General features: G+C 38.8%; 60 protein-coding genes and 2 pseudogenes (1 of these 62 only partly in view). 8 read left to right on the top strand and 54 right to left on the bottom strand.

Annotated features, from left to right (window positions below):
- Positions 1-81: 81 nt before the first annotated feature.
- From PDT38_RS00955 to PDT38_RS00925, 7 genes are all read right to left on the bottom strand, one after another.
- On the bottom strand, positions 82-1,500 hold the full coding sequence (locus PDT38_RS00955; protein WP_270798337.1) for a glycoside hydrolase family 1 protein: 1,419 nt from the start codon (positions 1,498-1,500) through the stop codon (positions 82-84).
- A gap of 24 nt (positions 1,501-1,524) precedes the next feature.
- Positions 1,525-2,838 carry a PTS cellobiose transporter subunit IIC gene (gene celB / locus PDT38_RS00950; RefSeq protein ID WP_270798336.1) on the bottom strand — a complete coding sequence of 438 codons (1,314 nt, stop codon included), beginning with the start codon at positions 2,836-2,838 and terminating at the stop codon, positions 1,525-1,527.
- Between the two features lie 38 nt (positions 2,839-2,876).
- On the bottom strand, positions 2,877-3,209 hold the full coding sequence (locus tag PDT38_RS00945) for a PTS lactose/cellobiose transporter subunit IIA (protein WP_270798335.1): 333 nt from the start codon (positions 3,207-3,209) through the stop codon (positions 2,877-2,879).
- 6 nt (positions 3,210-3,215) lie between these two features.
- Entirely contained in the window at positions 3,216-3,524 is a 309-nt protein-coding gene (locus tag PDT38_RS00940; protein ID WP_172296041.1) for a PTS sugar transporter subunit IIB, read from the bottom strand.
- Positions 3,525-4,615: 1,091 nt separating this feature from the next.
- Positions 4,616-6,277: an alkaline phosphatase gene (locus PDT38_RS00935; RefSeq protein WP_270798334.1), complete on the bottom strand. Its 1,662-nt coding sequence runs from the start codon at positions 6,275-6,277 to the stop codon at positions 4,616-4,618.
- A 194-nt stretch (positions 6,278-6,471) separates the two neighbouring features.
- The gene (gene gndA, locus PDT38_RS00930; RefSeq protein ID WP_270798331.1) at positions 6,472-7,881 is read right to left on the bottom strand and encodes an NADP-dependent phosphogluconate dehydrogenase; all 1,410 of its coding nucleotides are present in this window, start codon (positions 7,879-7,881) and stop codon (positions 6,472-6,474) included.
- Positions 7,882-7,968: 87 nt separating this feature from the next.
- The gene (locus PDT38_RS00925) at positions 7,969-9,258 is read right to left on the bottom strand and encodes a DNA polymerase IV (protein ID WP_270798328.1); all 1,290 of its coding nucleotides are present in this window, start codon (positions 9,256-9,258) and stop codon (positions 7,969-7,971) included.
- Between the two features lie 46 nt (positions 9,259-9,304).
- Here PDT38_RS00925 and PDT38_RS00920 point away from each other — a divergent pair, with 46 nt between their 5' ends.
- The gene (locus tag PDT38_RS00920) at positions 9,305-9,595 is read left to right on the top strand and encodes a hypothetical protein (protein ID WP_172296051.1); all 291 of its coding nucleotides are present in this window, start codon (positions 9,305-9,307) and stop codon (positions 9,593-9,595) included.
- Positions 9,596-9,705: 110 nt separating this feature from the next.
- A complete protein-coding gene (locus PDT38_RS00915) occupies positions 9,706-10,473 on the top strand; it encodes a membrane protein insertase YidC (protein ID WP_394356229.1) in 768 nt (255 codons plus the stop codon).
- A 50-nt stretch (positions 10,474-10,523) separates the two neighbouring features.
- Here the strand turns inward: PDT38_RS00915 and PDT38_RS00910 are convergent, their stop codons facing one another.
- A complete protein-coding gene (locus PDT38_RS00910) occupies positions 10,524-10,805 on the bottom strand; it encodes a hypothetical protein (RefSeq protein ID WP_270798327.1) in 282 nt (93 codons plus the stop codon).
- Positions 10,806-11,065: 260 nt separating this feature from the next.
- Positions 11,066-12,184: a M20/M25/M40 family metallo-hydrolase gene (locus tag PDT38_RS00905; RefSeq protein WP_270798325.1), complete on the bottom strand. Its 1,119-nt coding sequence runs from the start codon at positions 12,182-12,184 to the stop codon at positions 11,066-11,068.
- Positions 12,185-12,463: 279 nt separating this feature from the next.
- On the opposite strand from PDT38_RS00905, the gene prli42 reads away from it, so the two are divergent.
- Entirely contained in the window at positions 12,464-12,556 is a 93-nt protein-coding gene (gene prli42, locus PDT38_RS00900; protein WP_270798322.1) for a stressosome-associated protein Prli42, read from the top strand.
- Positions 12,557-12,796: 240 nt separating this feature from the next.
- On the opposite strand, the gene PDT38_RS00895 is transcribed toward prli42, so the two are convergent.
- From PDT38_RS00895 to PDT38_RS00870, 6 genes are all read right to left on the bottom strand, one after another.
- Positions 12,797-14,068 (bottom strand): MFS transporter, encoded by a 1,272-nt coding sequence (locus PDT38_RS00895; RefSeq protein ID WP_270798320.1) that lies wholly within the window; start codon positions 14,066-14,068, stop codon positions 12,797-12,799.
- Between the two features lie 483 nt (positions 14,069-14,551).
- Positions 14,552-15,511 carry an aromatic acid exporter family protein gene (locus PDT38_RS00890; RefSeq protein WP_270798318.1) on the bottom strand — a complete coding sequence of 320 codons (960 nt, stop codon included), beginning with the start codon at positions 15,509-15,511 and terminating at the stop codon, positions 14,552-14,554.
- Between the two features lie 76 nt (positions 15,512-15,587).
- Complete coding sequence (locus PDT38_RS00885) at positions 15,588-16,310, bottom strand: amino acid ABC transporter ATP-binding protein (protein ID WP_270800079.1); 723 nt, start codon at positions 16,308-16,310, stop codon at positions 15,588-15,590.
- Positions 16,303-16,965, bottom strand: a complete 663-nt coding sequence (locus PDT38_RS00880) for an amino acid ABC transporter permease (protein WP_172296065.1) — start codon at positions 16,963-16,965, stop codon at positions 16,303-16,305. Before PDT38_RS00880 ends, PDT38_RS00885 begins: the two co-directional genes overlap by 8 nt.
- Positions 16,966-17,036: 71 nt before the next feature.
- Positions 17,037-17,798 carry a transporter substrate-binding domain-containing protein gene (locus PDT38_RS00875; protein ID WP_270798311.1) on the bottom strand — a complete coding sequence of 254 codons (762 nt, stop codon included), beginning with the start codon at positions 17,796-17,798 and terminating at the stop codon, positions 17,037-17,039.
- Positions 17,799-18,058: 260 nt separating this feature from the next.
- A complete protein-coding gene (locus PDT38_RS00870; protein ID WP_270798308.1) occupies positions 18,059-18,496 on the bottom strand; it encodes a BrxA/BrxB family bacilliredoxin in 438 nt (145 codons plus the stop codon).
- A 143-nt stretch (positions 18,497-18,639) separates the two neighbouring features.
- Between PDT38_RS00870 and PDT38_RS00865 the strand changes: the two genes are divergently transcribed.
- Positions 18,640-19,542 carry a YegS/Rv2252/BmrU family lipid kinase gene (locus PDT38_RS00865; RefSeq protein WP_270798307.1) on the top strand — a complete coding sequence of 301 codons (903 nt, stop codon included), beginning with the start codon at positions 18,640-18,642 and terminating at the stop codon, positions 19,540-19,542.
- Positions 19,543-19,572: 30 nt separating this feature from the next.
- Here the strand turns inward: PDT38_RS00865 and PDT38_RS00860 are convergent, their stop codons facing one another.
- The 8 genes from PDT38_RS00860 to PDT38_RS00825 all read right to left on the bottom strand — a co-directional run bounded on the left by PDT38_RS00860 (position 19,573) and on the right by PDT38_RS00825 (position 29,589).
- Positions 19,573-20,805: a dihydrolipoamide acetyltransferase family protein gene (locus tag PDT38_RS00860; protein ID WP_270798306.1), complete on the bottom strand. Its 1,233-nt coding sequence runs from the start codon at positions 20,803-20,805 to the stop codon at positions 19,573-19,575.
- Between the two features lie 22 nt (positions 20,806-20,827).
- The gene (locus tag PDT38_RS00855) at positions 20,828-21,811 is read right to left on the bottom strand and encodes an alpha-ketoacid dehydrogenase subunit beta (protein ID WP_270798305.1); all 984 of its coding nucleotides are present in this window, start codon (positions 21,809-21,811) and stop codon (positions 20,828-20,830) included.
- A 12-nt stretch (positions 21,812-21,823) separates the two neighbouring features.
- Positions 21,824-22,816: a thiamine pyrophosphate-dependent dehydrogenase E1 component subunit alpha gene (locus tag PDT38_RS00850; RefSeq protein WP_270798303.1), complete on the bottom strand. Its 993-nt coding sequence runs from the start codon at positions 22,814-22,816 to the stop codon at positions 21,824-21,826.
- Between the two features lie 15 nt (positions 22,817-22,831).
- The gene (lpdA, locus tag PDT38_RS00845; protein WP_270798301.1) at positions 22,832-24,253 is read right to left on the bottom strand and encodes a dihydrolipoyl dehydrogenase; all 1,422 of its coding nucleotides are present in this window, start codon (positions 24,251-24,253) and stop codon (positions 22,832-22,834) included.
- Entirely contained in the window at positions 24,237-25,349 is a 1,113-nt protein-coding gene (gene buk / locus PDT38_RS00840; protein ID WP_270798299.1) for a butyrate kinase, read from the bottom strand. The genes lpdA and buk overlap by 17 nt, the downstream gene beginning before the upstream one ends.
- Positions 25,350-25,379: 30 nt before the next feature.
- The gene (bcd, locus tag PDT38_RS00835; RefSeq protein WP_270798298.1) at positions 25,380-26,474 is read right to left on the bottom strand and encodes a branched-chain amino acid dehydrogenase; all 1,095 of its coding nucleotides are present in this window, start codon (positions 26,472-26,474) and stop codon (positions 25,380-25,382) included.
- A gap of 2 nt (positions 26,475-26,476) precedes the next feature.
- The gene (yqiS, locus tag PDT38_RS00830; RefSeq protein ID WP_270798297.1) at positions 26,477-27,388 is read right to left on the bottom strand and encodes a phosphate butyryltransferase; all 912 of its coding nucleotides are present in this window, start codon (positions 27,386-27,388) and stop codon (positions 26,477-26,479) included.
- Between the two features lie 131 nt (positions 27,389-27,519).
- Entirely contained in the window at positions 27,520-29,589 is a 2,070-nt protein-coding gene (locus tag PDT38_RS00825) for a sigma-54 interaction domain-containing protein (RefSeq protein ID WP_270798295.1), read from the bottom strand.
- A 154-nt stretch (positions 29,590-29,743) separates the two neighbouring features.
- On the opposite strand from PDT38_RS00825, the gene PDT38_RS00820 reads away from it, so the two are divergent.
- Positions 29,744-29,992 (top strand): DUF2627 domain-containing protein, encoded by a 249-nt coding sequence (locus tag PDT38_RS00820; protein ID WP_172296089.1) that lies wholly within the window; start codon positions 29,744-29,746, stop codon positions 29,990-29,992.
- A gap of 27 nt (positions 29,993-30,019) precedes the next feature.
- Here the strand turns inward: PDT38_RS00820 and PDT38_RS00815 are convergent, their stop codons facing one another.
- The 4 genes from PDT38_RS00815 to PDT38_RS00800 all read right to left on the bottom strand — a co-directional run bounded on the left by PDT38_RS00815 (position 30,020) and on the right by PDT38_RS00800 (position 32,360).
- Positions 30,020-30,742 carry a glycerophosphodiester phosphodiesterase gene (locus PDT38_RS00815; protein WP_270798293.1) on the bottom strand — a complete coding sequence of 241 codons (723 nt, stop codon included), beginning with the start codon at positions 30,740-30,742 and terminating at the stop codon, positions 30,020-30,022.
- A gap of 108 nt (positions 30,743-30,850) precedes the next feature.
- Positions 30,851-31,051: a hypothetical protein gene (locus PDT38_RS00810; protein ID WP_270798292.1), complete on the bottom strand. Its 201-nt coding sequence runs from the start codon at positions 31,049-31,051 to the stop codon at positions 30,851-30,853.
- A gap of 422 nt (positions 31,052-31,473) precedes the next feature.
- Positions 31,474-31,905 (bottom strand): hypothetical protein, encoded by a 432-nt coding sequence (locus PDT38_RS00805; RefSeq protein ID WP_270798291.1) that lies wholly within the window; start codon positions 31,903-31,905, stop codon positions 31,474-31,476.
- Positions 31,906-32,093: 188 nt separating this feature from the next.
- Positions 32,094-32,360 carry a hypothetical protein gene (locus PDT38_RS00800; RefSeq protein WP_270798289.1) on the bottom strand — a complete coding sequence of 89 codons (267 nt, stop codon included), beginning with the start codon at positions 32,358-32,360 and terminating at the stop codon, positions 32,094-32,096.
- 842 nt (positions 32,361-33,202) lie between these two features.
- Between PDT38_RS00800 and PDT38_RS00795 the strand changes: the two genes are divergently transcribed.
- The 3 genes and pseudogenes from PDT38_RS00795 to PDT38_RS00785 all read left to right on the top strand — a co-directional run bounded on the left by PDT38_RS00795 (position 33,203) and on the right by PDT38_RS00785 (position 34,974).
- Entirely contained in the window at positions 33,203-34,228 is a 1,026-nt protein-coding gene (locus PDT38_RS00795) for a glycosyltransferase family 2 protein (RefSeq protein WP_270798288.1), read from the top strand.
- Positions 34,229-34,475: 247 nt separating this feature from the next.
- Positions 34,476-34,778 carry a hypothetical protein gene (locus PDT38_RS00790; protein ID WP_270798287.1) on the top strand — a complete coding sequence of 101 codons (303 nt, stop codon included), beginning with the start codon at positions 34,476-34,478 and terminating at the stop codon, positions 34,776-34,778.
- Positions 34,779-34,974: pseudogene (locus PDT38_RS00785) on the top strand (helix-turn-helix transcriptional regulator).
- A gap of 29 nt (positions 34,975-35,003) precedes the next feature.
- On the opposite strand, the pseudogene PDT38_RS00780 reads toward PDT38_RS00785, so the two are convergent.
- The 27 genes and pseudogenes from PDT38_RS00780 to PDT38_RS00650 all read right to left on the bottom strand — a co-directional run.
- Positions 35,004-35,633, bottom strand: a pseudogene (locus PDT38_RS00780) (IS1595 family transposase); the annotation flags it as partial.
- Between the two features lie 158 nt (positions 35,634-35,791).
- On the bottom strand, positions 35,792-35,986 hold the full coding sequence (locus PDT38_RS00775) for a hypothetical protein (protein WP_270798286.1): 195 nt from the start codon (positions 35,984-35,986) through the stop codon (positions 35,792-35,794).
- A 705-nt stretch (positions 35,987-36,691) separates the two neighbouring features.
- Complete coding sequence (gene spo0A / locus PDT38_RS00770; protein ID WP_270798285.1) at positions 36,692-37,492, bottom strand: sporulation transcription factor Spo0A; 801 nt, start codon at positions 37,490-37,492, stop codon at positions 36,692-36,694.
- Positions 37,493-37,777: 285 nt separating this feature from the next.
- On the bottom strand, positions 37,778-39,100 hold the full coding sequence (spoIVB, locus tag PDT38_RS00765) for a SpoIVB peptidase (RefSeq protein ID WP_270798283.1): 1,323 nt from the start codon (positions 39,098-39,100) through the stop codon (positions 37,778-37,780).
- 118 nt (positions 39,101-39,218) lie between these two features.
- Complete coding sequence (gene recN, locus PDT38_RS00760; RefSeq protein ID WP_270798282.1) at positions 39,219-40,955, bottom strand: DNA repair protein RecN; 1,737 nt, start codon at positions 40,953-40,955, stop codon at positions 39,219-39,221.
- Positions 40,956-40,982: 27 nt separating this feature from the next.
- Positions 40,983-41,432, bottom strand: coding sequence for a transcriptional regulator AhrC/ArgR (gene ahrC, locus PDT38_RS00755; RefSeq protein WP_270798281.1), 450 nt, complete (start codon positions 41,430-41,432; stop codon positions 40,983-40,985).
- Between the two features lie 106 nt (positions 41,433-41,538).
- The gene (locus PDT38_RS00750) at positions 41,539-42,384 is read right to left on the bottom strand and encodes a TlyA family RNA methyltransferase (protein WP_270798280.1); all 846 of its coding nucleotides are present in this window, start codon (positions 42,382-42,384) and stop codon (positions 41,539-41,541) included.
- Entirely contained in the window at positions 42,381-44,282 is a 1,902-nt protein-coding gene (gene dxs / locus PDT38_RS00745; RefSeq protein ID WP_270798279.1) for a 1-deoxy-D-xylulose-5-phosphate synthase, read from the bottom strand. The genes PDT38_RS00750 and dxs overlap by 4 nt, the downstream gene beginning before the upstream one ends.
- A gap of 191 nt (positions 44,283-44,473) precedes the next feature.
- Positions 44,474-45,364 carry a polyprenyl synthetase family protein gene (locus PDT38_RS00740; protein ID WP_270798277.1) on the bottom strand — a complete coding sequence of 297 codons (891 nt, stop codon included), beginning with the start codon at positions 45,362-45,364 and terminating at the stop codon, positions 44,474-44,476.
- Positions 45,354-45,611, bottom strand: a complete 258-nt coding sequence (locus tag PDT38_RS00735; protein WP_270798276.1) for an exodeoxyribonuclease VII small subunit — start codon at positions 45,609-45,611, stop codon at positions 45,354-45,356. The genes PDT38_RS00740 and PDT38_RS00735 overlap by 11 nt, the downstream gene beginning before the upstream one ends.
- Positions 45,604-46,953 carry an exodeoxyribonuclease VII large subunit gene (gene xseA / locus PDT38_RS00730; protein ID WP_270798274.1) on the bottom strand — a complete coding sequence of 450 codons (1,350 nt, stop codon included), beginning with the start codon at positions 46,951-46,953 and terminating at the stop codon, positions 45,604-45,606. Before xseA ends, PDT38_RS00735 begins: the two co-directional genes overlap by 8 nt.
- Before the next feature lie 73 nt (positions 46,954-47,026).
- Entirely contained in the window at positions 47,027-47,875 is an 849-nt protein-coding gene (gene folD, locus PDT38_RS00725) for a bifunctional methylenetetrahydrofolate dehydrogenase/methenyltetrahydrofolate cyclohydrolase FolD (protein WP_270798261.1), read from the bottom strand.
- Between the two features lie 16 nt (positions 47,876-47,891).
- Positions 47,892-48,281 carry a transcription antitermination factor NusB gene (gene nusB / locus PDT38_RS00720; protein ID WP_270798259.1) on the bottom strand — a complete coding sequence of 130 codons (390 nt, stop codon included), beginning with the start codon at positions 48,279-48,281 and terminating at the stop codon, positions 47,892-47,894.
- Positions 48,282-48,487: 206 nt separating this feature from the next.
- On the bottom strand, positions 48,488-48,871 hold the full coding sequence (locus PDT38_RS00715) for an Asp23/Gls24 family envelope stress response protein (RefSeq protein WP_270800078.1): 384 nt from the start codon (positions 48,869-48,871) through the stop codon (positions 48,488-48,490).
- Between the two features lie 47 nt (positions 48,872-48,918).
- Entirely contained in the window at positions 48,919-50,271 is a 1,353-nt protein-coding gene (gene accC / locus PDT38_RS00710; RefSeq protein WP_270798257.1) for an acetyl-CoA carboxylase biotin carboxylase subunit, read from the bottom strand.
- Between the two features lie 11 nt (positions 50,272-50,282).
- Positions 50,283-50,765: an acetyl-CoA carboxylase biotin carboxyl carrier protein gene (gene accB, locus PDT38_RS00705; protein WP_270798254.1), complete on the bottom strand. Its 483-nt coding sequence runs from the start codon at positions 50,763-50,765 to the stop codon at positions 50,283-50,285.
- Positions 50,766-50,935: 170 nt separating this feature from the next.
- Positions 50,936-51,559: a SpoIIIAH-like family protein gene (locus PDT38_RS00700; protein ID WP_270800075.1), complete on the bottom strand. Its 624-nt coding sequence runs from the start codon at positions 51,557-51,559 to the stop codon at positions 50,936-50,938.
- A 3-nt stretch (positions 51,560-51,562) separates the two neighbouring features.
- Entirely contained in the window at positions 51,563-52,240 is a 678-nt protein-coding gene (gene spoIIIAG / locus PDT38_RS00695) for a stage III sporulation protein AG (protein ID WP_270798251.1), read from the bottom strand.
- Positions 52,203-52,862, bottom strand: coding sequence for a stage III sporulation protein AF (gene spoIIIAF, locus PDT38_RS00690; protein WP_270798249.1), 660 nt, complete (start codon positions 52,860-52,862; stop codon positions 52,203-52,205). The genes spoIIIAG and spoIIIAF overlap by 38 nt, the downstream gene beginning before the upstream one ends.
- 11 nt (positions 52,863-52,873) lie before the next feature.
- Complete coding sequence (spoIIIAE, locus tag PDT38_RS00685; RefSeq protein WP_270798248.1) at positions 52,874-54,073, bottom strand: stage III sporulation protein AE; 1,200 nt, start codon at positions 54,071-54,073, stop codon at positions 52,874-52,876.
- A 20-nt stretch (positions 54,074-54,093) separates the two neighbouring features.
- On the bottom strand, positions 54,094-54,495 hold the full coding sequence (spoIIIAD, locus tag PDT38_RS00680) for a stage III sporulation protein AD (RefSeq protein ID WP_270798246.1): 402 nt from the start codon (positions 54,493-54,495) through the stop codon (positions 54,094-54,096).
- Positions 54,496-54,502: 7 nt separating this feature from the next.
- A complete protein-coding gene (gene spoIIIAC / locus PDT38_RS00675) occupies positions 54,503-54,709 on the bottom strand; it encodes a stage III sporulation protein AC (RefSeq protein ID WP_270798245.1) in 207 nt (68 codons plus the stop codon).
- Between the two features lie 20 nt (positions 54,710-54,729).
- Entirely contained in the window at positions 54,730-55,245 is a 516-nt protein-coding gene (spoIIIAB, locus tag PDT38_RS00670; protein ID WP_270798244.1) for a stage III sporulation protein SpoIIIAB, read from the bottom strand.
- A complete protein-coding gene (gene spoIIIAA, locus PDT38_RS00665) occupies positions 55,239-56,162 on the bottom strand; it encodes a stage III sporulation protein AA (protein WP_270798242.1) in 924 nt (307 codons plus the stop codon). Before spoIIIAA ends, spoIIIAB begins: the two co-directional genes overlap by 7 nt.
- Positions 56,163-56,247: 85 nt before the next feature.
- On the bottom strand, positions 56,248-56,529 hold the full coding sequence (locus PDT38_RS00660) for a YqhV family protein (RefSeq protein WP_270798241.1): 282 nt from the start codon (positions 56,527-56,529) through the stop codon (positions 56,248-56,250).
- 284 nt (positions 56,530-56,813) lie between these two features.
- Positions 56,814-57,371 (bottom strand): elongation factor P, encoded by a 558-nt coding sequence (gene efp / locus PDT38_RS00655; protein WP_270798239.1) that lies wholly within the window; start codon positions 57,369-57,371, stop codon positions 56,814-56,816.
- Positions 57,372-57,407: 36 nt separating this feature from the next.
- Positions 57,408-57,671: the 3' end of a M24 family metallopeptidase gene (locus tag PDT38_RS00650; protein ID WP_270798238.1), read on the bottom strand. The gene runs 798 nt beyond the window's last position; only the last 264 of its 1,062 coding nucleotides appear in the window; its start codon lies off the right edge, out of view; it ends in the stop codon at positions 57,408-57,410.

The following is a 57,671-nucleotide window of genomic DNA, read 5'->3' as shown; positions in this document are numbered from 1 at the left end:
TTAGGAAATAAAAAGATGGCCGAAACAAGACCATCTTTTTACATGTTCATTCGGTTCTAAAATCCTTAGCACATGTTCATATTAAAAACCGTTATTTTCTGTAACACTTTTAAACCAATAACCGCTCTTTTTAATGGTCCGCTCAGCGTTTTGATCAAGGTTAACAGAAACAAAGCCATAACGGTTTTTATACGCGTTCGTCCATGACCAGTTATCCATGAAAGTCCACAAGTGATAGCCCTTTACATTTGATCCTTCCTGCATGGCTTTGTGCACCCATTTTAAATGTTCACGAATAAACTCAATCCGATAATCATCTTGGATCATCCCGTTTTCATCCCGGAATTTTTCTTCTCCTTCGACTCCCATACCGTTTTCAGAAATGAAACATTCAATATTATCATAGTTGTCCTTAAGGTTGATTAATATATCATAAATACCCTTTTCATAGATCTCCCATCCACGATGACGGTTCATTTTTCTGCCAGGCATTTCATAGTTGTCAAAGAAGCGCTCAGGCATAAAAGGTGCATCGGGATGTGGCAGGTACTCTTTTGCTTTTACGCGTCTCGGTTGATAATAGTTAACACCAATTAAATCAACTGTGTTATTCTTAATCGTCTCTACATCACCTTGTTCCATTTTAGGAAGATATTCATACTCTTTTAAAATATCAACTAATAGTGGTGGAAATTCCCCTTTAACAGCCGGATCAAGAAAAGATTTGTTAAAGAAAGCATCAGCAATTTCTGAAGCTTTCACATCCTGAGGATGCTGGCTGCGCGGATAAGATGGTGTTAAATTTAAAACAATACCAATTTGACCATCCCCGCCCAGCTTCCGATAAGCTTCGATCGCTTTCGCGTTTGATAGCAATTCATGATAGGCGACTTGGACAGCTTTTCTGAAATCAACAATTTCAGGATAATGAAAGTTGTATAAATATCCGCCTTCTACCGGAACAATTGGTTCATTATGAGTAAACCATTTCTTCACTCTGTCACCGAACAAGCGGAAACATGTTTCTGCATATGAAACAAAATGGTCAACAACTTCACGGTTTTCCCAACCACCGATTTCCTGCAGAGCAAGCGGCATATCAAAATGATAAAGGTTGACAAAAGGTTCGATTCCAGCAGCGATCATTTCATCGATCACTTTGTTATAAAAATCAGCACCTTCTTGATTTAATGCACCTTTTCCTTCTGGAAACATTCTTGACCATGAGATGGACATTCGGAATGAGTTATGTCCAAGCTCTTTCATAAGACGAATGTCTTCTTGATAGGTCTCATAAAATCGCGAAGTCTTTTCAGGACCTACTCCATTAAAAAAGCGGTTTGGTTCTTGTTCGTACCAATAATCCCAAATATTTTTCCCTTTCCCACCTTCATTTGCTGCACCCTCTGTTTGAGTCGCAGAGGCTGCTGAACCCCACCAGAAATCTTGGGGAAAACGATATTTGATCGTCTCTTTTGTCGTTACTTCTGTTTTTTGCATACGATCATTCTCCTTTTTACTTTTTTACATTCCAACCGTGTTACTTTGTTCAGATGTATTGGATTCCTGTTCTTTTTTCAAATTCATTCGGTCAATGAATTTCAGGAATGGGAACCAGATCATAAAGACGACGGCTAAGTTAAAAATTTGCAAAAGACCGCCAGCAATTGAGTTGGTCGCCATCATACCACTAATAAAAATCGGCACTGTCCAAGGAACCGCGATTCCTGTAGGTGGCGGTACAAGCCCTGCTGACATCGTAAAGTAAGTAATCAATGTAACAATCATCGGTGATATTACCCATGGAACGAGAATCAGCGGGTTCATGACGATTGGTAATCCAAAAATAATTGGTTCGTTGACATTGAAAATCCCTGGTGCTGCGCCAAGTTTAGCGACTTGTTTCATCTGCTTGCTTTTCATAAACAATAAGATGGCAATAATAACGGCGAGCGTCATCCCTGTTCCACCCATTCCGACCGTGTATACTTCCATAAACTGCTTGCTAATAATATGAGGGACTTCTCCTGTTGCTGTATAACTATCCACATTTTCAAGTGAAAGTGTATTCCAAATCGGATCCATTACTGAGTTCACAATAATTTGCCCATGCAGTCCGAAGAACCATAAGATCTGAATAAAGAATATCGCGATCAAGGTCGGAATGATACCGCTTCCAAGTCCGACAAGCGGAGCCTGTACAAGATGATAGATGAGATCATGCATATTATTGTGAAAACCTTGAGTGATCACAATATTAATTATTAAATAGACTGTCAGTGTCAGTACAGCTGGAATGAGGGCAGCAAACGATTTCGCCACGGCCGGTGGAACACCCGTAGGCATTTTAATGGTAAAGTTTTTCTGAACAAAGAAACGGTAAAACTCGGCTGCTGTAAAGGCGGTAAGCATGCCAAGAAACATTCCTTTTGCTCCGATTCTATCAAGCGGAATAACGTTTGGAATCACTTGTCCTCCTTCACCATTAAAAACAAACGGTGTTAAAAGTAAAAATGAGACCAAAGCGACAGCTCCTCCGAACACCGCTTCAACTTTATAACTTTTTGATAAATAATAACCAATCCCGAATACAACGAACAGTGACATAATGTTCATCGTGGCGTTTGGTGCAATATTTAATGTAGATTGAAATGTTTCCAGTGCCGACTTGCTCATGATTTTATTGAGAAACGGTAAATTTGCAATAACGACCATAATTGACCCGAAAATCGTTAGTGGAAAAGCAAGCATAAATGCATCTCTAAGGACACCTAAATACCGATTATTGTTGAGCTTTCCGGCAATCGGAACCAAAAACTTGCTCAGTTTATCGAACATTGCCTATTGACCCCCTTTTATTGATCATCCTTTAATAATCATAAATTTTTCTCTTTGAATATTTTTAATAACTCTGTGACAAGTTCCTTCATCGTTAATGTCGACATTAAATGATCTTCCGCATGCATTAGAAGTAGGGAGAACTCGCTTTTTTCTCCGCCCGCCTCTTTTTGAACCATTTGAAAATGAATCTCATGTGATGCTTGTAAATCTTGTTCCGCCTGAACAAGAAGTTCTTCCGCTTCCTCTACACTGTTGTTTCGGTATTTTTTTAAAGACTCCATGACTTTGCTGCGTGCATTACCACTATGAAGAATCAGTTGAAAACAAATTTGTTCGTTTGTTAGTCCATCAAGTTTTGTCTCTTTCATGTTTAATCAGTCCCCTATTAAGCTTAATGCCTGTTCATATGCTTTTTTTCCATCTGCCATTCCATACGCTACCATATCAATGACAGCAACCTGAATTCCGTATTTTTCAGCTTCTTCTTGCAACTCATCTTTTAAAAAACTCATTTGTGGACCAATTAATACAACATCAGCATGTTCCATCTCTTTTTTTGCTTGATCTTGCCCAACTGCCCAAATCTTAGCTTCATCACCGATTGATTGAACATGCTCCTCCATTTTAGTCACTAAAAGGCTTGTTGACATTCCTGAACTGCAAGCAAGTAGAATTTTTTTCATGATGATCTCCCTTTCCTCTCACAATATTAAAAGCGCTTTCACACTTATTATTATATCTGTTTATTTTTAAATGTCTAGACATTTGTGTATAAATGTTTGTATTAATTTTGACATTAAGATTTTTATTCGAAGTTTTTTTAGTTTCATATTCAAGAAACATTGCCTTTCCTGTAGGGTGTCTAGCTTTTCATTTGCAGGACTTGATTGTGTAGACATTGGACACACTTTAAACAAAAAAACTTGTCGATCAAGCCGTTTTTTACGACTTTGTCGACAAGCTGATCTATTGTTATTCATCTTCTTCTAGTATATCCTCTGAATCCATCCTATACTGCGATATTCATCACGCTAACGCATAGTCCTCAGGGTGAAAAAGCGGAAACCATAACCTCAATTCAATTAAACCGGTATGTTTATAATATCCAATTTTTAGACTCCCTTATTATTCCCCAAAATAGAAATCGATATAGAAGTGCAATAAGAAAAAATATAAAAACAAATTCAAAAACGGAGAAAGGTTCATAATCGATTAAGTATGAATTAATAAAAATTAATATTAAAGAAAACAGTTCCATCAAAGAGTCTATAAATCTGTTTTCTTTGTACAAGTCCCTTGTCTTTTTGAAATTAAAGACATCTTTCATTTCCTCACTGGAGTGTCCTTTTATCAAACCTATACCTATCAAATAAATTCCTGCAGAAAGTTCATAGGACACATTTAAAATCTGTGTTATGACACAGTAAATTACTGTGAACAAGAAAAGATACATTTTATTATTCTCCTTACCTCTTAGTATTTATAAAACACATCATCGAAGGAAATATCATGTATCTTTTTCCAATATTAAAACGTTCGTAATGTTAAAAAACCCCTTGCTGTATGATGTGTTGTTGCTATTGAATTCAGTTTTAGTAAAAGCAAAATAGCAAGATACAAATTTATGGTTTTGTAGATTTACTTCTTAAATTAGGACCAAAAGTTATCGAAGAATTGGTGTGCTATCTGTGTAAAATCTTCCTAGTGAGTATATCTGTAAATAAAAAAATAAATAAAGAACCGCCTATGAAGCGGTCGAAGTGGTACTTGCTTGTTAATGGACGTATTTCTGAAATTTGCGGACTGCTTCTATCGGTACATAAAAATTCCCATCACTTTCAACAATTATACTGTTCAGTTGATATTCCTTTCCTTTCATACGAATGACATTTTTGTTGACAGGCATCTCTGCTTTCACATTTTTGCGTGTTGCAACAAGCAACGGGTTCTCCCGATCTGAACGATTGATGGTCACCTTCGCACCTGCTTTTTTAAATGCCTGACCAGCTTCAATAAATAAGTCTTTTGTTAATCGATTTAAATTGAAACCCATTGCTCTTGCCATCGTTTTGGCAATGTCTGTATTATCAATGAGCCCCATTGGTTTTTTTGGTCCGTATGAATATAAGAAAACATCTTCACCTGTATGACCGCCTGTTGTAAAGCCAATGTTCGACCGATTTGCCAACAGTGTTGTAAAAACGGTAGCCGCTTCTTTTTTATTGTTCACACTGGCAAGTTGTTTTTGCTCAGTCAATGTTAAATGGTCAAGACCATAAAGTCGGGCGGCTTCTTTGATATTTGATAAGTCATCTTTTAATTGACTTGTAGCACCTTCCAGTGTCATTTTTGCTTTTTTAAGTGGGGCAATATATGCTGAAACAGGTGTAGTGTTATAACCTTTTGTCGTATGACTGTTACCAATGGAAATACCACTGTTCCCATGGTCGGTAACGGCAATGATCATTGTGTTCTTATCTTTTTTGGCGAAATTCAATGCTTCTTTTACAGCCTCATCAAATGCTAATACATCACTAATAAGACCAACTGGATCATTTTGATGCGCCGCCCAGTCCGACTTGCTACCTTCCACGAATAAGAAGAAACCATCTTGATCTTTTGACAACGTCTGAATTGATTTTTTAGTCATCTCAGCTAATCTTGGTTGTTCAGGATGTGTAGATTGACGATCCATGTCAAAAGCTAGGTCTCGTTGTGAAAAAGCACCCCAAATTTTTTTAGACTCTGATTTCATGAGCTCCGCCTTTGTGTCCACAACATCATATTTTTTATCTTGAATCACCTTCAGCAAATCCTCATCATCGCGGCGGCTTTTTTCTTTCGTTCCCGGTAGAAGCGACTCTTTCCCTCCACCAAGCACAATGTCAATGTTTTGATACACTTGCTGTTCACCAAGGACATCGAAATGGTTTCGATCATAGTGGTGGGCCGAAAAAGCGGCTGGGGTGGCATGTTGAATTTCCGCTGTTGCAATGATTCCGGTTGCCTTACCAACCTTTTTTGCGCCTTCTAACACATTTGCAACAGGACGAAACTGATCTCTTTTACGGATCTGATCAACACCTGGAGAATGGACCAAAGAAGGCAAAACGCCAACATAACCAGAATTCGATTTATGTCCACTGGCCATCGCTGTTGCAGCTGGGGCAGAATCTGTAATTGCCGATTCAGCTGAGTAAGTTCGGACACCACCTGAGATAATGTTGTCCATGGCTAGAGGTTTTCCTTTATACCAACGAGCTAAAGTTGTTGCTGTTGAGCTTGTCCCGTCCATTACCATCATGATGACGTTCTTTACTGTGTGTTCTTCCTTTTTAGTTTCTGTATCCCTTGCAATACTATTTGTGCCTGCCGCTCCTAAAACGGTTGCACCTGCTAATGTAAGACCGATCATTTTTCTGCAAAAAAAACCCATGATGTATCCCCTCCAAGACAGTCATGACTTAAATGTTCTATTCATCTCATCTGATTTTTTCGTAACCACCATTAAGTTCCCATAAAAAAGCTCAAACCATACATGAATAGAAAATGTTTATCATGGAGAGGAAAACCGGTTATGTCCATAAATATAAAGACCACAGCCGTTTTGTGACTGTGGTCTGCATCTGTTTATTTCATCCACTCAGTGTGGAAAATTCCGTCTTTATCCGTACGTTCATAAGTGTGTGCACCAAAATAATCACGTTGCGCCTGAATCAGGTTAGCAGGCAGTGTTGCCGTGCGATAACTGTCAAAATAGGCAAGTGCACTTGAGAAGCATGGTACTGGAATTCCTTGTTCAACTGCAAGGGCAATCGTTTTACGCAGTGCTCCTTGATAGCCTTCAACAATCTCTTTGAAGTATGGATCAAGCAACAAATTATCAAGCTCAGGATTGCGGTCATAAGCATCTTTGATTTTCTGCAAGAAAGCCGCACGGATAATACAACCTCCACGGAAGATCATCGCGATATCACCGTATTTTAAGTCCCAGCCATATTCTTCTGATGCAGCTCTCATTTGTGCAAATCCTTGTGCATAAGAGCAAATTTTGCTCATGAAGAGGGCTTTTCTAACCGCTTCAATCAATTCTTCTTTATTCTCCCCAACCGTTGTTGCTTCAGGACCTTTAAGAAGTTTACTTGCTTTGACACGTTCTTCTTTCATAGAAGAGATAAACCGCGCAAACACGGATTCTGTAATAATTGGCAGAGGCACACCAAGATCAAGCGCACTTTGGCTTGTCCATTTCCCTGTGCCTTTTTGACCTGCTTTATCCAAAATCACATCAACAAGCGGTTTCCCTGTTTCATCATCTTTTTTCGTGAAAATATCTGCTGTGATTTCGATCAAGTAACTGTCGAGCTCTCCTTTATTCCACTCAGAAAATACCTCGTGAAGCTCATCAGATGATAAACCGACAAGGTGTTTCAGAATAAAGTAAGATTCGGAAATCAGCTGCATGTCGCCATATTCGATCCCGTTATGAACCATTTTCACATAATGGCCTGCACCATCTGGCCCGATATATGTTGTACAAGGCTCTCCATCAACTTTTGCAGAAATCGCTTCAAGTATCGGTTTGACAAGCTCATGCGCCTCTTTTTGACCACCAGGCATAATAGATGGGCCTTTTAAAGCACCCTCTTCACCGCCAGAGACACCTGTCCCAATAAAATGAATGCCGCTTTCGGCAAGCTCTTTATTGCGTCTTTGTGTATCTTTGTAGTATGTATTTCCTCCGTCAATCAAAATATCGCCTTTTTCAAGATGAGGCAGAAGTGATTGAATTGTTGCATCGGTTGGAGTTCCAGCCTTTACCATTAACAAAATTTTGCGCGGTTTTTCAAGAGATTCTACGAACTCTTCAATGCTGTATGTGCCGACAACTTGCTTGCCTTTTGCTTCTTCTAGAAACTGATCTGTTTTTTCTCTTGATCTGTTATACACAGATATCGAAAAGCCGCGGCTTTCAATATTTAAGGCTAAATTTTTTCCCATTACTGCTAAACCAACTACACCGATTTCCTGTTTTGCCATGTCTAACGTCCCTTCTAGAAACACTTATCATATAGTTTAATTTTTTTATTAAATTGAAATTACCATACTTTGACCCATCTTTTCAAGCTATTCATCTTTTCGATCGACTTGAAAAAAGTCTTTATTGAAGCTTGTACCACTTGTCTTGCTTTCTTTTTTGATGATTTTCACACCTCTTTTGAGCAAATTTGTTCCATATTTTTCATTAATCTGATTCATCAATTTGACAATCGGCTCTTCTTTGACATCCTCTTGAAATGAAAACAAATCAAGCTGTTTGACTGCATCTTTTTGCTTGACAAGCTCTGTCCCTGTGACACCTAAAAGTCTAACCTCTTTTTCCTGCCAATGTTTTTGAAACAGCGTTTTTGCTGTTTGGGCAATGATATTTGTTGCATCGGTCGGATTTTGAAGTGTTTTGCTTCTCGTCATATTTGTCCAGTCCGCATAACGAATCAAAAGTGCTATCTTTGTTGCCAGCACTTCTTTTCGTTTCAGCCTTTCGCTTACAGATGAAGAAAGCTTTTCGATCAGTTGATTGAGCTCTGTTTCATCTGCCGTGTCATAAGGAAGAGTTGTAGAATTGCCAACACTTTTAAACTCATAGATTCTCTCAGGATCGACTTCATCAACATCAATTCCATTTGCCCTTTTTATTAACCTTGGACCATTGATACCAAGAAGCTGTTTTAAAACATGTTCATCAGCTCTAGCTAAATCACCGATTTTTGTAATGTTTAGCGTGGCTAGTTTTTGAGCGGTTTTGTTTCCAACTCCATGCATTTCCCCGATATCAAGGGGCCAGAGGATGTCAGGGACTTGTCGTTTTCTTAAAATCGTGACGCCTAGCGGTTTTTTCATATTTGAAGCCATCTTCGCTAAAAATTTATTGGGCGCAATCCCAATACTTGATGGCAAAGAAAGTTCATTTTGAAGACGCTTTTGAATGTTTAGGGCAACCTCATAAGCTTTTTCTTTGTATGGTGTATCTGTTAAATCCATATAGCCTTCATCAATGGATACTGGTTCAACAAGATCTGTATATTCTCTTAACATTTGAAACATTGCTTTTGAAGACTTTCGATAGCGGTCAAAATTCGGTGGTTTCACAAGCAAATCGGGGCAGATTTGTTTTGCTTCCCAGAGTGGCATAGGAGGTTTTACACCGCGTGCTCTTGCTTCGTAGCTACTTGTGACGACAATTCCTTTGCGCTCTTTCGCATTGCCAGCGATTGCAAGCGGTATACCGACTAATGAAGGGTCATGCGCCATTTCGACAGATGCGTAAAAGCTGTTCATATCAACATGAAAGATGACTCTCCCCCTCTTTTTTCCAGTAGACAAGACGGCTCCCTCCCTATTCTCTCCATTAGACATAGAAAAGTTCATATAGTAAAATATAATGTGAAACGGATGTGAAATCATGTTTTTAGAATCTTTAAATGATGCTCTTTTTTTGTTTGAGTTTTTCACAATCATCCTTCCTGCGTTAACGGCCATTGGAATTGCACTGATTTTAAAGGATCATTGCTATACGAGCGAAGATTGGAAAACCAAACGTTTTGAAGTCGACAAAACAATTCATTTTTATAATAAAATCGATAACCTTGTTATCTTCTATCATCGCATTACCCTATGGATTAGTAAAGTCATTCGTATGAAGGCTTCATCGAATGATGATGAAGACCATCGTTCCCTTCTTCTTTCAATTTAAGCGGAAAAGGCACCCAATCCCGGGTCCTTTATAAGAAGGAGGAGAACGTGTTGACCACGAGTTTAAAGAAACGATTGACAATGATACTTTTAGTTATGGTGACATTTTTTATGGGTGGGGAAGTCTCATTTGCTGCTAGCAATGGGACACAAGGAAGTGAAGATGGATTTTTACATCACTATTTTGTGATGCCTTTTTCAGAACTCATTAAAGGAATCGGCGAGTTTTTTCACGGGAATTATGGACTTGCTGTTATCCTTGTGACCATTATCGTACGGCTACTCGTCTTGCCGCTGTTTGCGAACCAGTTTAAAAAACAGCGGGCAATGCAGGAAAAAATGGCAGTGGCCAAGCCTGAAATGGATGCGATCCAAAGCAAATTGAAAAAAACAAAAGATCCTGTTAAACAGCGGGAGATTCAACAGGAAATGATGATGCTTTACAAAAAACATAACATCAATCCACTGGCAATCGGTTGTTTGCCGATGCTCATTCAGCTCCCGATTTTATATGGTTTCTATAATGCGATACGTTGGACTCAAGAAATTGCTGACCATTCTTTTCTTTGGTTTAATCTCGGACATTCTGATCTGTTCGTATCTTTATGCGCTGGTATGATGTATTTAATCCAATTTTATGTTTCGCAAAAATTAAATGTTCAAAATTCAGTACAATCAAACCCAGCAGCCCAACAATCAGCTAAAATTATGGGAATATTTTTTCCGGTGATGATGACAATTTTCTCGCTTAACGCACCCGCGGCACTGCCGCTTTATTGGATGACCAGCGGATTGTTTCTCACTGTCCAATCCGTTGTGTTCCACCAAGTTTACAAAAAGAAAAATTCACTTCAAACAGCTGAATCAGCTGTTAAGTAATAAAAAAGGCTTTTCTCAGTCAGCAATGGCTGCGGGAAGCCTTTTCTATTTTAAGATTGTTCATATCGATAGACGATAGGCTGCATCATAAATAAACTAAACACAAGCCAAATCAAAACAGCTGACCATTTCAATATCAAATTCCACTCACTTGATACCATGCCCCCAAAAAAGAAAATTGGCAAAATAAACACAAAAGTGAATAACAATTTAGAAGCTGTTGTCGCTTTTAATTGACTTTTACAATGTGGACAAATTGATGTTTTTGTTTTCGTCAGTTGATATTTATCTTGAAAAGTAAACGGTTTGTTGCATATTGGACAATTTCCCATTTTCCTTCTCCTTAGCAAGGTTTACTTTGTATACACTAATATAAGTTGATGTTTCATTTTTAAGAGTCAAGTTGTACAACTCTAGCAATGAAACAGTATACCTACTAGACCACAGTACTACACCATTCAAGACAGGCTCAACGGTAAATTTTTTCAATCAACTACAACCTCAACACTTCCCGGAAAATGAAGTAAAGCGCTTACAAAAAAGTTTTAAATTAGATATCAGGGCTTTTTTGCCCCGATATCTCTTACGATCGTTATGACCGTTTTGCCGCTTCCTCAATAATCGCAATCACCATTTCTGCTGTTTTAGAAAGCTCTTCAATCGGCATTTTTTCATTTTTTGTATGAATTTGTTCATATCCGACTGCAAGATTGACTGTCGGAATACCATGACCAGCAATGATATTAGCATCACTACCGCCACCACTTGTGAGCAGCTCAGACGGCCGACCGATTTTTTCAGCAGCTTTTTTGGCGATCTCTACAACAAGATCTCCGTCTTGGTAGCGATAGCCCGGATACATAACCTCTATACCTACCTCGGCCTTGCCACCCATTTCAGCTGCTGCTGCTGCAAAAGCATCCTTCATTTTTTTGGTTTGCTTCTCCATTTTTTCAGGATCAAGTGAGCGAGCTTCCGCTAATATTTCTACATGATCACAGACGATATTCGTTTGAGTTCCGCCCTCAAAGCGACCGATATTTGCCGTTGTTTCTTTATCAATACGACCAAGCGGCATTTTAGTGATGGCTTTTGCAGCAATCGTAATCGCAGAAACGCCTTTTTCTGGCTCAACTCCAGCATGAGCAGTTTTTCCGTAAACAGATGCTTTTACTTTGGCTTGTGTTGGCGCAGCCACAATAATTTGTCCGACCTTTCCGTCAGAATCAAGGGCATAGCCATATTTCGCTTTAATTAGGGCACGATCTAAAGCTTTTGCACCAACAAGGCCTGACTCTTCACCAACTGTAATGATAAACTGAATCGTACCATGTTGAATTTTCTTTTCTTTTAGGACTCTGATTGCTTCAAACATCGCTGCCAGACCTGTTTTGTCATCTGCGCCTAAAATCGTTGTACCATCTGTTTTGATATAACCGTCTTCAATAACTGGTTTTACACCTTTGCCAGGTACCACTGTATCCATATGTGAAGTAAAGTAAATCGTATCTGCTTCCGTTGTACCTGGAAGTGTACAAACCAGATTACCGGCTCCGTGACCAGTGACAGCCGCACTATCATCCTCATAGACATCAAGTCCGAGAGCCGTAAATTTTTCTTTCAGCACGTTGCAGATCTCTGCTTCGTATTTTGTTTCTGAATCAATTTGTACAAGTTCTAAAAATTCTTCCAATAAACGTTTTTCATTCATGTTGATTCCCTCCAATTTTAAAGCGATATATGTTAGCAAACAGAAGATAAGATGTCCTTGGAATGGGGATTCAAATGTGAAACGATAAAAGGTTTTCGCTGATTCATTATGTAAAAATATTAAATCCCGAGAACAAGGACATCCGTAAAATAATGATCTTATTTAATGATAGCACAACAACTTGAAAACTCACACAACCAGGCCGGAAAAAGCTTGTCTACATAAGAAAATCAAGCTAAAATGATAGGTAGACCAATTGATTAAGCAGAGGTGAAAAACTTGTCACAAAAAACGATCAAGTTTCTCGTGATTTTAATGATTAGTGTCATGGTGCTGACGAGCGTTCTTACAGGAATCAGCATGATGTTTTAATACAACTGTGAAGCAGGCTTCTTTTAAAAAAGACAGCCTGCTTTTTTGACAATGTCGTATAGATATTGCATCTTCCCTAGTTGGGCCTGTATGATCCGTGCATTTGCCGTCCTTTGCACCCCACATTAAAAGCCATTCATGCAAAGACCAGACTGGTTACATAAGTGGAAACATGACTAACTGTTAGCTCGTTGTGACAAATAATAAAGTATTTTCATATAGCATTTTTCAGTCATTCGATCAGTAGACACTTTGTTTCTTAGCTGTTTGATCATATTGGACTTCAAGATTGTTTTTTCTTAAAAAAATGAGATAAGAAGACGCAGCCAACATACATAAAATACCAGATAGCGTAAATACATTCCCGACTCCAAAAGCTTTAGCCATTAAAGCACCGATACTTGGTGCCAGAAGCATCATCATCATCTGAAGGCTTTGAGCTACTGAGCTAACTCTACCCATTTTTTCATTTGGTGTTTCAATTTGCAAAACATAACCATATGGTAAGTTCTGTCCTGATGACAAAGCTCCCAACAAAAACGCACATAGATAATAAATGATTGAAGGAAGTTGAAGGTAATGGGCCCCACCCAATCCCATAATCATAATTGTAATACCGGTAAGAGAAAAATTAACCGCCATTACTGTTAAAGGTTTAGTTTTCCATAATGACAATTGTCCAAATACAAATGAATTGATGACAGAACCTAAACCAACTAACGAAATGAATAAACCATACGCCGCTTCATTAAACCCAATTTGTTTAGACAAAATAACGAGTAACCCATCACAAAGAAATACAATAAATAAAGATAAGGCAGATGAAATGATTGCGGTACTTAAAATAGGACTATTGAATATATGTTTTATGCCCTCTTGGAGTTCTTTTCGAAATTTTTTATGATTCTGAAATTGATTAAGTTTAGTTGAGTTTCTTTGTTCTGGTATATCAACAAATGTTAGCATGATAGTTGTTAAAACAAAGCAGAAAGCTTCTATCACAAATGCAATGTCAGAATTAAATGAGGCGACTAAAACACCTCCAAGTGATGGACCAACTATTTTCATCGAATTTAATGAAATTTGAGTTAAGGTGATCCCTTGGGCCAATTTGGATTCATGTACTAGTGAACGAATACTTGCTTGACGAGCAGGATCAAAAAGAGAAGCTAGGAGGCCTTTAAAAAAGACCAATATTAATAAGACATAGAAATGAGGAGCAACGATGTAACCTATAATCACAAAAATGCGTAAAAAAGAAGTCATCATAAGTACCTTTTTCCTTGACCAGCGATCGACAAAAACGCTCGCAAAAGGACCGATTACAATCCATGGCAGACCATATATGATAACAAATAATGCCATTGATGATTCATTTAATCCCCATTCATATATAATTAAAACTGTCAAAATCGTGAAATCAATCCAATTCCCCAAATCTGAGAATAATTGTCCGATATAAAATCGCCTATAAGCTTTAAATGACAACGGAGAGAATAAAGAACTTTTCATGATTCCCTCTTTCTAATCTCTTGACTTTTTTTATCATTGTTGTGAATCTTGTCCGTATATCATCCATGAAATTTATGCAAGAACGATCTGTTGATGCACTAGATTCGCACCATCAGTATATAAGGAGTATTTTCTCTCAGCCACATATATCACTACATTCAACTTTTTCTATTGATATACTAGGAATTTCCCTTGTGTCGGTTAGCTCATATCATTTTATGTATCAGCTAGCCTTCCCTTACAAAATTTTTGGTTTTCTAGCTACCAAGAGTTAGTTTAGTAGCAGTATGTTCAAGTTTTGTACTTCATGCACAATCAATACCAGGTTTACCTTTATTTTCTATACCTGATATATCCCTATGATATATCAGGAAGTAAATGTTTTCAATAGATTTAGTTGATGAAGTTTTTTGGTATTCAGAGAAGAATTTTGAAGAAAATATCAGCTTCTCCATTAGCTCATAAGGAGAAGCTGATGAGTAATTAGACAGGCGACTTAATTCCTTTAAAATAACTTTTAATCACTAAATACTGTTCCATCTCACCAAGAAAGTTGAAGAGGGCTGCGCGCGCTTCAAATTCTGCGCGTGTCGCTGGTAACTCCATTTCTTCAAATATTTCTCTCATTTCGACGAGGCGTTTAAGATATTTATGAGCCGTATTGCCTGGATGAATGTGCAGTCTTAGATCATGTATAAACTCAGCAATCATTTGTCCCTGTTCAATTGTCATTGAAATCGATGTGATTTTAGGAAATACCCTTTCAATAATGTCAAACTGTTTTTCCCGCATTTTAAAATAGCGATAATATTGATTTTCATGACGTAAAAAGTGATTTTGCACATCACGATATGCGATGGCCTTTGCTTCATTAATCAATCGGTGCGTCTCCGGTATTTCTTTACCTGTCCAATCCTGCTCACCTGTCAGCAAATAGCGCTCAATTTCTTTAAAAATCATTGAGAAATGCTCTTCAATTTTTTGTTGGTACTGTTTGAGCTGTTTATCTAGACTTGGCATATATAAATTCATAAGAAGTGCAACACCAATACCGGTGATGATGATCAGAAATTCATTCCAAATGATCGGGATGGTAATGCCTTCTGACATATAAAGATGAAGAATAATAACTGAACTTGTGACAACCCCTTCATTTACTTTCAAAAAAACGGTTGTCGGAATAAAAAACAGTAACATCAAACTGATGACAACTGGATGATAACCAATCAGTTCAAAAAAACTATATGAAAACAGAATCGCCAGACAGCAAGCAACAAATCGTGACCATGATGCTTGCAGAGACCGTTTTTTTGTCACTTGAATACAAAGGATGGTGATAATTCCTGCTGAAACAAAATTATGAAGGCCAAAAAGCTGTGCCAGGTATATTGCCAATCCTGTTCCTAGCGCTGTTTTCAATGTACGATAACCTATCTTAAACATGATAACCCCATTCTTTTTTACTATAATAAACTCTAATCAAAAAAGAAGATGATCATCATCTTCCCCTGTGCCTATTTTATAGTATTTTCTCCAAAAAGTCTTGAGCTCTTTTCGTTTTTGGTGAAGAAAAAAATGTCTTAGGGTCGTCATCTTCAACAATAATACCTTCATCCATGAACAATACTCGATCTGCAACCTCTTTTGCAAAGCCCATTTCATGAGTCACAATCACCATAGTCATTCCGGTTTCCACTAAATCTTTTATGACTTGAAGGACTTCTTTGACCATTTCAGGATCAAGGGCAGATGTTGGTTCATCAAACAGCATCATTTTAGGATTCATGGCCAGTGCCCGTGCAATAGCGACACGCTGTTTTTGTCCTCCTGACAACCGATTTGGATAAGCTTCTTTTTTATCAATTAGTCCGACTTTTTCAAGTAATTGTTCCGCTGTTTTAACAGCTTCTTGTTTGCTTTTTTTCTTCACATTTATTGGTGCATAGATAATATTTTCAAGAACGGTTTTGTGTGGAAATAAATGAAAATGTTGAAAGACCATACCGATGTTTTCTCTAATTTTTAAAACGTTTGTTTTTGGCTTTGTGATCTCCTGATCCTCAATCAAAATACTTCCTTGCGTTGGTTTTTCCAACAGATTAAGACATCGTAAAAATGTCGATTTACCTGAACCAGATGGACCGATAATTGCGGCTACTTCACCTTTTTCAAACGATACAGAGATATCTTTCAACACCTCATGTTTTCCAAAAGATTTTGATAAATGACTCACATTAATCATTGACATTCAGCTTCCTTTCAATCGCTTTACCAAGAAACGTCAAAATAAGGACGAGTACATAATAGATGAGACCCGCAAATAGCATGGGTTCTAATGGACTGTATATCGCTGCTCCGGCTTGATAACTCCGTCTCATAATATCACCAAGCCCGATCACTGTGACAACGGCAGATTCCTTTGTTAGAGTAATCGATTCATTAATGAGAGCAGGCATAATATTTTTGAAAGCCTGAGGAAGCAGAAGATCCTTCATCATCTTTGCATATGGTACTCCAAGAGCGATTGCCGCCTCTTTCTGTCCTTTATCGATTGCATTAATGCCAGCTCTAATAATTTCTGATACATAGGCAGCTGAATTTAGTCCAAATGCAGTCACTGCAGCCCAATAAGCATCAATATCAAATCCTAATACTTGAGGTAGCCCATAATAGACGATCATGAGTTGAAGAACGAGCGGTGTCCCACGAAATATGGAGGTGTAAAAATCAGCGATCCAAGCAAGAGGTTTGATCGGGCTTATTTTCATCAGTGTGATGACAACCCCCAATAAAAACCCAAATACCGCTGCAGCTGCAACTACTTTTAATGTAATCCCAAGGCCTTCAAGTATAAAAGGCATCTCGGGTATCGTACTTGAAAAATCAAGAAAGCTCATTTTGTCTCTCCTTCTCCGCCTTCTTTATCATTGAAAAAAAGTTCAACAAAAAGTTGAACTTTTTGAGGCTTTTATTTTTTCTCTCCACTAAACCATTTCTTTTTCAATTTCTCTAATTCTCCGTTTTTCTCCATTTCTTGAAGTGCTTTATTGAACTTCTCTGTCAACTCACTATTCTTTTTAAAAGCGATCGCAGAACCTGCTTTTTCATCTGGTTCTTTTGGTAGATTAAAACCGATCAATTCAGGGTTTTTGTCAATATACTTTTGAGCGACAATGTCTTCAATAATAGCGGCATCAAAACGTCCAGCTTTAATTTCTTCTGTCAAATCTGAAATACGGTTGCGATTTTCGACATTCAAATCGTAATCAGCTGACAATTCTTTTGCTTTTTCTTCTTGGATTGAACCAAGCTGAACACCGATTGTTTTTCCTTTAAGATCATGAAGTGATTTTATGCCGGATGCTTTTTTCGTCACAATCATATTGTGAGCTGTATAGTAAACATCTGAAAAATCAACTTGCTTTTTACGATCTGGTGTCGGTGTCATCCCTGACAGCACGATATCTACTTTGTTTGTTTTAAGAGCTGTGATCAAACCATTAAAATCCATATCTTTAATTTCGAGATCATGCCCTGTTTTTTTCGCTAAAGCTTTGGCAAGATCAACGTCAAAGCCAACAATTTTATCACCATCTTTTGATTCAAATGGCGGATAATCAGCAGATGTTCCCATAACCAATGTTTTTTTATCACTACCACTTGAATTTCCACAAGCTGTTAAAACAAAAAATATACACGCTGTTAAAAACAGTAAAATAAATTTCTTCATGTTCTGTATCTCCCTCTCAGTCTACTTGAATATTTATTCGTTGTTATGTATTTTAAACACTTTCTTGAAAGTATGCAAGACTTTTTTATCAATAATTATATAGTGTCCAACAACATATCTATTTTCCTATTATTCATATTCATAAATAATTATGCATTTTATTGATTATAAAGACTCGGAAAAAGTTTTTTCCACAGAAGAAAAAGAAAAAAATACGGCATGAGTTCGAATCTTGAACTCACACCGTTTAGTAAAATGGATTATACTTCTTCACAATATGTTTCAAATAGTTCTTGTAACTTGTTCATGACTTCTGTTTGCTCAAATCCTTCAATTTCATGACGTTCAACCATTTTTAAAATCTTCCCATCTTTCAACAAAGCAAATGATGGTGAAGATGGTGGGTATCCTTCAAAATATTCTCTCGCTCTTGCAGTTGCTTCCTTATCCTGACCTGCAAAAACTGTGACAAGTTGATCAGGTCGTTTATCATAGTGGATCGCATGGTGAGCAGCCGGCCTCGCGATCCCACCGGCACATCCACAGACAGAATTCACCATGACAAGCGTTGTCCCTTTTTTTGTAAGCGCCTCATCGACATCTTCAGCTGTTTTTAATTCTCCGTATCCCGCAGATGTTATTTCCTGTCTTGCCTGCCGGACAATATCATTCATAAACAAATTAAAATCCATGCTCATTTTTAAACTCTCCTTTGTTAGCAGATCATCTCTTCATTATGATACTTTGAAACCACACAGACCGCAAATCAGTTGTTTTGTTTAGCATCCGAATGGATGGGGAAAATAAAAATAGACCATTGTTATCGATAAAGGAGGGCCATATGAGTCGACGAAAAGCGATGTTGATCTATAACGGCCATGCAGGACAGAAAAGTATTGATAAAACGCTTGGTATCACCGTTCCCATTCTTTCTGAGGAAACCGATGAACTGATCGTAAAAGGTACAAAACAGCAACATGATGCTCTCCATTTTTGCCAAAACATAGACAACGAAATGAAAGAATTGTTTATTTTAGGCGGGGATGGTACTGTTCACGAATGTATAAATGGCATTAGCCAGCTTCAGTCCCCACCTACAATTGGTATTCTTCCCGGCGGAACATGTAATGATTTTTCAAGGTCCCTTCACATTCCACAGGATATAGCAAAGGCAACTAAAGCGCTTGTAAACGGAGATTCTATTCCTGTTGATGTCCTGAAAACAGACGAGCACTATTGTTTAAACTTTTGGGGAATAGGGTTCATCACCGAGGCTTCAAACCATATCAATCCAACAGAAAAAGCTCTTTTAGGAAGACTTAGTTATTTCACCAGCGCATTGCGGATGATGACAAACCTTAAACCTTTCCCTATTAAGCTGACCATTGATGGAGAAACACTTACCGATCATGTCGTACTGGTTTTGGTTTTAAATGGGCAGTATATTGGAACAAACCGGCTACCTCTTTCAAATTTAAGTATTTCTGACGGAAAAGCGGATGTTCTTGTTTGCCGCAATCCAAATCTAGCTGCATTAAAAGAGCTTCTCACATTAGAAAAACCTGAATGGGAAGCTTTCAAAGGAGAACTTTCGTATTATAGGGGAACAACGATGACGATTGAAACGGCTGAAAAAATGGATGTTGATACCGATGGTGAGATCTATACACAGTCACCAGCTTCTATCGAAGTACTGAATGGGCATCTCAACATGCTTGTCCCACCAAATAGCGAAAACAGCTGACCTCACTTAAAGATCAGCTGTTTTTTATCGTTAATAAACAGATGTATTTTCATCAATGTGTTCTAAAATATGTTTGACACGAGTTAGGAATTTACCACAAATTAGACCGTCCAATACGCGATGATCAATTGATACACATAAATTCACCATATCTCTGACAGCGATCATGCCATGTTCCATCACAACAGGACGTTTAACAATAGATTCCACTTGCAAAATCGCAGCTTGCGGATAATTGATGATCCCCATTGATTGAACAGAACCAAATGAACCGGTATTGTTTACAGTAAACGTTCCGCCCTCCATATCTTTACTCATCAGCTTTCCACTTCTCACTTTATTTGCCAAATCAGTAATTTCTCTCGCTATACCTTTAATTGTCTTTTCATCAGCATGCTTGATGACCGGTACGAACAAAGCGTCTTCCGTTGCAACTGCAATAGAAATATTAATATCTTTTTTCTGAATGATTTTATCACCAGCCCACATGCTATTCATTTGCGGGAATTCTTTTAAAGCCTGCGCAACCGCTTTGACAAAAAACGCAAAAAAGGTTAGATTGAAGCCTTCTTTCTTTTTAAAATCAGCTTTTATTTTATTGCGGTAATTGACAAGATCGGTTACATCAACCTCCATCATCATCCAGGCATGAGGAATTTCATGCTTGCTTTTGACCATATTGGCAGCAATTGCACCACGGACGCCAGTAACTGGGATTTCAATATCACCGACTGTTCCACGAGGCTCTGGTGTTTCTCCCTGTGATTGTGGTTCAGCAGGTTTCGGCTCTGCTTCATGACCTTTAGAAACAGTGCCTGATGCAATGATTTGTTCAATATCTTTGCGAGTAATCCTCCCGCCAGCTCCAGTACCTTCTACATGTTCCAAGTTAATATGATGTTCCCCAGCAAGTCTTACAACAGCGGGCGAATAACGTTTTTTATTCGTTTTATTTGCCGGAAGTAGTGATTTTTCTGGTTCATTCACTTCTTCTTTCACTACCTCATTGCGTTTCTCTTTATCAGCTGTTTCAAATGTGCATATCATTTCTCCGACTTCCAAAGTTTCTCCTTCTTTTGCAATCAGTTTTGTAATTTGACCAGTAAAAGAGGAAGGTATCTCAGCATTTACTTTATCTGTCATCACTTCAGCGATCGGATCGTATTTATTGACATGATCTCCGACATTGACAAGCCATTTGCTGATTGTTCCCTCTGTGACACTCTCCCCAAGCTTTGGCATTGTCATCTGTTCCACTGCCATTCAATTGTCCTCCTTTCGTCTATTAAAACTCCGCTAGTTCTCTCATGGCCTTTTCTGTTTGATCTGGATTGATCAAAAAATATTTTTCCATTGTCGGTGCATAAGGCATTGCCGGAACATCCGGACCAGCCAACCGTTTAATTGGTGCATCCAAATCAAATAAGCAATGTTCAGCAATAATGGCAGCCACTTCACTCATGACACTGCCTTCTTTCGTATCTTCCGTCAACAGAAGTACTTTTCCTGTTTTCGCAGCGGCTTCAATGATTGCTTCCTGATCAAGCGGATATACTGTTCTTAAATCAAGAATGTGAGCCGAAATCCCGTCTTTTGCGAGGCGTTCAGCAGCCTGAAGGGCAAAGTGTACACATAAACCATAAGTGATTACAGTGATGTCTTCACCTTCCCGCTTGACATCTGCTTTTCCGATCGGGATCACATGATCATCTGTTGAAACTTCCCCTTTAATTAGACGATATGCTCTTTTATGTTCAAAAAAGAGCACTGGGTCTTCATCACGAATGGCCGCTTTTAACAGCCCTTTTACATCGTTTGGTGTTGAAGGCATGACAATTTTTAAACCAGGCTGGTTAGCAAATATGGCCTCAACTGATTGGGAATGGTACAGTGCTCCGTGAATCCCACCGCCATATGGAGCCCTGATTACAACCGGACAAGTCCAATCACTATTTGAGCGGTAGCGGATTTTTGCTGCTTCAGACATAATCTGGTTAACAGCCGGCATAATAAAATCAGCGAACTGAATTTCACAAACTGGCCTCATCCCATACATTGCAGCTCCAATACCAACCCCAGCAATCGCAGATTCAGCCAAAGGAGCATCCATCACTCTATCCGCCCCAAACTGTTCATAAAGACCGGTAGTCGCTTTAAATACTCCGCCTTTTTTTCCGACGTCTTCTCCAAGAATAAAGACACGGGGGTCTCTTTCCATCTCTTCTTTTAAAGCCAAAGTAACAGCATCTATATATGACATAACAGGCATTGTTTTTCCCCCTTACTCTGCATAAACATGCCGCAGTGCTTCTTCTGGTTCAGCGTAAGGTGCATGTTCAGCATATTCTGTTGCTTCATTGACGATATTTGCAATCTCATCTAAGATCGCTTTTTCTCGGTTGTCATCAAGAAGCCCTACTTCTTTTAAATACTCTGTGTATTTCACAAGCGGATCATTTTTTTTAGCCTCTGCTACCTCTTCCTGACCTCTGTAGCTACGGTCATCATCATCACTGGAGTGAGGGGTTAACCGGTATGAAATGGTTTCAATCAATGTTGGTCCTTCACCTCTTCCGGCTCGTTCCCTGGCTTCCTTGACCACTTTATATACTTCAAGTGGATCATTACCGTCAACTGTCACACCTGGCATACCATAGCCATGAGCACGATCAGAGATATATTCACATGCTACCTGTTGTTCATAAGGAACTGAAATGGCATATTTATTGTTCTCACACATGAAAATAACAGGAAGCTTATGGACGGCCGCAAAGTTTGCACCTTCATGAAAATCCCCCTGATTTGAAGAACCTTCACCAAAAGTCACAAAGGTAGCCAGCTGTTTGTTATCAAGCCTTCCTGCAAGCGCGATGCCGACCGCATGAGGAACTTGTGTTGTTACTGGGGAAGACCCTGTCACAATTCTGTTTTTCTTTTGACTAAAATGACTCGGCATTTGTTTGCCTCCTGAATTTGGATCTTCGGCTTTAGCAAACGCAGAAAGCATTAAATCTTTTACCGTCATCCCAAAAGCAAGCACGACCCCCAAATCTCTGTAATATGGGAGGACATAGTCGTTTTCACGATCAAGCGCGAAGGCTGCACCAACCTGAGCCGCTTCCTGACCTTGACAGGAAATAACAAATGGAATTTTTCCAGAGCGATTTAACAACCACATTCGCTCATCAAGTTTTCTTGCTAAGAGCATGGTTTTCAATATATCAAGCGCCTGCTCATCTGTTAAGCCGACAGCCTCATGACGATTTTTGCTCATTATTTTCCACTCCTTTTAAAAATGAATCGCTTTACCATCAACGGCAAGCGCCGCTTCTCCGATCGCTTCAGAAAGTGTTGGGTGCGGATGGATCGTTTGGCCAACTTCCCATGGCGTTGCATCAAGCACCTTTGCCAACCCAGCTTCAGAAATCAACTCTGTCACATGAGGACCGATCATATGGATACCTAAAACGTCATCTGAGTCCCGATCAGCAACAATTTTAACGAAACCAGCCGTTTCACCATACACAAGCGCTTTTCCGATGGCCTGAAATGGAAACTTTCCAATTTTCACATTTCGTCCCGCCGCCTTCGCCTCTGCTTCTGTTAATCCAACAGACGCAGCTTCAGGACTTGAGTAAATACATTTCGGAACAACAGTATCATCTAGAGGAAAAGGCTCTTGACCAGCAATATGTTCAACAGCAGTGATGCCTTCATGTGAAGCCACATGAGCTAGTTGCAAACCACCGATGACATCTCCAATCGCATAAATATGAGACTCTTTCGTCTGATACATATTGTTGGTTACGATATACCCATTTTCTACTTGAATATCGGTGTTTTCCAAACCGATCCCTTCTACATTTGCCTGTCTGCCGACGGAAATTAAGATTTTTTCAGCAGCAAACATCTCCATTTCTCCGTCCTTTTCAGCTTGAATCCTGATCGTTTCTCCATTTTCAAGACTGTCAGGCATCACTTTCACACCTGTGACAATCCGAATTCCTCTTTTCACCAGTTGCGCTTGCATTTCTTTAGAAATATCACGGTCTTCGGTTGGTAAAATTCTGTCTGCATATTCAAGCACTGTCACCTCAACACCAAAGTCATGAAGCATTGAAGCCCACTCAATTCCGATGACACCACCACCAACGATTAGGATCGATGCCGGTAGACTCTCTAGTTCAAGCGCTTCATCAGAGGAAAGAATATTTACGCCATCAGGTACCAGTCCTGAAAGTGACCGCGGTCTTGATCCGGTAGCAATGATCACATTCTTCGGAACTAGCATTTCATTTTCAGCGCCATTTGCCATTTCAACTGATACTGTTCCTGGAATGGGAGAAAAAATTGACGGTCCGAGAATTCGGCCAATCCCTTCATAAACATCAATTTTCCCTTTTTTCATTAATTGTGTAACACCACGATAAAGCTGATCAACAATCTTTTGTTTTCTATTTTGCACTTGAGAAAATTGCAGCTCAGCTCCAGAGATGTTTACCCCGTATTCAGCTGCCTTTTTTGTCATCCGGAAAACTTCAGCGCTCCTCAGAAGTGCTTTAGATGGAATACAACCTTTATGAAGACATGTGCCACCAAGCTTTCGTTTTTCAACAATAGCCGTTTTTAATCCAAGTTGCGAAGCTCTTATCGCCGCCACATATCCACCGGTTCCTCCTCCAACAATGACGAGATCATACTCGGTAGCCATCTGTTTCCCTCCTTTGGTTCGGATACTGTTTTGCCTCTTCCTCGTTGTTTAATACACGATAAGCCCCCTCTGCCAAGGCTTGAAGTTCGTTTTCACCAGGATACACAAAGACATCCGAAATCCAATCAATATATTTTTTAATTGAAGCAATAAACATTTTGCCGTAAGCAAGACCGCCAGTCAGAATGATGACATCAACTTCACCTCTTAAAACCGTACTGGCAGCCCCGATTTCCTTGGCAATCTGATAAGCCATCGCCTCATAAATAAGCTCTGCCGTTTGATCGCCTTCCATAATCATTTTCTCAACCTTTACAGCATCTTTTGTACCGAGGTAGCCATATAGACCACCGCCACCAATTAGCATTTTCATCAGTTCGTCACGCGTATAGTCGCCTGAAAAACATAAATCAATCAGGTCACCAGCCGGAATGGTACCGGCACGCTCAGGACCGAGCGGACCTTCGCCGTGGAGACCATTATTGACATCGATGACACGCCCATTGCAATGGACACCGATTGTAATTCCGCCTCCCATATGGGTGATGATCATTTTCATATCCTCATAGCGCTTACCAAACTGCAAAGCCACTTTTCTGGCCACCGCTTTTTGATTAAGAGCATGGAAAATGCTTCTTCTCTCAATTTTTGGAGTGCCGGAAATTTTTGCAACTGGAGACATTTCGTCAACAACAACAGGGTCAACGATAAAGGCTGGGATATTTAAACCATCAGCAATTTCTTTAGCAATGATTCCACCAAGGTTTGAAGCATGCTGTCCGGCATAGCCGTTTTTTAAGTCCTCAACCATTTCATCATTTACTTTATATGTGCCGCCTTCAATAGGGCGAAGCAAGCCTCCTCTACCACAGACGGCATTGAGCTTCGAAATATTAATTCCTTGTTCATGCAATGTCTCTAAAACAGCCTGTTTCCTAAATGAATATTGATCAATAATCGTGGCAAATTGTTGGAGCTTTGCCTCGTCATGACGAATAGATTTTTCAAAAATTGAACGGTCATCATGAAAAACGCCGATCTTTGTAGATGTTGATCCCGGATTTATGACGAGAATACGTTTTTCCTGTAGCTGCATATATTTAAAACCTCCAGTATGGGGGACATTTTAACGTCTGCTTAAAATGTGATGCCCGTTTTGTAAAAATTGGCTTCTCGACTGACGCATGCGCTCGATCCGCTCTTCAGCAAGGCGATCAGCTGCTAAATATGTCGGAATCCCATCACGTTTTGATATTTCAAGAACACGCTCTATATTTCCATAGATTCCTTCGACTTTTTTCAAAGCTCGTTCAGCATTATAGCCATACAGCTCATCTGCTACATTAATAACACCACCAGCATTAATCACATAATCTGGTGCATAGACAATCCCCATATCGTGAATCTTATCCCCATGTCTTGTTTCTTTAAGTTGATTGTTAGCAGCTCCGGCAATTACTTTGGCCTTCAGCTTGGATATTGTTTCATCATTAATTGTTGCACCAAGTGCACATGGTGCATATATATCACAATCTTGCGAATAAATATCATCAGGGTCTACAGCCCTAGCACCAAATTCGGCAACAACTCGCTCAACCGCTTCTTTGTTGATATCTGTCACAATTAAGTTTGCACCTTCTTTGTGAAGATGACTACAAAGATGATAAGCAACATTACCGACACCTTGGACGGCAACCGTTTTTCCAGTAAGAGAATCTGTACCAAAAGCCTCTTTTGCGGCTGCTTTCATTCCTTTGTATACACCGTAAGCAGTAACAGGAGAAGGATTTCCTGATGAACCGAATGCAGGAGAGATACCAGTGACAAAGTCTGTTTCATCATGAATGATATCCATATCTTCAACAGTTGTGCCAACATCCTCTGCCGTAATGTATCTTCCATTTAGACCTTGAATATAACGGCCAAAGGCACGGAACATTTCCTCATTTTTATCTTTGCGTGGATCACCGATGATGACGGTTTTACCTCCACCAAGATTCAATCCTGCCGCCGCATTTTTATAGGTCATTCCCCGAGCCAAACGAAGGGCATCTTCAATAGCTGCATCTTCATTTTCATATGTCCACATTCTTGTACCACCTAAAGCAGGACCAAGTGTTGTATCGTGGATAACAATGATCGCTTTTAAACCAGAAAGTTTGTCTTGACAAAATACCATTTGTTCATAGTCATATCGTTCCATATACTGAAATAATTCCATTTTTATTCCTCCTCATGTTGACTTTCAGACGTACATAGTGCGAGAGCAATTGAATACAATTTATTCTCAGCGGAATCAGACCTGCTCGTCAAGGCGATTGGAACTTTTGCTCCCACTAGAACAGCTCCTACCTTTGCATTTGCAAAATGAATTAAGGATTTATAAAGAAAATTGCCGGCTTCAATTGAAGGAACAAGTAAAATATCAGCTTGACCTGCTACAAGGCCGTTAATATTTTTATGACGAGCGGCACTCTCTGAAACAGCATTATCTAGAGCCAAAGGACCATCGACAATACAATTTCGAATTTGTCCTCTGTGGTACATTTGCGTGAGAACAGCTCCATTTAAAGTCGCTTCCATAGCTGGGTTTACCGTTTCAACAGCTGCAAGACAAGCAACTTTCGGCATCGAAACCCCGACTGCTCTTGCAACACGTACAGCATTTTCTAAAATTTGTTTCTGTTCCTCTAGCTTTGGTTTAATGTTCATTGCGGCATCAGTGACATAGATTAACCTATCAAACCCGCTGACTTCAAATGCCGCTATATGCGATAGAACACCACGAGAACGCAAACCATATTCTTTATTCAAGACAGCTTTCAACAGGATAGCTGTAGGAAGGTTCCCTTTCATCAAAACATCCGCATTACCATTCCTCACAGATTGAACCGCAATATTTGCAGATTCTTCGACTGTCTCCGAATGAATGATGTCCACATGGCGTTTGGGAAGATCGATCTCCAACATGATTTCCCTGATTTTTTCTCTGTTTCCGATTAATAAAAAACGGGCAAATTGTTGCTCGATTGCAAGTTTGACAGCCTGTAGAACTTCATCATCTTCTGCATGTGCGACAGCTACCGTTTTATTTTTCAATTCTGTTGCTTTGTGCAATAGTTGTGTCAGTTTCATAGTACCCACCTTTCTCAGCAAACATCCGCTCCCATTTACTACATCGCAAGTTTTGTGCCACATTCATAAACCGATGAAAAAACTGAGAATCTGTTGACCAATCTGCATGATTTTGCATAAAGTCCTGCATTTTATTGCATGCCATCTTTTGCAAGATTGTATTTATCAATTTTATAATAGAGGTTGCGAATGCTAACACCAAGGGCTTTTGCAGTTTTCGTTCTGTTATATCGATGTTTCTCAAGCGCCTCTTGAATCATGTGAGCCTCAAATCGCTCAACAGCATCAGACAGTTTTTCATTTTCGATTTCTGTTAAAAGCGGGTCAATCTTGAGTTTTTTCTTCGGGTGATCTATTTCAGGTAGATGTTCAAGATCGATCCACTCAAGTTGCGGCTTCAAAAAGATCATCGCTCGCTCAAGCACATTCTCAAGCTCCCTGACATTCCCCGGCCATTTGCGCATTGCCAATAATTTAATCGCTCTTTTTGTCAACCCTTTTACATTCCGCCCATACTCTTGATTGATCTTTGCGAGTAAATGATGACTTAAGGCATTAATATCCTCTTTCCTCTGTCTAAGTGGCGGAATCGAAATCGGATAACGATTAATACGATAATACAAATCTTCGCGAAATCTGCCTTCAGCAAGTGCTTTTTCAATGTTGACATTCGTTGCCGCAATCACTCTTACATTAACAGATATCGGTTTTGTGCCTCCTACTCTGACAATTTCTTTTTCTTGAAGAACGCGAAGCAATTTCGCTTGCGTATTTTGTGAGAGTTCGCCGATTTCATCCAAAAAGATACTCCCGTTATTCGCTTCTTCAAAAAGACCCTTTTTTCCACCACGTTTCGCTCCAGAAAAGGCACCATCTTCATAACCGAACAACTCTGATTCAAGTAGGGATTCAGAAATAGCCGCGCAGTTTACTCTGACAAACTTATTATACTTTCGGTCACTTTCGTTATGTATCGCATGAGCAAACAACTCTTTTCCTGTCCCCGATTCACCTCTTAACAAAATCGTCGCAGGGGTTTTCGCCCCTAATTTCGCCTGTTCTAATGCAACGAGCATTTGTTCGCTTGAGCCGATAATATCAGCAAATGTATATTTCGCTTCAAGGGTGCGGATAATTTGACGCGCTCTATCCAACTCCTTTGTCAGCGACTGAATTTCAGAAACGTCGTGAATTAAACCGACACTTCCTTTTAAAATGCCATCAACAATAACCGGCGCAACATTGACAATCACTTCTTTTTTATTCGGGCCGACTTTCATTCTCGCACCTCTTACAGGCCGCCTTGTTTCTAGCACTTTTAAATGCATACTTTCGCCTTCAGAAATGTCAGTATTTGCCGGTTTGCCAATGACTTGATCTGTTGAGAGACCAGTCATCTTCGTATATGCCGGATTAATCATCATGCCGATTCCATTCTCGTCAACGACTGATATTGCTTCATCAGAAGATTGAATAATCGCTTCAAGCATCGTTCTGACTTCTTTGAGATTTGTCACCTCTTCAGCCAGCTCAACAGCATCAGTGATATCTTTAAAAATACTGAGTGCCCCTAATAGTGTCCCGCCGTTATCGATAATCGGAATCCTCGTTGTCACAATCTGCCGATTCGGATGAAGAAATTGCTTTTGATGGTATTCCGGTTCTCTTGTGTTGAGTATCCGTGGAAGCTTTGTGGTGGGAATCACCTTTTCAATATGCTGACCAATCGCTTCATGTTGTTTTGTACCTGTCATGACTTCCGCCATTTTATTAAACAACATAATCTCTCCATTGATATTGATAAAGATCATGCCATCATTCATGGAATTAAAAATTCTGTCATGTTTATATGTTTGTTCTTTTAAAATTTGAATGAGCAGCTGCTTCTCATTCATCAATTGAGACATAATATATGCAAGCGAACCAGGGACCACAGTCGTTCTATTCTGTTTTTTACGGATGATTTGTTTCAATACTTCCGGATCACCAGTCGTTTCAATGATAATATCGATCGGCTTCGTCATGTATGGTAGCCAATCTAGCGCTGTCTCTATATTGTTTTGCTGAGCGATAGACAACCCCGGGGCTTTTGAGTTTTTATCGATGACCGCTTCAATATCCATCGTTTTGGTTTTCATCAGCAGATCTAAGAGAGCCGTTCCCCCTTTTCCAGCACCTATAATCAGTACTTTTTGTAACATTCATTTACCCCATTCCCTGAAAAAATTTGCACACCATAACATTCCAGTTGCAATTATTTGCACAACACCTATTATGTTATCATGTTTTCCTTTCTTGACAAAGTATTTTTTCAAACAGACAATAAAGGTAAATGTTTTGTAAGGGGATTCATATATGGGGAGACTAATCGCACTGCTCATTTTGCTCATTCCGGGAGCTTTGGCAGCAGCCGGCATTAAACTGATGCGAGATACTTTTTTCGGTATTCTAATCAATCCTTTTCAAATTTTATGGATTCAGGGTCTTACAGGGATGATCCTTTTCGGAGTCGGGCTTTATCTTTTAGGGGGCTTTATCCTATACAGGGACAAGAAACGAAATCTGGTCAGCACCCGCTTCCGAAAAAATGAGGACGATCAATAAAAAAACGCCGCAGCATGCGGCATTTTTTTATGAGTTCTTCATCATCAGTGCTTTCTCAGGAAAATCAGTAAAAAAACCATCGATCCCCGCTTCAATCAACTTTTTCATATCTTCCTCACGATTGACCGTAAACGGTCTAACCGCTTTTTGTTTTCGATGAGCATTTTTAATCGTATCTTCTGACATAGAGCGAAGATAAGGATGAAACCCTGAAGCGGGTATTGTCTCAATATATTGCTCAGGCCGATAAAGAACATCCATATATAATGCAGCTAACTCGATATCAGAGTTGAGCCGAAAACAGTGAACAAGGCTTTCATGGTTAAAGGAAGAAAGGATAACCCGTTCCTGAAGCCCATATTTAGAAATCAGCGTCAGCACTTTTTCTTCCATCCCATGATAGCGAACAATGCTATTCTTCAACTCTACATTAAGGAGAAAATCTTCTTTTTCTGCCCAAGCAAATACTTCTTCTAGGGTTGGTACAGTAACAAACCCGGTCTTTTCAGAAAAGCGAAAACTCGCGTCTCCCCTTTGCATTTCTTCGTATGTATAGTCCTTAACGAACCCCTTCAATGATGTTGTTCGATCAAGTTTTTCATCATGGATCACAACAAGATGACCATCCTTTGTCATCTGCACATCCAATTCAATACCATCAGCTCCTACTGCTGCAGCATGTTTAAAAGCAATCATTGTATTTTCAGGAAAAGTTCCTGAAGCACCTCTATGTGCAAAAATTTTTGTCATGTCGTTCACCTCTGGGAAGAATATTTAGCCTCTCCTCATTATGAAGATCTTATGCTATTTTTTCCACAGTTAGGTTCGTCATTTTAGAAAACAAAAAAAGACGTCGTATTAGACGTCAAGCAAAAGCTCCTTCTCTCTTAAAGCATTCTCTAAAGCAATTGTTAAAAACTTTCTAAAGAAGTCTTGGTAAAAGGACATATCATAATGCAAATAAAACATTCCCCAAGGATGGTCTTCAATTGATTTATAGGTTTTATCTCCATAATCAATCACTTGTACATCATAATGATGAATCACATGGTCATCCAAAGCATCCCACCATTTATTATAAACAGGAACATTAATATCCGCTTTTACTAATCATTTTCGTTTCACCAGTTTCTTTGTCGATGTATTCGTCAATAAATCTGGCCTTGTTATTTTCGCAACACTTTTTCTTTATTATGATGACATGGTTATGCCAAAGAATTTCCTTTATTTTGTTGTAGGTATTCCTATTTTGCTACTAGCTCATGAGTTAATTTCAATAGTGATGATAATTGACTGACATTAAAATGGGAGGTCTTCATAAACACACTTTTTTGTGCTGATCAATACAGGAGGAATGCAAGAGTGCAATATTTCCAAAGAAAAATCCTTTACCAAAATCAATAGATGTAAAAAGAGGAATGTTTTTCTCATCTTTTTCGATTATCGACGTCACTCGCTTATAGTTTACCGAACAATTCAAATTACCCATCTGGTTCCTCAGATTGAGAACCGTAAACACCTTTAATTCCTAGATCTCCACAGCCAGATACTTTAGTAATATGTAAATAATGATTTCTTAGTTTTGTTCCCGGTACTTGGTCAGCGACACTGAGATCAAAAGAATGTCCAGTATACTTTTTCTGACTTATCGTTATATAGTCTCCAGTTAGTGTAATTCTCTGTAATTGAAAATGAATTGTGCACCCTTTCACATTTGAGATTGTAAAACGATAATAGAGCCAAGTTGGATAATATGGATTGTTGTGGTTTTTTATAAAAAAATGCGTATGATTCTCAGTCATTGTAAAATTCACTTTTGTCTTATCTTTTTTCATTTTCGCCATCGTGTACTTTACATTCACATTTAACGATAATAAAAGTGTTAACAATATACAAATCAATATTTTTTTCATCATGATCCCTCCTCTTTTCCATTTCATAATACTATTGAATAAAAGAAAACATACCCAAAAATACGTCAGTTAAATGGTTGACACACTAGTTTGATTCAGGCTGGTTTACGCTCAGATTAGATCAAAAAAGCTTGTCGATGGCCGTTTTACACGACTTTATCGACAAGCAAGCTGTTCATTCATGTAAATCATGTATTCCCACCGCGAATTTCTACAACACGCTTGGAACTGAAATCAATCACTACTTCAAAACTCGGATTAATTAAACAACGTATTTCTGGAGGGCAATCGACCCCAAAATAAATTGTTCCTTTATCTGGATGATTTTCTTCTTGAGAAAACGTATACCCCTTAAAAAGATATTTATGCAGCATCTTTTTTTGAAGTACAGATAAAAATTCTGAATCGGAAAAAGCGATGTCCAAGGCTGAAGAGTATAAATCGTTTTTTGTCATGATAAAACACCCTTTCCTGAAATATTAAACGACATATGCTTTGGAAAAGTGTTCTAAGCTAGGGTTGACTCTTTCTCAAAGGAACTAATGGACAATCATTCTACGTTCACTAAGCGGTTATAGACATCACTCACCACCTTTCACTCATATAAAGCAACAACATGGTGAATCACAGTCAAAACAGACAACTCAGCTGAAATGATATGAATTTCAGAGTGTAGCTGTCTATCACTACACAATTACATGATATTCCTATTCTTTACCATGAACAACCCAAAACAAATGAGTTCATACAATGTTTAAATTTTCTGTGGTATTGATTTATCAAGGTTCGTAAAAAGTCTTTTTCATATCCTCTAGCTAATCTGCTAAAAGCCTATATATAGATCTGTGTAGAACCTTCCTGTTTTTTTGTACAATACTTAGTCTATCTTCTAAAATTAACTGAGATGCGAAGGTGAATTCGATAAACCAACTCTTTTTTTTTTGGAAATTTCCATTTCGTAAAAGTACCTGTGCATGCATGAACTTCAGCGATATGACAGTTTCATATGGACTGAAGCTAAATCTGAGTCGAAATTTTCAAAATAAATGCCCGCTCCTGTTCTAGGATATCTAATGCGTAAAGTATCTCTCAAAAACCTCTTAGCACCAAGCCTCTTTTCCTTTGTTTAATCATTGAAATGTAGTGGCAAAACATACTCAGACACTCAAGCGAACGCAAATGATGAAGTGTTCGATTTTATTCATGCTATTTTAGTTGAAATCCCGCCGCCCGTTGGTATAATTATCCTATCTAGACAAGTTACAGAATGCCGAATTGAATAGGAGCTGTTGACCAAATGAAGCCGATAGTCAGTATTATTATACCAGTGTATAACGGAGAAAAGTATTTGTGCGACTGTTTAAATAGTGTGGTGAAGCAAACACTTAACAGTATCGAAGTGTTAATAGTTGATGATGGCTCAACTGACTCCACCCACAATATCATAAAAGATTTCACGGCCGCCGATAGTCGGATTGTACCGATATATCAATCAAATCAAGGGCCGGGAACCGCGCGTAATAACGCGATTAAGCAGGCGAAAGGGGAATTTGTAGCATTTCTCGACTCAGACGATTGGGTTGATCCGGAAACTTACGCTGAAATGTGTGAAGCAGCGCTCGTTCACAACGCAGATATCGTCTTTACAGACATACGATGGGAGTTTTTAGACGAAACAAAAAACCACACGCAAAGTTATACGACAACAGCGAATAAGCTGATTGATCAAGACGAAATAAGAGCAAAGATACTGAAAGATTTTTTATATAATGGCTTCTACGGCGGCGTATGGAAAATGTATCGCAAAAGCCTGCTCGAAGCGTATGATATCAAGTTTCCAGACGGTAAGTATCTAGGAGAGGACTGGGTATTTAATATGGAAGCGTTCACGCATTGTAGAATCGCTTATTATATCAATAAGCCATTTTATCATTACCGACAGATTAACGAAACGAGTCTCATGCGCAAATATAATCCAGATTTATTCGATTCATATATTAATAGTAATACGTTGGAGACATATGCAAAACGATGGAATTTATATGATCAAAGGGTCGCAGTGGATCTGGCGCGAAGGAAATGCTATATCGCGGTCAACGGCTGTATACAAAACGAATTCAAACCAGGCTGTGATAAGAATATACGTAAAAAATTAGCGTTGATTTCAGAAATTGTCGAGCATCCAAGTGTAGTGAAAGCAGCAAAGCTTGCACTAGACAACGAGGAAAACTGGTCACGAAAATTATATTTGACGCTGATACGACGGAAAGCAGTTCCGTTTTTATTCCTAGTTGGAAAAATATTATCCATGAGTCGCCGCTAATTCGCGACGTCTTTTTTTCATTCATTTCGTTTTCTCAGATTACAACTGGTTTTAGTCGTCCATCACTTTCAACCAAAAGCTTCTGGAACTAATCCAGTATGTTTTGATGAGAATGATGAAAATAAAATCGATTAAAACAGCTACGCCAATTAGGTGTAGGTGTTTTTTATATCATTATCTTATTTTTTAGGCTGTTTTAAAAGATCGTTGTTTTTAGTTACAATTTTATTAAGGAGGGCACAGAAAAATGGATTGGGTAAAAATTGTGTATTCAGTCATATTGTTAGTTTGCGGAATTTCTATTTTTATTGCAACATTTTCTCAAAAAGGTGATGAAAGAAGGAAGTTTATCAACAAGAAAGCTCAATCATATGTATTTATGGTAGTTTTCGGTACGCTGATGTTAGAAGTTGCGCAGTCTATTTATTTAACGATTCAGGGGCATACTTCTTATAATAGCTATAGTATTTCGCCGATAATGTTTCTGACGGTGATTTCAATTATATATCTGGTAACATTACTCATTTACAGGAAAAAATATGGTGATTAAATGAAAAATCACATTAGAAAATTAAGAAAATCAGCTAAATTATCCCAGCAAGAATTGGCTATACTTATCCAGACAAACAATAAATGCAATCGAAAATGATAAATACGACCCTACTTTACAATTAGCGTTTGACATAGCCTCTGTTTTGGATACCACAGTTGATAAGCTTTTCATCAGTAGTTCTATTAGAAAGTGATAAAAAGACCTCATATCTTCGAGGTCTTTTTATGCACTCCTCAACATTTGAACAGTTCTGTAATTTGATTTTTGACACGCTGAAATAAGCATTTGCTCCACTCATTTTTCAAATGCAAATTCTTCCTCTAATTCAAGTCAACAAAATCAATAGGGTAATTCTTTGCAACTCCTTGAAACCTTTTCATCTAAGTTTTCAAATGATTATGAAAATTATTGACGTGCTGAATGTGCTATACTCCTTTCTTTACACGCTGTTTTTGTTGTTCATTGACCGTTTTGTGGGAATCCTTTTATCTTGGCAAACTTTTTATCGTTCGTTGCTGTATCTGTACATAACAAAGTAGACGGGTAAATACATTTACATTCACCTATCACATTGTCAATTTCTTCGGCTTTAACACGCCTTGTTCCCGTTCCTATCTTGTGCTACTAAACAGCAATTTAAGATAGAAATACCTCTTTTCTTGTCCTTTTCCCCACGTTTCTTGGCTTTTCTGTGAGTGACTTCTCTACGACCTTTTAATGATTCACGAAAGAAGGTTTCGCCACTTTCATCGATACCTTGTAATTGATTAAACTCAAGACTTCCCAATGCGTTAAGATTTTATGTCTCCAATAAAAAGCAGTAGAAATTTGTGATTTTATCTGGCGCTTCAGGAAATAAATCTTGTTTCAGAGCAATGCTCTGATTTCGTTAATTCGCTGAACTCTTCATATTCATCTTTCCACATACTTGAATGCCTCCTTAAACCCTACTATATGCCTTTATACATTATGGTCAAGAAAGCAACAATCTATAAGAAAACAGTCATTTTTTAAAACGGGATATGTTGAAAAAGCGAGATGGTCAGTAGTAGTGTTAATAGGGTACCTGCAGTCATTAAAGTTATAATTTTTCGTCCATTGTTCTCTTTATCATTCTTTTTTGAAGATTTTACAAGTTCTCGGGACACCGCACTCCATATAACGATAGATAATATAGCGACTATAGAAATAAGACCTGTAGACATATTTAATACCTCCTTAAAACTTAATTCGTCCTGTTAAATGATCCACTTACTGAAATACTCTTGTGCCTTCTGGTGTACCAGAAAAAAAATGATCGATATTAATCTAGTAGACTATACGCATCAAAGACCAAATGGTTCCGAGTGCGATAAAACTAACACAATTTCAATTGTAAAAAAAGGATTGTCAAGCGCAAAAAGAAAAACAAAATTGTATTACTTGAATGCCAGTTGATTCACAGTCATTCGCGACTCTCTATATAGACAGAGAGGTGATGATAGATTCAGGAATAGTCCTAGATGGTCGGATGTTCGTTAGAATGAGACGGTATGTTTTAAAGGTTTTACATTCGTTCGCAAGCTCCCCTCTGTGCAAGCCAATGAAACCACTTGTCTTGCTAAACCCTATCGCGATTATCTTTTTAAAAAATCCGCGCGAAGAGCAATGTTTTAGAACAAATGCTTGAAATCTTAATACGTAGGAGTTTACAAAAACTATTTCTACTGCAAGGTGTGATCGAGGAGTATAAATGAAAAAATAACCCCGCCTAAAAAGACGAGGTGAGAAACCTTCCGCTATTTCGTTTTTAACACTAATCGCGCGTAGAACTAGCGATCAATTTATCGGAATGACGATAAACTCTATTCGTTAGAAACAGTTTGCTATTCAACCCTTAAGTCACCGCCAAACCCACATCACTGCTCCTCTCAAGAAGCCTTATGCTCTAAGCGAAGCTTATCTGCGACCATCGCGATGAATTCGGAATTCGTCGGTTTTGCTTTTGTCATGCTGACAGTGTAGCCGAATAGCGAGGAGATCGAATCGATATTTCCTCTGCTCCATGCGACTTCTATGGCATGGCGGATTGCCCGTTCGACGCGGCTAGCTGTTGTATTAAATTTTTTGGCGATGTCAGGATAAAGAACTTTTGTGATGCTGCCGAGTAGTTCAATATCGTTATACACCATGGAAATGGCTTCTCTTAAGTATAAATATCCCTTAATATGTGCAGGTACACCGATTTCGTGAATAATGCTTGTGATGCTAGCATCTAAGTTTTTCTTTGGTGGTTCTTGTTGCGGACGCAAAATGCTATTTTGAGCAGATGGTGCTCGGTGAACCGTATGTGAACCATTTCCGCTTACTTGACGGATATGACCGACTAAGTTTTCCATATCGAAAGGTTTAAGAATAAAGTAAGAAGCGCCTAATTCTACGGCTTTTTTCGTGACATCTTCCTGTCCGAATGCTGTTAACATGATCACGTTCGGTTGTTTTTTCAACTGCGATTTTCTCAACCGCTCTAGCACAGCCAATCCATCAAGATGAGGCATGATAATATCAAGTACAAGGACATCAGGCTCCTTATTCTTAAACAATGAGAGACATTCCTGACCATTATATGCCACGCCGAGGACTTCCATGTCAATTTGGCCCTCTATATATTCACTTAAAAGGCCGACAAGCTCCCTGTTATCATCAGCAATACATACTTTAATTTTCTCCACGTTTCTTCCTCCCCAATGTGATGTTGATAAATTTCATCAATCTTTTTCTAATATGTTTAATTCGACAACGTCAGTTTATTCCCTCTTTTTAAAAATGATTTTTTCAATTATTAGTCGTTTATCATGGTTTTCTTTTTGTTTTCACTGTTTTTCTCGTTTTTTCGACCAATTACGAAGCTTGACAATCATCAAATCATGAGTTTGTCGAAAAATCTTTTTCTACTTTCATTTTACATGAGTTTGTTCAAAAATTAAAGGAGAAAACTGCCAGAGAATCCTGGCAGTTTAGCTTGCTTTATTATTTTTGTAAATATCAATACCGGCTTCAGATAACATCCATTCAATATGAACACCGTACCCACTTGTTGGGTCATTAACAAACACATGTGTAACCGCACCGATGACTTTTCCATTTTGAATAATGGGACTGCCGCTCATTCCTTGAACAATTCCCCCTGTTTTGTTTAGCAACCTGGAATCGGTGATTTTCAGCACCATTCCTTTTGTAGCCGGAAATTTCTGAGGAGTTGTGCTGACAATTTGGATATCAAATTTTTCGACCTTATCATTTTCGATAACGGTTAAAATCTGTGCGGGTCCTTCTTTTACTTCATTTGAAAACGCAATTGGAAGAGCTTTATCTTCAATGTGGTTTTTAATGGGGTGATGAAGTGTTCCAAATATTCCAAATGGACTGTTTCTGTTAATGTCACCAATTACTTTTCTTTCAGATGCAAAACGAGCCAATTTCTCGCCCGGGTTTCCACCTGTTCCTTTTTCAATTGAGGTAACAGTGGATTTTACAATTTCCCCATTCTCCACTTCAATCGGTTTTTTTGTATCCATATCTGAAATGACATGCCCTAGTGCCCCATATTTTTTAGAGGTGGGTTCAAAAAAGGTCATCGTACCGATTCCTGCAGCAGAGTCTCTAATATACAATCCAATTCGATATTTGTTTTCGGTTTGGTCCTTTTTTGGTGTCAGTTTTGTTTCGATTTTTTGACGATCTCTTTTGACGGAAAGCTGAAGCGTTTCTCCTGTTTTCCCTGCTTTTTGAATAAACGGGGTGATATCATTCATTTTTTCAATTTTCTTCTCGTTTATTTTTGTAATGATATCACCTGTCATAATTCCGGCTTCTTCACCAGGTGATTTTTTTCCGTCTTTCGTATTAATTTGATGAAAACCTACAACTAAAACCCCTACAGAATGCAACTTTACACCAATTGACTCCCCACCTGGTATCACTTTTAAATCAGAGAGAACGTTTACTTTTGTTTTTTTAACTGGAAATCCTGCAACATCATAAACCAATTCTCCTGACCCTGTCTTCTTCCCGTTTAGTTTCATATCATGGTGATTCTTTTTTAATGTAAACGCTTCTGATGATGCATTCTTTTCTTTTTGGGTCTTTACAGATAAACTGGTGTCAATGACCCGTGAGTCGGTTTCAAAAATGTTCATATGCTTTGGTATTACAATGTATTCTTTAACAGGTTTGTAAAACCCCACACTTATTAAAGAAACAAGGAGAATTAAACCTACTGCTTTTCTGATTTTTCCAACATCCACCTTTTCACTCTCCTCGCACCTAACCCACACCATAATGACTCGCTACATCTTTACTTTTGCCTTTCAGAGAGTGATTTATAACTTTGATCGAGAGAAAAACATTGGATAAAAAGATAAAGAATATAAAAAGCGAGCTGTTCAAATAAACAGCTCACCCACTATTTTTAACAAGATTGGCCTGATTTAAAAGTTCTTTTGCATGGCGTTTTGTCAAGTCTGTGACTTCTACACCGGCAATCATCCGACCGATTTCTGAAATTTTTTCCTGTTTTGACAAAGAAGTAATACTTGTCATCGTTCTGCCACTTTTAGATTGCTTTGTTATCAAAAGATGGGTATCAGCCATTGCAGCTACTTGTGGCAGATGGGTAATACATAAAACTTGAGAACCTGTTGAGACGCGGTGAATCTTTTCCGCAATGGCTTGTGCAACTCTTCCGCTGACTCCTGTGTCAACTTCATCAAAAATGATTGATGTAACATCTTGTTGTGTGGAGAAAATACTTTTGATTGCTAACATAATTCTTGACAATTCGCCACCTGAAGCTACTTTTGCCAAAGATTTAAGCGGTTCCCCAGGATTTGTTGAAATGAGAAAACGAACAACATCTATCCCTTTTTTTGTGAGCTGAACAGGTGTACCGTTGATAACGGGTACACTTTCTCGTTCTCGAGAGTCCGTTGTTTTTATGTGAAAGCTAGTATCAAATTTCGTCTTTTCCATATAAAGTTCTTTTAATTCTTGTTGAACATGATAAGAAAGTTTTTCAGCCCAAGATTTACGGATTTTCGAGACATTTTTTGCCTCTATACAAAGATCTTTTACCACCGAATCCAACTCGATCTTCAACTTTTCCAAATGGCTATCCCGATTTTGAATCCGTTCAATTTCTTCCTCTATTTTAGAGGAATAAGTGAAAATGTCTTCGACAGTGGCACCGTACTTACGCTTCAGATGCTTGATTTCATCCAAACGCATTTCAATCATGTTAAGCCGCTCGGGATCATACTCCAATTCATCTAGCTTGTTTCGAATTTGAAAGGTAGAGTCCTCTAACATATAGTACGCATTGGTGACAGACTCAGATATCTTTTTTAGTTCTTCATGAATATCGGAAACGCTTTCCAATTCACTTGCCGCCATACCTACCCAATCCAGTCCTGCCTGCTCATTACGAAGTGCATGATAAGCATTTTGCAAGGCTTCAAAAATGTTTTCAAAATTCGAAATTTGTTGTCGTTCTTCCTCTAAACGCTCGTCCTCTTTTGGCTCTAGGTTTGCTGATTCAATTTCACCAAGCTGGAATTGAATCAAATCAAGACGATGAGCCATGTCTTGTTCACTTTCAGAGAGCTGATGAACCTTCTTTAACACGTTCAAATAACGATCATATACTTCTTGATAGGCATTCAAGGCTTTATCAACTTCTTCACCAGCATACCGGTCTAAGAGCTCAAGATGATGGTCTTCTGTCATTAAAAGCTGATGATCATGCTGACCGTGAATATCCAATAAAAGCCTTCCAATTTCTCTTAATGTAGCGATTGTGACAAGTTTTCCATTAACACGGCAAATGCTTTTGCCATTTGCATTGATATCTCTTCTCAAAATGATCATATCATCTGAAGCTTCGATTCCTTGTTCTGAACATAGCTCCAAGACGGGATGATCACCATCAAGCAAAAAAAGCCCCTCTAATTCAGCTCTTTTTTCACCATATCTGACATATTCAGAAGATCCCCTTCCTCCAATAAGCAAAGAGATCGCATCAATGATAATTGATTTTCCAGCACCGGTTTCTCCTGTTAATACAGTCAGTCCTTTTTCAAAAGAAACGGCGAGTTTTTCAATAATGGCAAAGTTCTTTATCGATAATTCAGCTAACAAGCAATAAAACACCTCTTTTTCTAAACATTATAAGAGATCCAAAATTTTCTTTTGCACTAACGCTGTATCTTCTTGCTTCTGGCAAATAATTAAAATGGTATCATCGCCACAGATGGTACCTATGATCTCTTTCCAATCTAAATTGTCCATCAACGCTCCGATTGCCATAGCATTTCCTGGCATTGTTTTTAAGATGATCATATGGCTGGCTGAATCAATTTTTACAAATGCATCCATTAATGCTCTTTTCAGTTTGGAGAGCGGGTTAAATCGCTGATCTGCAGGAAGACTATATTTGTATGAGCCACTGTTTGTCGGAACTTTTACTAAATGAAGCTCCTTAATATCACGGGAAACTGTAGCTTGCGTTACATTATAGCCGGCTTTTTTTAAAATATCGACAAGTTCGTCCTGGGTCTCGATTTCATAAGCAGTTATGATTTCCCTAATTTTTATATGCCTTTGTCCTTTGTTCATTTTGCACCTCTGTCTATACAGATTTCGTGTATGTTTATACAATTATGTTATATGATTTTGACAAAAAAGTACACGCATATAGTAAAAAAGGAATAATAGCCGGCTATCATTCCTTTTCATCCGATTTCTTTGCTTTTAATGTCCTATGGGCTTCTTCAACAATTTGATTGATCTTATCCTCTCTTATCGGTGTGCCAGGCTGGTCTTCTCCACTCCATCTTAAATGAAGCAGAAATTCGATATTTCCATCACCACCTGTAATCGGAGAAAACGATGCATCTTGACAATGATATCCTTGATTTGCGGCAAATTGGTTAATATCGTTCAAAACATGACGATGAACGATAGGATCGCGAACAATTCCTTTTTTTCCGACCGACTCACGTCCAGCTTCAAATTGAGGTTTTACGAGTGCAACGCAATCACTTTCTGGTACTAGGAGCTTTTTCAGCACAGGCAAAATCATTTTTAAGGAAATAAATGATACATCAATCGTTGCAAACTCTGGCATTCCCTCTGTGAAATCAGCGGGGGTGCAATAGCGAAAATTAGTGCGCTCCATGACGATAACGCGTTCATCTTGGCGCAACTTCCAGGCAAGCTGATTATAGCCTACATCAACCGCATAAGAGCGGACAGCCCCATTTTGCAGAGCACAGTCTGTAAAACCACCGGTTGAGGAACCAATATCAATCATCAATTTTCCTTGAAGTGAAAGTTGAAACTCCTTTAATGCTTTTTCAAGTTTTAATCCGCCCCTACTGACATATTTTAATTGGTTTCCTTTAATGGTTAGCGGGATGGAGCGGTCGACCTTCTCTCCTGGCTTGTCTAACCGGTTTTCATTTGTATAAACAATGCCAGCCATAATGGCTCTTTTTGCTTTTTCTCTTGTCTCAATTAATCCTCTTTCTACTAGTAATACATCGAGCCGTTCTTTTTTCACTGTCATGATCCAATTCCTTTATGAGTCTTTACTGGTGTTAACATTCTTATGCGTTTGATTACATTCTCTTTTGTTAGACCGATTTCTTCAAGAAGACATGTAACACTGCCGTGTTCAATAAATCGATCAGGGATTCCCATCCGGTCAATCATTGGGCTATAGGACTGATGATCATGAGCAAACTCAAGGATTGCGCTGCCAAAGCCCCCTTGTAGTACAGCCTCTTCAATCGTTAAAATCGGCAGACCTTCGTTTAGGATACTTTGCAACATCTTTTCATCAAATGGCTTGATAAAACGCGCATTTACTACCCTGACAGAGCGTCCTTCTTTTTGAAGTTCTTCAGCCGCACTAAGCGCCATTGGAATGGTTGTGCCAAACGTCAAGATGACTGCATCTGTACCAGATTTCAAAACCTCCCATGTTCCAATTGGAATGGTTTTTAAATCTTTATCCAACCTAACACCTAGTCCGTTTCCACGCGGAAACCGCATGGCGATTGGACCATCGTCATATTGTATTGCCGTATTGACCATGTGTTGACCTTCATTTTCATCTTTAGGCATCATGAATACCAAATTCGGGATATGGCGCAAAAAAGCAATATCAAATACACCTTGGTGTGTTTCACCATCAGCTCCGACAAGACCGGCTCGATCAATCCCGATAAAAACGTTTAAATTTTGCCGGCAAATATCATGAACAACTTGATCGTATGCCCGTTGCAAAAATGTTGAATAAATGGCGAGAAACGGTTTCATATTTTGTGTTGCAAGACCAGCCGCCATCGTCGCAGCATGCTGTTCTGCAATCCCGACATCAATCATTCGATCCGGAAATTCTCTCGCAAACCCTTCAAGTTTTGAACCGACAGGCATGGCTGGGGTAATCGCCACGATGCGTTTATCTTCACGAGCCAGTCGACGAACGGTTTCACTCACAAGTGCACTCCAAGAAGGAGCAGCTGCCGTTGGTTTCACGAAATCTCCTGTATCGATCTTATAAGGACCTGTGCCATGCCATGTTCCAATTTTATCGGATTCCGCAGGCTTATAGCCCTTTCCTTTTTTCGTAATGACATGAAGAAGAACAGGGCCTTTCGTTTTTTTGGCGTACTGCATATTTTCAAACAACTCTTCATAGGAATGACCGTCTACAGGCCCTAAATATGTGAAGCCGAGTTCTTCAAAGAACATACCTGATACTAAAAGATATTTCAAACTGTCTTTAATACGTTCTGCTGTGGCTGCAAGTTTACCACCTACAGCTGGAATTCGTTTAAAAAGATATTCGAGTTCGTCTTTCACCCATTGGTATTTTCCGGCTGTACGCAATCTTCCAAGCATGGTATGAATCGCACCAACATTTGGAGCAATACTCATTTCATTGTCATTTAAAATGACGATCATATCTTTTTGTTCATGGCCGATGTGATTTAATGCTTCTAGCGCCATACCGCCAGTAAGCGCACCATCACCAATGATTGGAATAATATACTCGTTTGTCCCTTTTAAATCTCTTGCAACTGCCATTCCCATTGCTCCGGAAAGTGAAGTCGAGCTATGCCCCGTTTCCCAAATATCGTGTTCGCTTTCATTCCGCTTAGGAAAGCCACACAACCCCTTATGCTGACGGAGTGTCGCAAAATCTTTGCCACGTCCTGTCAAGAGCTTGTGTACATATGATTGATGACCGACATCCCACAAAAGTTTATCCTTCGGACTATTAAATTCTTTATGCAGTGCAATTGTAAGCTCAACCACACCGAGGTTAGGACCAATATGCCCTCCTGATTTTGAAAGCGTTTCAACTAGAAAATGGCGAATCTCATCACTCAAGCTTCTCAGTTCTTGATTTGAAAGATTTTTTAAAAAGGTTGGGTCTTTTATAGATAATAGATCCAATCGGATCAACTCACTTTCAGCATAATTTCTGCAAGTATGCGCCTTGCTTAAGTTGTTTTTAGATGAATGAGCTCAAATATAAAATCTGAAAAAACCGCCGCTAACACTTCGTGATAACGGCGCGTTGATTCAAGATTTAACTGTCTATATTTTATCATAATCAGCTTTTTATTCAAATGCGAAGCGCGCGTTTAATGGTCTCTATCTGCAATCATATCACAAAACTCACAAAGCAGTTCTTTTTCTAAAGAAAGTTGTGAAATGATTTGTTTGGCTTTTTGAATATGTTCAATGAGCTTTTGTTTAGCCCCATCCAAAGACAGAAGAGACGGATAGGTTGATTTTCCATTTGTCATATCAGAACCAGTCCGCTTACCAATTTTCGCTTCTGAGCCTTCAAGATCTAAAATATCATCTCTGATTTGGAAAGCGACCCCAATATGGTAGCTGAATTCTCTAAGTTTTTCTATTTCTTTTGAAGGCGCATCTGCCAATATAGCTCCTGCTATCACACTAAAGCTAAGCAACTTGGCTGTTTTCCCTTCATGAACAGATTGCAATTCTTCTAATGAAATCTGTCTTGATTCAGCTTCCATATCTAAAATTTGTCCACCTACCATACCTTCTGCACCTGCTGCAGAAATCAGTTCATTGACTAGTTTGAGACGTTTTTCAGCTGATACTTCAGTCGAAACGGATGTCGTGATCATCTTAAAGCTTTCCGTCAAGAGCGCATCCCCTGCAAGTACAGCTGTTGCTTCACCAAAGATTTTATGATTTGTCGGTTTACCTCTTCTTAGATCATCATCATCCATACAAGGAAGATCATCATGGATCAAAGAATAGGTGTGGATCATCTCAACAGCACATCCGACCGGAATACCATCTGCTTCTTTTTTGCGATAAGCATGCAGAAGCGCAAGCACTAAAATCGGTCTCAGCCTTTTTCCTCCCGCTTGCAATGAGTAAAGCATAGATTGTTTAAGGCTTGAAGGTGCTTGCAACTCTTGAATATATGAGAAAAGGCGCTGTTCAATGACGGCTTTTCTCGTTTTTAAAAATTCGGCTAGCTTACTGTTCACCTTTGTCCTCCTCCCGAACACTAAAAGGAGCTAACTCACCATTTTCTCGCAAAATGTAGTCCATTTGTTTCTCTACATTTTGAAGTTTTTCATGGCACATTTTTGATAAAACCATGCCTTTCTGGAAATAATCGATGGCTTTTTCCAAAGGCACATCCCCTTCTTCAAGTTTTGATACAATCTCTTCAAGACCTTTCATCGCCACTTCAAATGTCATTTCGTTTTGATCTTTATTTTGTTCAGCCATTGTTCTCGCCTCTCTTTTGTCGCACACTACAGGTTAATGTGCCATCCTTTAATTTAACCAAGATATCATCATTTTCTTGAACCTGTTCAATACTTTTAATCAGTTCGTTCTCTTTATATGTCAAACTATACCCTCTATTCATGACTTCAAGCGGGCTTAATGCATTTAACTTCCCAAGAATCGTTTGAAACTGTGAATGAATTTGCTTAAGCTCGACATTCATATTTCGTTTCAGCCGGTTTGTTTGCTCATAATGGCGTTTTCGCGCCTGTCTTAGCTGTTCTTGGGGATGAAGCATCTCAAGTTTATATGTTTGTTCATTCAGTTTCTGATTTTTTCGGTCTAAAGTCAATGCTAACTGTCTTTGAAAATGACCAAATGCAATATCAAATTCTTGTTCTTTTTGAGCATAAAGCCTTTTTGGATACCGAAAAGCGTAAGAGCTTTGGAGGGTGTTGAGACGCTCCTGTTGTTTTTTAAAAATTTGTTGCATTATATTCGTCATTCTGGCTTCAAATGCTTTTAATCGCTCCATCAGGTCAAGGATATTGGGTACTGCCAGTTCAGCGGCTCCTGTCGGAGTAGCCGCTCGTAAATCAGCAGTTAGATCACTGATTGTAAAGTCTGTCTCATGACCGACAGCAGAAATAATCGGAATATCAGAAGAAAAGATAGCTCTGGCAACAATCTCTTCATTAAATGCCCACAGTTCTTCAATCGATCCTCCGCCACGTCCGATAATTAATAGATCACACAACTGGTTGCGATTGGCCTCCTCAATACTTTTGACGATCGACCGACTTGCGTTGTCTCCTTGGACAAGGGTTGAGAGGACAATGACTTTTACGAGAGGGTATCTTCTGTTAATGGTAGTAATGACATCCCGTACAGCCGCTCCTGTAGGTGAAGTCACTACACCAATGATAGATGGAAAAGCAGGAATGGGTTTTTTATATTGTTCATCAAATAATCCTTCTTTTGAAAGCTTTCTCTTTAGTTCCTCATATGCCAAATACAACGCACCAATTCCATCAGGTTGCATTTCTTTTGCATAGAGTTGATAATGACCACTCGGTTCATATACCGAAATCCCACCTCTAACCAAAACCTTCATTCCATCTTCCGGTGTGAAGCCAAGATTTTGATTCTGTCTAGCAAACATAATCGCCTGAATGCGAGCGTTGTCATCTTTTAGTGTAAAATAAATATGCCCCCTGCTATGTATTTTAACATTTGATAGTTCTCCTTTAATCCAAATGTCATCAAGATGGGGGTCTACATCAAATTTTCGTTTAATATACTTTGTCAAAGCTGTCACCGTGACAAATGAAACTTCGCTCATGGTACAGTCTCCTTTCTCGCCAAACAGACTGAACGTTCATTCGTCAGTTACTCACGAATGAACGTCTTAGTCGTTAAATCAATCGTTTTGCAGATTTAACCGTATTATGGGCGAGCATCGTAATCGTCATCGGACCGACCCCACCTGGGACTGGTGTAATATAAGAAGCTTTTTCTTTCACCTCTTCAAACGCCACATCTCCAACAAGCTTACCGTTTTCAAGCCGGTTGACACCGACATCGATCACAACTGCCCCTTCTTTTATTTGATCGGCTTGAATAAAATGCGCTTTACCAACTGCAACAATGAGAATATCAGCTTTTTTCGTATGAGCTGTGAGATCAGCTGTTCTTGAGTGACAATATGTAACGGTCGCATTTTCATTCAGAAGTAGCATACCAACTGGTTTACCAACAATATGACTTCTACCAACGACAACAACTTCTTTTCCTGATAAACCAATATTAGTTTCATGTAACAATTCAATAATACCTGCAGGTGTGCAAGGTAGGAATGTCTCTTCACCAAGCAACATTTTCCCGATATTTAGTGGATGAAAACCGTCAACATCTTTATCAGGTGAGATTCTTTCAATCACCGCTTGTTCAGAAATATGATCTGGGAGAGGCAGCTGGACAAGAATCCCGTGAAAGTCGTCATTCTGGTTGTATTGGTCAATCACTGCTAGAAGCTCTTCTTCGGTGAAATGTTCGTCAAAATGGTCTAACTGAAAACGCATTCCCATATCCTCAGCTACCTTCTTCTTCCCACGGACATATGAAAGAGAAGCAGGATTATCACCAATTAAAATAACGGCTAATCCCGGAGTTACTCCTTGTTTTTTTAGTTCTTCAACTTCCTTGGCCAACTGCCCACGTTTTTGTTTTGCTGTTTCTTTTCCATCGATGATGGTTGCTGTCATTTGCTCTCCTCCTAAATTATTCTAAGTCAGATTTAATGTTAGAAAGCATACCGTTTATAAACTTCGCCGATTTGTCATCTCCAAATTGCTTTGCAAGTTCAATCGCTTCATTCATCGAGACATTGACTGGTATTTCATTTAAGAACATCATTTCAAAAGCTGCAATCCGTAAAATGACACGATCTACATTGGCCAACCTGTCCAGTTTCCAATTGATAAGATGACGTGAAATCATTTCGTCAATTTTTTCTTGATGATCTAAAACTCCATAAACAAGCTGTTCGAAAAATGCATCACTTTCTTGGTTACCTAAGGCATGTTCCATTGCTTCCTTTGGTTCTATATGACTGACATCAATCTGGAATAGGGATTGTAAAGCCTTTTCTCTTGCTGCTCTTCTTTTCATTCTTTTTATTTCTCCTTTAATCCTCTTTGCTGCTTCAGGCACAAAGAGATCATATCATATTTTTATGCTTTCCGCATGTGAATACAACCGAATAATACAGATAAAACAGTAAAAAATATTCGTGTTTTGATCTAAATGATCAATCGAACATGAAAAAACCAAAGGGCCGACATTCCCCTTGGTTCTTCTGCTAATTAGTCGTCGTACTAGATCTCTTGATCAATTTCTACTTCTTGTGTCTTATGATCAAATTGAATGCCTACGATATGAACATTAATTTCATTAATAGAAAGAGAAGTCATGTTAAGGAGCGTCTGACGAATATTATCTTGAACCGTTTTAGCAATTTTCGGGATTGAAACACCAAATGATACCACGCAATATACATCAATTGTAATTCCCTCTTCAGACAAGTCAACTTTAACACCTTTACCATGGTTTTTCTTTCCAAACCGTTCTACAACACCAGTTGCAAAATTACCTCTCATTTCGGCAATTCCCTCGACTTCAGATGCAGCAATTCCAGAAATGACCTCAATCACTTCAGGTGCAATTTCCACTTTACCTAAATGATTTTCTTCCTGGTTCATTTCCAATAAACTATTGTCATTTTTCAATTCACTCACCTCCGTAAAAATTACGACCCCATCACATCAAATATTTCTAAAAACTTTGTATTAAATTCTCCGCTTACAAATGTTTCATGCTCCAATAATTTTAGATGGAAAGGGATTGTTGTGTGAATTCCCTCAATTACAAACTCGCTTAAAGCCCGCTTCATTCTTGAAATTGCTTCATCCCTAGTCTTTCCATATGTGATCACTTTGGCAATCATGCTGTCATAGTAAGGTGGGATCGTGTAACCTGGATAAACCGCTGAATCGATTCTAACACCTAGGCCACCTGGGGGAAGGTACATCTCGATTTTCCCTGCCGAAGGCATGAAGTTTTTCTCAGGATTTTCCGCATTAATCCGACATTCCATTGCCCATCCAGTAAATGTCACATCATTTTGGAAAAGACTTAATCTTTCCCCTGAAGCAACTTTGATTTGCTCTTTGATTAAGTCTACACCAGTCACCATCTCAGTAACTGGATGTTCAACCTGAATCCGAGTATTCATTTCCATAAAATAAAATTTTTGCTCACGGTAGTCATAAATAAATTCGACCGTTCCTGCACCTGTATATTGAACGGCTTCTGCCGCTTTAACAGCTGCTTGTCCCATCTGTTCTCTAATCTTCTCATCTAAAGCAGGTGAAGGGGTTTCTTCAAGTAACTTTTGTAGCCTCCTTTGAATTGAACAATCCCGCTCACCAAGATGAATTGTGTTTCCATGTGTGTCAGCAAGCACTTGAATTTCAACATGTCTGAAATCTTCTATATACTTTTCAATATACACACCTGGATTTCCAAATGCTGTGGCGGCCTCCTGTTGTGTGATCTTAATGCCGTTGATCAATTCTTCTTCCGTACGGGCGATACGGATGCCTTTTCCACCACCGCCTGCTGTTGCCTTTATAATGACAGGATACCCAATATCACGTGCCAATGAAACCGCATCTTCGATTTCTTCGATAATCCCTTTAGACCCTGGTACAATCGGGACACCGGCCGCTTTCATCGTTTCTCTTGCAACATCTTTCGTTCCCATTTTTGAGATTGCTTCTGCTGTCGGACCGACGAAAGTTACATTTACTTGTTCGCAAAGCTCAGCAAAATCGGCGTTTTCAGCTAAAAAACCATAACCAGGGTGAATCGCGTCTGTCCCAGTCATCTTAGCAACACTTACAATATTGGTGATATTTAAGTAGCTGTCTTTTGAGAACTTCGGACCGATGCAAAATGCTTCATCCGCCATCTGAACATGAAGTGCGTCTTTATCTGCTTCTGAGTAGACCGCTACCGTATCAATGCCTAGCTCTTTACAAGATCTGATGATTCTAACGGCGATTTCTCCTCTGTTCGCAATTAATAGCTTTTTTATCATCTTAATACTCCTTACTCTGCTTTTACTAAAAATAAAGGTTGTCCATATTCTACAAGCTGACCGTTTTCCACTAGAACTTCAACAATTTCGCCTTTCACTTCAGCTTCAATTTCATTGAACAGCTTCATCGCTTCCACAATGCAGACCACCGTAGAATCATTTATTTTTGAACCTATCGTTACATATGGATCAGCATCAGGTGAAGATGATGCATAAAATGTTCCGACCATCGGAGATGTGATTTTATGAAGATTTTCATGAGCGCTTGCCGCTTCCTGGTTAACTGGTTTCTCCTGAACAGGAGGCTGCTGTACTTGAGTTTGTGCAGGAGAAGCTTGTGTTGAGACAACTGGTGCTTCTTGAACCATCTGAACAGGCTGATTGTTTCGCTTTTTAAGCTCTATTTTTGATCCTTCATTTTCATATGTAAATTCATCTATTGACGATTCATCAATTAATTTAATCAGTTGTCTAATTTCATCAATGTTTAACATGCTATCGCACTCCTAATGAATAAATTTTTCATTATTAGTTAGTACTAAAAGTACATACTATATTCATCTTACAGGAGTAGGAGAGCGAATTCAACTACAACATGACAGCTCTCTCTCTCGTCCTTCATTTCATAAAAAAAATCCCGCCTTATCATGGCGGGGAAATCTTTTTATTTTGCAGGTTCAAATGTGATCGCAACATCATTTAGTTTGTTCACTTCTTTTTTCACGATATCGATGATATCAATAGCTGCTGATTTTGAATGATCCTTTGATTTGACGGTAATATTTACTTTATCACCATCGGCATTAACCAAAGCATCTTCATATCCTTTTGTTTTAATAAGGGTTTCCAATGTTTTTTCAGTACCTTCCGCATCGCTTAGCTCCGTCATTTTATCATAAGCTTCACTTTTTTCTTTTGCGGATGCTTTGTCACTTCTAACAATTTCGTTTAATTCTTCTCTCATTTTACTGCGCTGATCTTCCATTTCCATCCGATAGGTTGTAAATAAATCTTTATCAGAAGATTCCTTTGTCACAACATTAGCATTTTGATCACTTTGTTCGTGAGCCGAAGTTTCTTTATCTTGTTTACCTTCAGGTTTGTCTTTTGATTCTATATCTTTTTCTTTAACAGGTTGCTCCTCCATCGGCTTTTCTTTTTCTGAAGCGACTTGTTCTTTATCAATGGAGACGACATTTTCACCTTCAGGGGACATAATGTAGTAAACACTTAGCACAACAACGAGACTTAACATTGTAAGTAGCCAAACCGTTTGTTTTTTCAGCATCATTTATGAATCCTCCTTCATTTTTTTAGGGGCAACAGCGACACGATGGCTCGGAACATCAAGTACCCTTGTCACCGCTTCAATAATAGTTTTTTTTATTTGAACGTTGTCCACTCCTTGAGCGACAACGAGTACACCTCTAATATCAGGTTTTTTCGTCTGAACAATAACTGGGGTTTCCGTCTCACCATTTTTGATGATGACGATCTCTTCATCGGAATTGTGTTCTGAGACGGTTCGTTTACCACCTTGTTTATCCGTTTCATCTGTTGTTGTTTCTTGTGATTTTCGATTTTTTTCAAACACTTTCAATGATGTCGCATCAACATTGACAACAATTGAGACATCCTCAACACCGATGATCGTTTCTAATATTTCTTTCAATTGATTCTCATACTCTTGTTCATAATCTTTAATAGAGTCCTTTGGTTTATCAGTTCCTGAAGGTTTAAACACTTCTTTTTCACTGCCAGCTTTAGGGCTATGCGTCTGCGTTTTTGATGATGCAGGAAAAGCCGCTTGATCTTGAGAAGGCTCGGAAGATAAGATTTGGCTTAAGAGCATGAAGGAAACACCTAGAACAAATAGAAGTAAAAAGTAGTGATATTTTGTCAGTTTCGTTTTTCCCTCTTTTGGGAGCAAGTTACCGATCAGTTTGTCGATCCAAGTTCTTTTGTTCATTGCCGCTTTGTTCCCCCCCTTCTAAATGAACAGTAATCTTATCGGGGCTTATTTCCCAAATGTCTGCAAGCCGATGCTTTATATTTTCAATCTCTTTTTCGTTTTGTTCGTGTTTGGATTGGTAACTTTCCCCTGTATCAATGTCAACAGGAGAAATAGCTTGGACAGTTTTTTGGGAAGCGGAATCCATAAAAACAGCGACTTCTATTTGTCCAAAAACATCCTTCTCTGACTTGAGCTCGCCAGCGGCTGAGAGTTTAACTCGTTCTATCACATATTTGTCATGATTGAACAGCTCCTCTGCATTGTTTTTTAATTGGTCTGCCATCTGTTCTAAAATATATGCTTGTTGTGAAGCTTGTATTTCTTTTTTTTCTGAATTTAGCTGACTTTTTATTTTTTCAGGATGAACTTGTCCATTTTTGGTCAATTTTTCAAAAATAATATCTGGATCTGTGCGGAACAATTTAAAGATTGGGTTTAAGATCACGACAATCAAGAGTAGACTGATCACCATTTTTGCGTATTTTTTCATGCTCGAATTCGGCAAGAGCATATCGATAATCGTTGCAAGCAAGATAAATAAAATAATATTTGTCAGCCATTCTGTCAAAAATCCCACGACAGACCCCCCTACTTCATCATCATGGTCAGATTCCCTGCGGTAATGATCACAGTTAAACTTAGGAAAAACATAAGCGAAACGATGGCCATTGCCGCAAAAATATAGATCACGCTTTTGCTGATGACACCAAGACAGCTGATCACAGGACCTCCTCCCAAGGGCTGCAAAACTGCGGCGGCCAGTTTGTAAATGAGAGCTAGTGAGAGCACTTTAATAGCCGGAAATGCGGCAATACATAATAAGATCGCCACTCCTAAAATCCCGACAGTGTTTTTAAGCAAAAGGGAAGCGCTAATGACTGTATCTGTTGCTTCAGTAAACATTCGACCCAATACGGGAATGAAATTTCCCGTAATAAACTTTGCAGTTCTTAAAGCAATTCCGTCCGCTACTGCAGCTGAAGCACCCTGAACAGAGATGACACCTAGAAATATCGTTAAAAACGCGGCAAGTGTGCCAATTGCGGCATTTCTTAGCAGTTGGGCAAGCTGCGTGACTTTATATTGTTCTGTCATCGTACTGACAATGCTCAGAATAGCTGATAAAAATAAAAGTGGGAGCACGACATACTGGATAAACAGACCGCTCGTATTCATTAAAAAGAGAATGACTGGATGGAAGAAAGCGGCTGAAGCAGCTCCTCCAGATGTTGTCATAAGTGCAAGAAGCATAGGAATAAGTGCCAAGATAAAACTGGTCATTGTTTGAATGGTTTGATTCGCATATGCGATCGCAATCTGAAAACTGTTTAAAGCCAAAATAATTAACACCATATATACAATCGCATAAGCCACTTTACTTACCGTACTTTGTTGAAACGCATTTTGTAAAAGTTGTAATAGTGTACAAAATATTGTTAAAAGAATGAGCGTCCCTAGCAGTTTTCCATTCGTTAGTACTTCATGAAATAAGTAAGAAAAAAGGGCCTTGACCCATTCTTCTGGCGAAAAATGCTTATCTCCCTTAATAAATTCCAACAAACTCCCTTTTTGACTTTCTGGAAGATGCCCGCCATATTCAGTCATGATCTTATTCCAGAACTCTGAGACCCGATCGATTTCCAGTGAATTCATTTGTTTTTCTGCCATCATTTCTGCTGTTTTTCTAGCGGGGTCCACCGTTTCCTCATGATTTTCCGAAGCTTGTACATGTCGGGACCCGGTGCAAGCAATTCCGATAACAAACAGCCAGACTAGAGCACGCTTCACATTCAAAAATCCTCCTTTCATTAAGACATAGAAGGAATCAACCTAATGATGGTTTCAATAACGACAGTTAAGATTGGGATAGCCATGACTAATATGAGAATTTTGCCTGCCAGCTCGATTTTTGAGGCGATCGCTCCTTGTCCAGCATCTTTTGTTATTTGGGCGCCAAATTCAGCAATATAAGCGATTCCAATAATTTTCAGAATGGTTTCAACATATGTCATATTGATATTTGCGTTGGAGGCGATCTTCTCGATCATGCGAATGATGTGGTAGACTTGATCTACTAAAAATAAAAAAATAGCACAACCGGTAAACACGATAATCATAAAAGCAAATGTTGGTTTTTGCTCTTTGACAATCAGGCTGAGGAAGGTCGCAATCATTCCTAATCCAACGATTTGAACGATCTCAATGAGCAAGCCCCCCCTATCCCTGAAATAGAAAGACAGCTTTTATCTTTTGAAACAAATCATCAACGATGGTAGCGACCATGAATAAAATATAAATAAACCCCAGCAGAGTAACCCATTGAGCGTATTCTTTCTTACCCATCTGATCGAGAATGGTGTGAAGAAAAGCGACAACAATCCCCACACCTGCTATTTGAAAAATAATATTTACGTCTACTCCCATTTCATGTGTGCTCCCCTCTTTTACATCAATAGAAGAATCAGTAACAGTCCTGCCAAAAATCCTAGGCTTTTTACCATTTTTTCGTTTTTTGTCTGAGCAAGGTTCGCTTCGGCTTCTTCTGTTTTTAAATGAGTAATCGCCAATTTAATATGCTTTTGTTGAGAAATTAGATCATGCTTGCCAAGCGTTTCCCCAAATTGTTTTAAGATATCAATTTCTTTTTTTTTGAGGGCTGTTTCTGGCCACACCTTCCGCAAACTATCCTCCCAAGCTGAACCTGCTGTTGCTCTGCCTTCTTCAAGTTTTTCGGCAAAATCTACAAACAAAGAGGAAATCGGCTTTGCAAGCTGATTGGCAACATGTTTTGAAGCTAGGCATAGCGGTGTATGTCCATACATAATCTCAGCTTCTAGTGACTGCAAAGCGGCCAAAAGTTGGCGGATTTGCTTCGGTCTTTCACTGAAAGGTTTTGCCATTTCAAAACCCGTCCATGTGACCGTTACCAAAATAAATGCTGCCCCTAAAAGTTTCAGCATGATAAAACCTTCCCGGTGTTTCTCATTGGTTTTCCTTCCCCGTTATAAATTCTGTTTAAGCTTCCAGGTCCGTTGTTTCGAGATAGTTCAACAACTCGCTGGAACACACCGTTTTCTAAAAGAACTTTCAATGAAGGCCTTTTTTGCAAATCGGAATATGTGAACGCATGAGCTGAAACAATCACTGACACACCGGCATGGACCGCTTCTAATAAAGCTTCAGCATCTTCCATCTTGCCAATCTCATCTGCAATGATGACTTCTGGACTCATCGACCTGATCATCATCATCAACCCCTCAGCCTTTGGACAAGCATCAAGAATGTCAATACGATGACCAAATTGATACTGAGGAATTCCATCTACACAGCCGGCTATTTCTGATCTTTCATCAATGATCGCAACTTTTTTAGCCTGGATCTGTCCGCTTCCGGTGCTAATCAGTCTAGCAAGATCTCTAAGCAAGGTCGTTTTACCTGTTTGTGGCGGGCCGATAACGAGCGTATTTAACCATATTTTGTTAAATAGATGCGAGACATACGGCTTTGCAATACCAATCTTTTCTTTAGCCATTCGAATATTAAATGACGAGATCTCTCTGATTCCCTTAACGAGACCGTTTTCTAAAATAACCCTGCCGCAAAGCCCAACTCGATGTCCGCCTTTAATTGTGACATAACCTTTTTTTAGCTCCTCTTCAAGTGTATACATACTGTAATTACCTAGTCGGTTCAAAAGTATCGTTGTATCTTTTAATGTTGCTTTATAATTCAAGAAATGAGGTTGCCCTTTGTTGGTTAATTCGAGCGGACGACTTGTCCTAATTCGAATTTCTTCTATTTGGTCAACTTCATGTTGACTAAGCTCACTAAGCGCGTGTTTAATCGTGTCAGGGAGAATCTCTATGATGCGATGCAAAAACACTCCCTCCTCTTTTTTTGCTATGTCTTTTATAAAAATGTATGTCCAAAGAAAGACTTTATGACAAGCCCTCTTTAGAAATCTATTTGTAGATTCCTGCAATAATGAAAACAACACCCATGAAAATGAGAATAAGTTTCGCATATGAAAGCTGTCCCGCAATTTGATATATTCCAATCGTCATTGTGATGATAAAGATGATCGGTCCGACCATAGCAAGAACACTGTTTACGACAACCGCTTTCTTTACATCATTCATTAGCAACATGACAACAGCAGCTGTCAGCTCGATCAAGGAAGATAACATTCTTAACATGGCCATTGTTAAAACAGCTGGGTTGGCTTGTCCAAATAAAAACTTCATTTTGTAAACCTCCAGTATCACCTCGGCTTTTTTACAATCTATGCTCTATCTAAAAAAAGTAGTCTTCTCATTTTTCTATAAAAGGTAAAATCAATAGATTGGGAAGGGGCAATTTGTTTACAACATTTTCAACTCATGCTATTTGACTCTTTCTTGACGATCACAAATAACAGCTGACCATGTTCATGTTGTTTGATAAGGGGTAGAAGGAGAGGTGGGATTGCTTACAAAAAAAAACTGTTCTAAAGGTCAATTCCTACGACCTTTTAGAACAGTTCTTTTTTCTATGCTCTTGATACGTATGATCCGTCAGAAGTGTTGACAACGAGTTTATCTCCTTCGTTTACGAAGAACGGTACATTGACAACTAAACCTGTTTCTGTTTTTGCTGGTTTTGTGCCACCTGAAGCTGTATCACCTTTAATGCCCGGTTCTGTTTCAACAACTTTCAGTTCAACAGTGTTCGGTAATTCAATTCCAATTGTTTCGGTCTGATACATGACGATATGAACAGACATGTTTTCAAGCAAAAATTTCAATTCTTCTTCAATTTGAGAAGCGTTTAGTTCAAGCTGCTCATATGTCTCCGTATCCATAAACACGTGTTGATCACCGTTTGCATACAAATACTGCATTGTTTTTGTTTCAATTTGAGCCCGCGCTACTTTCTCACCTGCACGGAACGTTTTTTCCTGAACAGCTCCCGTCCGAAGATTTCTTAATTTTGAACGGACAAATGCTGCCCCTTTTCCAGGTTTGACATGTTGGAAGTCCATAACACGCCAAATCCCTCCGTCTACCTCAATCGTTAAACCTGTACGAAAATCGTTTACTGAAATCATGATTTACTTATCCTCCTAAAATCCAATTCAAACTGATTATAAAATAATTAAATGTTTTGCAGAGTGGGTAAGAGATTCATTCCCTTCGTCAGTCAGGACAATATCGTCCTCTATTCTAACGCCACCCGTGCCGGGTATGTAGATTCCTGGTTCAACGGTTACAACCATGCCTTTATCAAGCGTTTGGTCAGAACGAACTGAGAGTGCTGGACTTTCATGAACTTCCATACCAAGACCGTGACCTGTAGAATGCCCAAAATAGTCACCATAACCTTTAGAAGTGATATGATCTCTTGTATA

Source organism: Bacillus changyiensis, from assembly GCF_027706145.1.
Classification (GTDB): Bacteria; Bacillota; Bacilli; order Bacillales; family Bacillaceae; genus Bacillus; species Bacillus changyiensis.
Note: the sequence above shows the minus strand (reverse complement) of the source record. Positions and strands in the feature narration are given on the sequence as shown.

Coding starts and splice junctions, on each gene's coding strand:
- PDT38_RS00955 (WP_270798337.1), bottom strand. CDS start 1,500: ATGCAAAAAACAGAAGTAACGACAAAAGAGACGATCAAATATCGTTTT.
- celB (WP_270798336.1), bottom strand. CDS start 2,838: ATGTTCGATAAACTGAGCAAGTTTTTGGTTCCGATTGCCGGAAAGCTC.
- PDT38_RS00945 (WP_270798335.1), bottom strand. CDS start 3,209: ATGAAAGAGACAAAACTTGATGGACTAACAAACGAACAAATTTGTTTT.
- PDT38_RS00940 (WP_172296041.1), bottom strand. CDS start 3,524: ATGAAAAAAATTCTACTTGCTTGCAGTTCAGGAATGTCAACAAGCCTT.
- PDT38_RS00935 (WP_270798334.1), bottom strand. CDS start 6,277: ATGGGTTTTTTTTGCAGAAAAATGATCGGTCTTACATTAGCAGGTGCA.
- gndA (WP_270798331.1), bottom strand. CDS start 7,881: ATGGCAAAACAGGAAATCGGTGTAGTTGGTTTAGCAGTAATGGGAAAA.
- PDT38_RS00925 (WP_270798328.1), bottom strand. CDS start 9,258: ATGTCTAATGGAGAGAATAGGGAGGGAGCCGTCTTGTCTACTGGAAAA.
- PDT38_RS00920 (WP_172296051.1), top strand. CDS start 9,305: ATGTTTTTAGAATCTTTAAATGATGCTCTTTTTTTGTTTGAGTTTTTC.
- PDT38_RS00915 (WP_394356229.1), top strand. CDS start 9,706: ATGGGTGGGGAAGTCTCATTTGCTGCTAGCAATGGGACACAAGGAAGT.
- PDT38_RS00910 (WP_270798327.1), bottom strand. CDS start 10,805: ATGGGAAATTGTCCAATATGCAACAAACCGTTTACTTTTCAAGATAAA.
- PDT38_RS00905 (WP_270798325.1), bottom strand. CDS start 12,184: ATGAATGAAAAACGTTTATTGGAAGAATTTTTAGAACTTGTACAAATT.
- PDT38_RS00895 (WP_270798320.1), bottom strand. CDS start 14,068: ATGAAAAGTTCTTTATTCTCTCCGTTGTCATTTAAAGCTTATAGGCGA.
- PDT38_RS00890 (WP_270798318.1), bottom strand. CDS start 15,511: ATGTTTAAGATAGGTTATCGTACATTGAAAACAGCGCTAGGAACAGGA.
- PDT38_RS00885 (WP_270800079.1), bottom strand. CDS start 16,310: ATGATTAATGTGAGTCATTTATCAAAATCTTTTGGAAAACATGAGGTG.
- PDT38_RS00880 (WP_172296065.1), bottom strand. CDS start 16,965: ATGAGCTTTCTTGATTTTTCAAGTACGATACCCGAGATGCCTTTTATA.
- PDT38_RS00875 (WP_270798311.1), bottom strand. CDS start 17,798: ATGAAGAAATTTATTTTACTGTTTTTAACAGCGTGTATATTTTTTGTT.
- PDT38_RS00870 (WP_270798308.1), bottom strand. CDS start 18,496: ATGAGCATGGATTTTAATTTGTTTATGAATGATATTGTCCGGCAGGCA.
- PDT38_RS00865 (WP_270798307.1), top strand. CDS start 18,640: ATGAGTCGACGAAAAGCGATGTTGATCTATAACGGCCATGCAGGACAG.
- PDT38_RS00860 (WP_270798306.1), bottom strand. CDS start 20,805: ATGGCAGTGGAACAGATGACAATGCCAAAGCTTGGGGAGAGTGTCACA.
- PDT38_RS00855 (WP_270798305.1), bottom strand. CDS start 21,811: ATGCCTGTTATGTCATATATAGATGCTGTTACTTTGGCTTTAAAAGAA.
- PDT38_RS00850 (WP_270798303.1), bottom strand. CDS start 22,816: ATGAGCAAAAATCGTCATGAGGCTGTCGGCTTAACAGATGAGCAGGCG.
- lpdA (WP_270798301.1), bottom strand. CDS start 24,253: ATGGCTACCGAGTATGATCTCGTCATTGTTGGAGGAGGAACCGGTGGA.
- buk (WP_270798299.1), bottom strand. CDS start 25,349: ATGCAGCTACAGGAAAAACGTATTCTCGTCATAAATCCGGGATCAACA.
- bcd (WP_270798298.1), bottom strand. CDS start 26,474: ATGGAATTATTTCAGTATATGGAACGATATGACTATGAACAAATGGTA.
- yqiS (WP_270798297.1), bottom strand. CDS start 27,388: ATGAAACTGACACAACTATTGCACAAAGCAACAGAATTGAAAAATAAA.
- PDT38_RS00825 (WP_270798295.1), bottom strand. CDS start 29,589: ATGTTACAAAAAGTACTGATTATAGGTGCTGGAAAAGGGGGAACGGCT.
- PDT38_RS00820 (WP_172296089.1), top strand. CDS start 29,744: ATGGGGAGACTAATCGCACTGCTCATTTTGCTCATTCCGGGAGCTTTG.
- PDT38_RS00815 (WP_270798293.1), bottom strand. CDS start 30,742: ATGACAAAAATTTTTGCACATAGAGGTGCTTCAGGAACTTTTCCTGAA.
- PDT38_RS00805 (WP_270798291.1), bottom strand. CDS start 31,905: ATGAAAAAAATATTGATTTGTATATTGTTAACACTTTTATTATCGTTA.
- PDT38_RS00800 (WP_270798289.1), bottom strand. CDS start 32,360: ATGACAAAAAACGATTTATACTCTTCAGCCTTGGACATCGCTTTTTCC.
- PDT38_RS00795 (WP_270798288.1), top strand. CDS start 33,203: ATGAAGCCGATAGTCAGTATTATTATACCAGTGTATAACGGAGAAAAG.
- PDT38_RS00790 (WP_270798287.1), top strand. CDS start 34,476: ATGGATTGGGTAAAAATTGTGTATTCAGTCATATTGTTAGTTTGCGGA.
- PDT38_RS00775 (WP_270798286.1), bottom strand. CDS start 35,986: ATGTCTACAGGTCTTATTTCTATAGTCGCTATATTATCTATCGTTATA.
- spoIVB (WP_270798283.1), bottom strand. CDS start 39,100: ATGGTGTGGGTTAGGTGCGAGGAGAGTGAAAAGGTGGATGTTGGAAAA.
- ahrC (WP_270798281.1), bottom strand. CDS start 41,432: ATGAACAAAGGACAAAGGCATATAAAAATTAGGGAAATCATAACTGCT.
- PDT38_RS00750 (WP_270798280.1), bottom strand. CDS start 42,384: ATGACAGTGAAAAAAGAACGGCTCGATGTATTACTAGTAGAAAGAGGA.
- PDT38_RS00735 (WP_270798276.1), bottom strand. CDS start 45,611: ATGGCTGAACAAAATAAAGATCAAAACGAAATGACATTTGAAGTGGCG.
- xseA (WP_270798274.1), bottom strand. CDS start 46,953: ATGAGCGAAGTTTCATTTGTCACGGTGACAGCTTTGACAAAGTATATT.
- folD (WP_270798261.1), bottom strand. CDS start 47,875: ATGACAGCAACCATCATCGATGGAAAAGAAACAGCAAAACAAAAACGT.
- nusB (WP_270798259.1), bottom strand. CDS start 48,281: ATGAAAAGAAGAGCAGCAAGAGAAAAGGCTTTACAATCCCTATTCCAG.
- PDT38_RS00715 (WP_270800078.1), bottom strand. CDS start 48,871: ATGAACCAGGAAGAAAATCATTTAGGTAAAGTGGAAATTGCACCTGAA.
- accC (WP_270798257.1), bottom strand. CDS start 50,271: ATGATAAAAAAGCTATTAATTGCGAACAGAGGAGAAATCGCCGTTAGA.
- accB (WP_270798254.1), bottom strand. CDS start 50,765: ATGTTAAACATTGATGAAATTAGACAACTGATTAAATTAATTGATGAA.
- PDT38_RS00700 (WP_270800075.1), bottom strand. CDS start 51,559: ATGCTGAAAAAACAAACGGTTTGGCTACTTACAATGTTAAGTCTCGTT.
- spoIIIAG (WP_270798251.1), bottom strand. CDS start 52,240: ATGAACAAAAGAACTTGGATCGACAAACTGATCGGTAACTTGCTCCCA.
- spoIIIAC (WP_270798245.1), bottom strand. CDS start 54,709: ATGGGAGTAGACGTAAATATTATTTTTCAAATAGCAGGTGTGGGGATT.
- spoIIIAB (WP_270798244.1), bottom strand. CDS start 55,245: ATGCTGAAACTTTTAGGGGCAGCATTTATTTTGGTAACGGTCACATGG.
- PDT38_RS00660 (WP_270798241.1), bottom strand. CDS start 56,529: ATGAAGTTTTTATTTGGACAAGCCAACCCAGCTGTTTTAACAATGGCC.
- efp (WP_270798239.1), bottom strand. CDS start 57,371: ATGATTTCAGTAAACGATTTTCGTACAGGTTTAACGATTGAGGTAGAC.